The sequence below is a fragment of the Pseudomonas batumici genome, from assembly GCF_036585405.1.
GTDB lineage: Bacteria > Pseudomonadota > Gammaproteobacteria > Pseudomonadales > Pseudomonadaceae > Aquipseudomonas > Aquipseudomonas batumici.
The window spans coordinates 6,560,056-6,616,619 of the sequence record NZ_CP144470.1 but is presented as its reverse complement, the minus strand read 5'-3'; the positions used below and the strand labels follow the sequence as shown (position 1 = coordinate 6,616,619).

General features: G+C 59.1%; 53 protein-coding genes and 2 pseudogenes (2 of these 55 only partly in view). 17 read left to right on the top strand and 38 right to left on the bottom strand.

Annotated elements, in window-relative coordinates; translation table 11 throughout:
• From NUH87_RS30425 to NUH87_RS30405, 5 genes are all read left to right on the top strand, one after another.
• On the top strand, nt 1-659 hold the final stretch of the coding sequence (locus NUH87_RS30425) for an ABC transporter ATP-binding protein (RefSeq protein WP_338523970.1). The gene continues 922 nt to the left of window position 1, outside the view; 659 of the gene's 1,581 nt are visible here — the last part of the coding sequence; the start codon falls outside the window, past its left edge; the stop codon is at nt 657-659.
• A gap of 78 nt (nt 660-737) precedes the next feature.
• Nucleotides 738-2,153, top strand: a complete 1,416-nt coding sequence (locus NUH87_RS30420) for a sigma-54 interaction domain-containing protein (protein WP_338523969.1) — start codon at nt 738-740, stop codon at nt 2,151-2,153.
• 296 nt (nt 2,154-2,449) lie between these two features.
• Nucleotides 2,450-3,841 carry a GntP family permease gene (locus NUH87_RS30415; protein WP_338523968.1) on the top strand — a complete coding sequence of 464 codons (1,392 nt, stop codon included), beginning with the start codon at nt 2,450-2,452 and terminating at the stop codon, nt 3,839-3,841.
• A 10-nt stretch (nt 3,842-3,851) separates the two neighbouring features.
• Nucleotides 3,852-4,622 carry a 3-hydroxybutyrate dehydrogenase gene (hbdH, locus tag NUH87_RS30410; protein ID WP_338523967.1) on the top strand — a complete coding sequence of 257 codons (771 nt, stop codon included), beginning with the start codon at nt 3,852-3,854 and terminating at the stop codon, nt 4,620-4,622.
• Nucleotides 4,623-4,635: 13 nt separating this feature from the next.
• Complete coding sequence (locus NUH87_RS30405; RefSeq protein WP_338523966.1) at nt 4,636-6,591, top strand: acetoacetate--CoA ligase; 1,956 nt, start codon at nt 4,636-4,638, stop codon at nt 6,589-6,591.
• On the opposite strand, the gene NUH87_RS30400 is transcribed toward NUH87_RS30405, so the two are convergent.
• The 8 genes from NUH87_RS30400 to NUH87_RS30365 form a co-directional block, all read right to left on the bottom strand.
• Nucleotides 6,580-7,911, bottom strand: coding sequence for a hypothetical protein (locus NUH87_RS30400; RefSeq protein WP_338523965.1), 1,332 nt, complete (start codon nt 7,909-7,911; stop codon nt 6,580-6,582). The two genes, NUH87_RS30405 and NUH87_RS30400, sit on opposite strands and share 12 nt — an antisense overlap.
• A 197-nt stretch (nt 7,912-8,108) precedes the next feature.
• On the bottom strand, nt 8,109-9,143 hold the full coding sequence (gene astA, locus NUH87_RS30395; RefSeq protein WP_338523964.1) for an arginine N-succinyltransferase: 1,035 nt from the start codon (nt 9,141-9,143) through the stop codon (nt 8,109-8,111).
• Nucleotides 9,140-10,078, bottom strand: a complete 939-nt coding sequence (gene ctlX / locus NUH87_RS30390; RefSeq protein ID WP_338523963.1) for a citrulline utilization hydrolase CtlX — start codon at nt 10,076-10,078, stop codon at nt 9,140-9,142. Before ctlX ends, astA begins: the two co-directional genes overlap by 4 nt.
• A gap of 181 nt (nt 10,079-10,259) precedes the next feature.
• A complete protein-coding gene (locus NUH87_RS30385; RefSeq protein ID WP_040068606.1) occupies nt 10,260-10,739 on the bottom strand; it encodes an Lrp/AsnC family transcriptional regulator in 480 nt (159 codons plus the stop codon).
• Between the two features lie 12 nt (nt 10,740-10,751).
• Nucleotides 10,752-11,513 (bottom strand): ABC transporter ATP-binding protein, encoded by a 762-nt coding sequence (locus NUH87_RS30380; protein ID WP_040068608.1) that lies wholly within the window; start codon nt 11,511-11,513, stop codon nt 10,752-10,754.
• Between the two features lie 39 nt (nt 11,514-11,552).
• Nucleotides 11,553-12,263 (bottom strand): ABC transporter permease, encoded by a 711-nt coding sequence (locus NUH87_RS30375; protein WP_338523962.1) that lies wholly within the window; start codon nt 12,261-12,263, stop codon nt 11,553-11,555.
• Nucleotides 12,260-12,985: an ABC transporter permease gene (locus NUH87_RS30370; RefSeq protein WP_040068671.1), complete on the bottom strand. Its 726-nt coding sequence runs from the start codon at nt 12,983-12,985 to the stop codon at nt 12,260-12,262. Before NUH87_RS30370 ends, NUH87_RS30375 begins: the two co-directional genes overlap by 4 nt.
• 75 nt (nt 12,986-13,060) lie before the next feature.
• The gene (locus NUH87_RS30365) at nt 13,061-13,840 is read right to left on the bottom strand and encodes a transporter substrate-binding domain-containing protein (protein ID WP_338523961.1); all 780 of its coding nucleotides are present in this window, start codon (nt 13,838-13,840) and stop codon (nt 13,061-13,063) included.
• A 496-nt stretch (nt 13,841-14,336) separates the two neighbouring features.
• Between NUH87_RS30365 and NUH87_RS30360 the strand changes: the two genes are divergently transcribed.
• Nucleotides 14,337-15,443, top strand: a complete 1,107-nt coding sequence (locus NUH87_RS30360) for an enoyl-CoA hydratase/isomerase family protein (RefSeq protein WP_338523960.1) — start codon at nt 14,337-14,339, stop codon at nt 15,441-15,443.
• A gap of 3 nt (nt 15,444-15,446) precedes the next feature.
• Complete coding sequence (locus NUH87_RS30355) at nt 15,447-16,598, top strand: acyl-CoA dehydrogenase family protein (protein WP_338523959.1); 1,152 nt, start codon at nt 15,447-15,449, stop codon at nt 16,596-16,598.
• Between the two features lie 125 nt (nt 16,599-16,723).
• Here the strand turns inward: NUH87_RS30355 and NUH87_RS30350 are convergent, their stop codons facing one another.
• The 7 genes from NUH87_RS30350 to NUH87_RS30320 all read right to left on the bottom strand — a co-directional run bounded on the left by NUH87_RS30350 (nt 16,724) and on the right by NUH87_RS30320 (nt 24,945).
• Complete coding sequence (locus NUH87_RS30350; protein ID WP_422393892.1) at nt 16,724-17,908, bottom strand: transporter substrate-binding domain-containing protein; 1,185 nt, start codon at nt 17,906-17,908, stop codon at nt 16,724-16,726.
• A gap of 178 nt (nt 17,909-18,086) precedes the next feature.
• Complete coding sequence (locus NUH87_RS30345) at nt 18,087-18,860, bottom strand: enoyl-CoA hydratase (protein WP_338523957.1); 774 nt, start codon at nt 18,858-18,860, stop codon at nt 18,087-18,089.
• Between the two features lie 15 nt (nt 18,861-18,875).
• Nucleotides 18,876-20,003: an acyl-CoA dehydrogenase gene (locus NUH87_RS30340; protein WP_338523956.1), complete on the bottom strand. Its 1,128-nt coding sequence runs from the start codon at nt 20,001-20,003 to the stop codon at nt 18,876-18,878.
• Between the two features lie 25 nt (nt 20,004-20,028).
• Nucleotides 20,029-21,219 carry an acetyl-CoA C-acyltransferase gene (locus NUH87_RS30335; protein WP_338523955.1) on the bottom strand — a complete coding sequence of 397 codons (1,191 nt, stop codon included), beginning with the start codon at nt 21,217-21,219 and terminating at the stop codon, nt 20,029-20,031.
• An 11-nt stretch (nt 21,220-21,230) separates the two neighbouring features.
• Nucleotides 21,231-21,998, bottom strand: coding sequence for an SDR family NAD(P)-dependent oxidoreductase (locus NUH87_RS30330; protein WP_338523954.1), 768 nt, complete (start codon nt 21,996-21,998; stop codon nt 21,231-21,233).
• A 48-nt stretch (nt 21,999-22,046) separates the two neighbouring features.
• Nucleotides 22,047-23,693, bottom strand: a complete 1,647-nt coding sequence (locus tag NUH87_RS30325) for an AMP-binding protein (RefSeq protein WP_338523953.1) — start codon at nt 23,691-23,693, stop codon at nt 22,047-22,049.
• 235 nt (nt 23,694-23,928) lie between these two features.
• Nucleotides 23,929-24,945 carry an AraC family transcriptional regulator gene (locus NUH87_RS30320; protein ID WP_338523952.1) on the bottom strand — a complete coding sequence of 339 codons (1,017 nt, stop codon included), beginning with the start codon at nt 24,943-24,945 and terminating at the stop codon, nt 23,929-23,931.
• Nucleotides 24,946-25,112: 167 nt separating this feature from the next.
• On the opposite strand from NUH87_RS30320, the gene NUH87_RS30315 reads away from it, so the two are divergent.
• The 3 genes from NUH87_RS30315 to ttdR all read left to right on the top strand — a co-directional run bounded on the left by NUH87_RS30315 (nt 25,113) and on the right by ttdR (nt 28,400).
• Nucleotides 25,113-25,988 (top strand): alpha/beta fold hydrolase, encoded by an 876-nt coding sequence (locus NUH87_RS30315; protein WP_040068633.1) that lies wholly within the window; start codon nt 25,113-25,115, stop codon nt 25,986-25,988.
• Nucleotides 25,989-26,101: 113 nt separating this feature from the next.
• Nucleotides 26,102-27,406: a C4-dicarboxylate transporter DctA gene (gene dctA / locus NUH87_RS30310; protein ID WP_338523951.1), complete on the top strand. Its 1,305-nt coding sequence runs from the start codon at nt 26,102-26,104 to the stop codon at nt 27,404-27,406.
• A 79-nt stretch (nt 27,407-27,485) separates the two neighbouring features.
• Nucleotides 27,486-28,400: an L-tartrate utilization transcriptional activator TtdR gene (gene ttdR, locus NUH87_RS30305; RefSeq protein ID WP_338523950.1), complete on the top strand. Its 915-nt coding sequence runs from the start codon at nt 27,486-27,488 to the stop codon at nt 28,398-28,400.
• Nucleotides 28,401-28,555: 155 nt separating this feature from the next.
• On the opposite strand, the gene leuD is transcribed toward ttdR, so the two are convergent.
• Both leuD and leuC read right to left on the bottom strand, forming a co-directional pair.
• Nucleotides 28,556-29,170, bottom strand: coding sequence for a 3-isopropylmalate dehydratase small subunit (gene leuD / locus NUH87_RS30300; protein ID WP_338523949.1), 615 nt, complete (start codon nt 29,168-29,170; stop codon nt 28,556-28,558).
• A complete protein-coding gene (gene leuC / locus NUH87_RS30295; RefSeq protein ID WP_338523948.1) occupies nt 29,167-30,588 on the bottom strand; it encodes a 3-isopropylmalate dehydratase large subunit in 1,422 nt (473 codons plus the stop codon). The genes leuD and leuC overlap by 4 nt, the downstream gene beginning before the upstream one ends.
• Before the next feature lie 284 nt (nt 30,589-30,872).
• On the opposite strand from leuC, the gene NUH87_RS30290 reads away from it, so the two are divergent.
• Complete coding sequence (locus tag NUH87_RS30290) at nt 30,873-31,298, top strand: hypothetical protein (RefSeq protein ID WP_338523947.1); 426 nt, start codon at nt 30,873-30,875, stop codon at nt 31,296-31,298.
• Nucleotides 31,299-31,374: 76 nt separating this feature from the next.
• Here NUH87_RS30290 and NUH87_RS30285 read toward each other — a convergent pair whose 3' ends face one another.
• Nucleotides 31,375-31,875: a hypothetical protein gene (locus NUH87_RS30285; protein WP_040068642.1), complete on the bottom strand. Its 501-nt coding sequence runs from the start codon at nt 31,873-31,875 to the stop codon at nt 31,375-31,377.
• Between the two features lie 317 nt (nt 31,876-32,192).
• Between NUH87_RS30285 and NUH87_RS30280 the strand changes: the two genes are divergently transcribed.
• Nucleotides 32,193-33,131 carry a hypothetical protein gene (locus NUH87_RS30280; RefSeq protein WP_338523946.1) on the top strand — a complete coding sequence of 313 codons (939 nt, stop codon included), beginning with the start codon at nt 32,193-32,195 and terminating at the stop codon, nt 33,129-33,131.
• Between the two features lie 91 nt (nt 33,132-33,222).
• On the opposite strand, the gene NUH87_RS30275 is transcribed toward NUH87_RS30280, so the two are convergent.
• The 4 genes from NUH87_RS30275 to NUH87_RS30260 form a co-directional block, all read right to left on the bottom strand.
• Nucleotides 33,223-33,882, bottom strand: coding sequence for a DUF799 domain-containing protein (locus tag NUH87_RS30275; protein WP_338523945.1), 660 nt, complete (start codon nt 33,880-33,882; stop codon nt 33,223-33,225).
• Complete coding sequence (locus tag NUH87_RS30270) at nt 33,879-34,250, bottom strand: DUF4810 domain-containing protein (RefSeq protein WP_338523944.1); 372 nt, start codon at nt 34,248-34,250, stop codon at nt 33,879-33,881. The genes NUH87_RS30275 and NUH87_RS30270 overlap by 4 nt, the downstream gene beginning before the upstream one ends.
• A 36-nt stretch (nt 34,251-34,286) precedes the next feature.
• A complete protein-coding gene (locus NUH87_RS30265; RefSeq protein ID WP_338523943.1) occupies nt 34,287-34,970 on the bottom strand; it encodes a CsgG/HfaB family protein in 684 nt (227 codons plus the stop codon).
• A gap of 426 nt (nt 34,971-35,396) precedes the next feature.
• Complete coding sequence (locus NUH87_RS30260) at nt 35,397-35,564, bottom strand: metallothionein (RefSeq protein WP_338523942.1); 168 nt, start codon at nt 35,562-35,564, stop codon at nt 35,397-35,399.
• 501 nt (nt 35,565-36,065) lie between these two features.
• On the opposite strand from NUH87_RS30260, the gene NUH87_RS30255 reads away from it, so the two are divergent.
• From NUH87_RS30255 to NUH87_RS30245, 3 genes are all read left to right on the top strand, one after another.
• A complete protein-coding gene (locus NUH87_RS30255; protein WP_338523941.1) occupies nt 36,066-36,494 on the top strand; it encodes an Sbal_3080 family lipoprotein in 429 nt (142 codons plus the stop codon).
• Between the two features lie 8 nt (nt 36,495-36,502).
• Nucleotides 36,503-36,925, top strand: coding sequence for a DUF2846 domain-containing protein (locus NUH87_RS30250; RefSeq protein WP_338523940.1), 423 nt, complete (start codon nt 36,503-36,505; stop codon nt 36,923-36,925).
• A gap of 128 nt (nt 36,926-37,053) precedes the next feature.
• Nucleotides 37,054-37,635 (top strand): hypothetical protein, encoded by a 582-nt coding sequence (locus NUH87_RS30245; protein WP_338523939.1) that lies wholly within the window; start codon nt 37,054-37,056, stop codon nt 37,633-37,635.
• A 36-nt stretch (nt 37,636-37,671) separates the two neighbouring features.
• Here NUH87_RS30245 and NUH87_RS30240 read toward each other — a convergent pair whose 3' ends face one another.
• From NUH87_RS30240 to NUH87_RS30180, 13 genes and pseudogenes are all read right to left on the bottom strand, one after another.
• A complete protein-coding gene (locus tag NUH87_RS30240) occupies nt 37,672-38,001 on the bottom strand; it encodes a hypothetical protein (RefSeq protein ID WP_338523938.1) in 330 nt (109 codons plus the stop codon).
• A 224-nt stretch (nt 38,002-38,225) separates the two neighbouring features.
• Nucleotides 38,226-38,750 carry a hypothetical protein gene (locus NUH87_RS30235; RefSeq protein ID WP_338523937.1) on the bottom strand — a complete coding sequence of 175 codons (525 nt, stop codon included), beginning with the start codon at nt 38,748-38,750 and terminating at the stop codon, nt 38,226-38,228.
• A gap of 328 nt (nt 38,751-39,078) precedes the next feature.
• Complete coding sequence (locus NUH87_RS30230; RefSeq protein WP_338523936.1) at nt 39,079-39,462, bottom strand: Imm49 family immunity protein; 384 nt, start codon at nt 39,460-39,462, stop codon at nt 39,079-39,081.
• A complete protein-coding gene (locus NUH87_RS30225) occupies nt 39,405-39,863 on the bottom strand; it encodes a hypothetical protein (RefSeq protein WP_338523935.1) in 459 nt (152 codons plus the stop codon). The genes NUH87_RS30230 and NUH87_RS30225 overlap by 58 nt, the downstream gene beginning before the upstream one ends.
• A gap of 106 nt (nt 39,864-39,969) precedes the next feature.
• Entirely contained in the window at nt 39,970-40,470 is a 501-nt protein-coding gene (locus NUH87_RS30220; protein WP_338523934.1) for an SMI1/KNR4 family protein, read from the bottom strand.
• Nucleotides 40,471-40,989: 519 nt separating this feature from the next.
• Nucleotides 40,990-41,400 carry a hypothetical protein gene (locus NUH87_RS30215; protein ID WP_338523933.1) on the bottom strand — a complete coding sequence of 137 codons (411 nt, stop codon included), beginning with the start codon at nt 41,398-41,400 and terminating at the stop codon, nt 40,990-40,992.
• A gap of 213 nt (nt 41,401-41,613) precedes the next feature.
• On the bottom strand, nt 41,614-41,931 hold the full coding sequence (locus NUH87_RS30210) for a hypothetical protein (RefSeq protein ID WP_338523931.1): 318 nt from the start codon (nt 41,929-41,931) through the stop codon (nt 41,614-41,616).
• Between the two features lie 378 nt (nt 41,932-42,309).
• Complete coding sequence (locus NUH87_RS30205) at nt 42,310-42,603, bottom strand: hypothetical protein (protein WP_338523930.1); 294 nt, start codon at nt 42,601-42,603, stop codon at nt 42,310-42,312.
• A 171-nt stretch (nt 42,604-42,774) separates the two neighbouring features.
• Complete coding sequence (locus NUH87_RS30200; RefSeq protein ID WP_338523929.1) at nt 42,775-43,065, bottom strand: hypothetical protein; 291 nt, start codon at nt 43,063-43,065, stop codon at nt 42,775-42,777.
• 275 nt (nt 43,066-43,340) lie between these two features.
• The gene (locus tag NUH87_RS30195) at nt 43,341-43,958 is read right to left on the bottom strand and encodes a T6SS immunity protein Tdi1 domain-containing protein (RefSeq protein WP_338523928.1); all 618 of its coding nucleotides are present in this window, start codon (nt 43,956-43,958) and stop codon (nt 43,341-43,343) included.
• A gap of 186 nt (nt 43,959-44,144) precedes the next feature.
• Complete coding sequence (locus tag NUH87_RS30190) at nt 44,145-44,504, bottom strand: hypothetical protein (RefSeq protein WP_338523927.1); 360 nt, start codon at nt 44,502-44,504, stop codon at nt 44,145-44,147.
• A gap of 248 nt (nt 44,505-44,752) precedes the next feature.
• Nucleotides 44,753-45,349: pseudogene (locus tag NUH87_RS30185) on the bottom strand (IS4 family transposase); the annotation flags it as partial.
• 229 nt (nt 45,350-45,578) lie between these two features.
• On the bottom strand, nt 45,579-46,139 hold the full coding sequence (locus NUH87_RS30180) for a hypothetical protein (protein ID WP_338523926.1): 561 nt from the start codon (nt 46,137-46,139) through the stop codon (nt 45,579-45,581).
• 1,016 nt (nt 46,140-47,155) lie between these two features.
• Between NUH87_RS30180 and NUH87_RS30175 the strand changes: the two genes are divergently transcribed.
• A complete protein-coding gene (locus NUH87_RS30175; RefSeq protein WP_338523925.1) occupies nt 47,156-47,725 on the top strand; it encodes a DUF4291 domain-containing protein in 570 nt (189 codons plus the stop codon).
• Nucleotides 47,726-47,746: 21 nt separating this feature from the next.
• A pseudogene (locus tag NUH87_RS30170) lies at nt 47,747-48,014 on the top strand (hypothetical protein); the annotation flags it as partial.
• 2 nt (nt 48,015-48,016) lie between these two features.
• Here the strand turns inward: NUH87_RS30170 and NUH87_RS30165 are convergent.
• From NUH87_RS30165 to NUH87_RS30155, 3 genes are all read right to left on the bottom strand, one after another.
• Entirely contained in the window at nt 48,017-48,499 is a 483-nt protein-coding gene (locus NUH87_RS30165) for a hypothetical protein (protein ID WP_338523924.1), read from the bottom strand.
• 287 nt (nt 48,500-48,786) lie between these two features.
• Nucleotides 48,787-48,993: a hypothetical protein gene (locus NUH87_RS30160; RefSeq protein WP_338523923.1), complete on the bottom strand. Its 207-nt coding sequence runs from the start codon at nt 48,991-48,993 to the stop codon at nt 48,787-48,789.
• Nucleotides 48,994-49,487: 494 nt separating this feature from the next.
• Nucleotides 49,488-56,564: the end of a filamentous hemagglutinin N-terminal domain-containing protein gene (locus NUH87_RS30155; RefSeq protein ID WP_338523922.1), read on the bottom strand. It continues 7,161 nt past the right edge of the window; only the last 7,077 of its 14,238 coding nucleotides appear in the window; its start codon lies beyond the right edge, outside the window; the stop codon is at nt 49,488-49,490.

Genomic DNA, 56,564 nt, shown 5'->3' with positions numbered 1-56,564 from the left:
TGGGCATTGTCGGCGAGTCCGGCTCCGGCAAGTCCACCCTGGGCCAGGCGATCCTGCGCCTGCTGGACTCCAGGGGCGCCATCCGCTTCCAGGGCCAGTCCCTCGACGGCCTGAAGCAGAAACAGCTGCGGCCCTGGCGCAAACAGATGCAGGTGGTCTTCCAGGACCCGTTCGGCAGCCTCAGCCCGCGCATGTCGGTGGCCCAGATCATCAGCGAGGGCCTGGAGGTGCACAGCGCCAACACCCCCGCCGAGTGCGACGCCCTGGTGATCCGCGCACTGGAAGAAGTCGGCCTCGACCCGCAAAGCCGCCACCGCTACCCTCACGAGTTTTCCGGCGGCCAGCGCCAGCGCATCGCCATCGCCCGGGCCCTGGTGCTCAAGCCGGCGCTGATCCTGCTGGACGAACCGACTTCGGCGCTGGATCGCACGGTGCAGAAACAGGTGGTCGCCCTGCTCCGCGATCTCCAGGAAAAACACTGTCTGACCTACCTGTTCATCAGTCACGACCTGTCGGTGGTGCGCGCCCTGGCCCATGACCTGATCGTGGTCAAGGACGGCCAGGTGGTCGAGCGCGGTGCCACCGACGCGGTGTTCGACGCCCCGCAGCATCCCTATACCCGGGAACTGCTCGCCGCCACCCTGCTAGCCTCGACTTGATAGCTCTGACTTGATAGCCCCGACCTGATAGCCCCGACTTGATCGATCGCCGCTCGCCGGCAAACGGACGAACCCGCCATGACCGACACCGAAAGCCTCAAGGACTACCAGCAGGTTCGCCTGCTGGCGATTCGTTCGCTGTTCGAAATCATCGAGCAATCCAGCGAAGGCACGGTGATCGTCGACCGTGACGCCAACATCGTCTGGATGAACGAACGCTACGCCCGGCGCTTCGGCCTGGCCAACGCCGGCGAAGCCATTGGCCGGGCCTGCGAGAGCGTGATTCCCGGCAGCCTGCTGCGCCAGGTGGTCCGCACCGGCCAGCCGATCCTGCTGGACCTGCAAGACACCCCCAGGGAACCGCTGGTGGTGATGCGCCTGCCGATCCACGATGCCGGCGGGGCGGTGATCGGCGCCATCGGCTTCGCCCTGTTCGATGAACTGCGCAGTCTCTCGCCACTGCTCAAGCGCTTCCAGAGCATGCAGGCCGAGCTGGCGTCGACGCGGTCGCTGCTGCGCGCGCGCCAGGCCAAATACACCTTCGCCCACTTCATCGGCACCAGCGCCGCGAGCCTGGAGGTCAAGCGCCGGGCCCGGCGCGGCGCCAGCAGCGACTCGCCGGTCCTGCTGCTGGGGGAAACCGGCACCGGCAAGGAACTGCTCGCCCAGGCCATCCACAGCGCCTCGCCGCGGGCGCACAAGGCCTTTGTCAGCATCAACAGCGCGGCGATTCCGGAGACCCTGCTGGAGGCCGAATTCTTTGGCACCGCGCCGGGGGCCTTCACCGGCGCCGATCGCAAGGGTCGTCCCGGCAAATTGCAGATCGCCCAGGGCGGCACGCTGTTTCTCGATGAGATCGGCGACATGCCGCTGCCTCTGCAAAGCAAGTTGTTGCGGGTGTTGCAGGAGAAGGAGTTCGAGCCGGTGGGTTCCAACGAGGTGCTGCACAGCGATGTGCGGGTGATCGCCGCCACGTCCACCGACTTGGAGGCGGCCATCCACCGCGGCGAGTTTCGCGCCGACCTGTATTACCGGCTCAATGTCCTGCCGATCCAGGTGCCGCCCCTGCGCGAGCGCCTGGAGGATCTGCCGGCGCTGAGCGAAGCGATTCTCGAGGAGTTGCGCAGCCAGCATGAACTGGCGGCCGAGGCCCTGGAACTGCTGGGCCGGCACGCCTGGCCGGGGAATGTCCGCGAGTTGCGCAATGTGCTGGAACGGGCGGCGCTGTTGAGCGATGCGCAGGTGTTGGATGCGGCCGACATTCGCGGGGCGATCGGCACGTTCAAAGCGTTGGAACACCCGCAGGTGCAAGCCACGGAGTCCGTGCACAACGAAACCTTCAGCGCTGCCCGGGAGCGTTTCGACCGGCAATTGATCGAGACGACCCTGGCGCGATGTGCCGGCAAGGTGATGGAGGCCGCGAAGCAATTGGGGCTGGGGCGGTCGACCTTGTACAAGAAGATGGTGGCGTTGGGGATTGCCGAGTCTCAATAAAGAGATATACGTCTCGTTAGAGAGAGTGCCCTGCACTCTTATCGCGAGCAAGCTTGCTCCTACAGTATCGAGTCGTGCACGAGAGCGAATTCAACCGAAATCCTGTAGGAGCAAGCTTGCTCGCGATGAGGCCCTTGAGGACACCCATGTCTCACTACAGAGACAAAAATCTCACCACCCCGCCGAATTCAAAAAAATCTCCATATATTTCAATAACTTAAATACATGGCACAAAACTCGCTAACCCTACGGGAGATTCAGACCTAACCTACAAAAATAACAATTGGAGACACACCATGAGTGTGATCATCGCCCTCGCGGCGCTGGCATTGCTGATGCTGGCCGCCTACCGTGGCTACAGCGTCATCCTGTTTGCCCCCATCGCCGCCCTCGGCGCCGTCCTGCTCACCGACCCCTCCGCCGTCGCCCCCGCCTTCACCGGGGTGTTCATGGAAAAAATGGTCGGTTTCGTCAAACTCTACTTCCCGGTGTTCCTGCTCGGTGCCGTGTTCGGCAAGCTGATCGAGCTGTCCGGTTTCTCCCGCGCCATCGTCGCCGCCGCCATCCGCCTGTTCGGTACCCGCCAGGCGATGCTGGTGATCGTGCTGGTCTGCGCCCTGCTCACCTACGGCGGCGTCTCGCTGTTCGTGGTGGTGTTCGCGGTCTACCCCTTCGCCGCCGAGATGTTCCGCCAGAGCAATATCCCCAAGCGCCTGATGCCGGCCACCATTGCCCTCGGCGCGTTCTCCTTCACCATGGACGCCCTGCCCGGCACGCCGCAGATCCAGAACATCATTCCCAGCACCTTCTTCAATACCACCGCCTGGGCCGCGCCCTGGCTGGGACTGATCGGCACGCTGTTCGTGTTCTGCGCCGGCATGCTGTTCCTGCAGCGCCAGCGCCATCGCGCCCAACGCGCGGGCGAAGGCTACGGCATGGAACTGCGCAACGAGCCGGAAACCGCCGAGGACATCCGCCTGCCCAACCCCTGGATCGCCCTCTCGCCGCTGTTGCTGGTGGGCATCATGAACCTACTGTTCACCCGCTGGATTCCGCTCTGGTACGGCAAGACCCACAGCCTCAGCCTGCCGGGCATGACCACGCCGGTACAGACCGACATCGCCAAGCTCACCGCCATCTGGGCGGTACAGGCGGCCCTGTTGGTGGGCATCATCATGGTCCTGCTCTTCGGCTTCCAGGCCATTCGCGGCAAGCTGGCCGAAGGCAGCAGGAGCGCAGTGAGCGGCGCCCTGTTGGCGGCGATGAACACCGCCTCGGAATACGGCTTCGGCGCGGTCATCGCCTCGCTGCCGGGTTTCCTGGTACTGGCCGACTGGCTCAAGAGCATTCCCAATCCGCTGGCCAACGAGGCCATCACCGTCACCCTGCTGGCGGGGATCACCGGTTCCGCCTCGGGCGGCATGAGCATCGCCCTGGCGGCGATGTCCGACAGTTTCATCAGCGCCGCCCATGCCGCGAATATCCCGCTGGAAGTCCTGCACCGGGTCGCGGCCATGGCCAGCGGCGGCATGGACACCCTGCCCCACAACGGCGCGGTGATTACCCTGCTGGCCGTCACCGGGCTGACCCACCGGGAAGCCTATAAAGATATTTTCTGCATTACCCTGATCAAGACCCTGGCGGTCTTCGTGGTGATTGCAACCTTCTATGCCACCGGCATCGTCTGAGGAATCGACTATGAGTCTCAAAGGTAAAACCGCCCTGGTCACCGGCTCCACCAGCGGCATCGGCCTGGGTATCGCCCTGGGCCTGGCCCGGGCCGGTGCAAACGTGGTCCTCAACGGCTTCGGCGATGCCGGCGCGGTGATCGCCGAGGTCGAGCAGTTTGGCGGCCGGGTCGGCCATCACCCGGCCGATGTCGGCGACCCGGCGCAGATCGCCGAGATGTTCGCCTATGCCGAGCGCGAATTCGGCGGCGTGGATATCCTGGTCAACAACGCCGGTATCCAGCATGTCGCCAGCCTCGAGGCGTTTCCGGTCGAGCGCTGGGATGCAATCATCGCCATCAACCTGTCGTCGGTGTTCCACAGCACACGCCTGGCGCTGCCGGGGATGCGGGCCAGGGGCTGGGGGCGGATCGTCAATATCGCCTCGGTGCATGGCCAGGTCGGCTCCGTGGGCAAGGCGGCCTATGTCGCGGCCAAGCACGGGGTGATCGGCCTGACCAAGGTGGTGGGCCTGGAAACCGCCACCAGCAACGTCACCTGCAATGCCATCTGCCCCGGTTGGGTGCTCACCCCGCTGGTGCAGAAACAGATCGATGACCGCGCCGCCGGTGGAGTCGATCCGCAACAGGCGCAACACGATCTGCTGGCGGAGAAACAGCCGTCACTGGAGTTCGTCACTCCATCGCAACTGGGCGAACTGGTATTGTTCCTGTGCAGCGAGGCCGGCAGCCAGGTGCGCGGCGCAGCATGGAATATCGATGGTGGCTGGTTGGCACAGTAAATAAGGAAACACCATGGCCGAAGTCCTCTGGCGCCCCGGCGCCGAGCGTGTCAGCAAGACCCGGATCGAAGCGTTCCGGCGCTTCGTCAATCATCGCCACGACCTGCAACTCGACGACTACCCGGCCCTGCACCGCTTCAGCATCGAGCGGCGGGAGGACTTCTGGCAGGCCATCGTCGACTTCTTCGACGTCGAATTCCACGCCCCGGCCAGCACCGTACTGACCGAGGGCCCGCAGATGCCCAGCGCCCGCTGGTTCCCGGGCGCCACCCTGAACTTCGCCGAACACCTGTTGCGCCGCCGCGACGATCACCTCGCGGTGGTCGCCGTCAGCGAAGACGGACGCCGGGAAACCCTGACCCATGCCGAGCTCGCCGCCCAGGTCGCCGGCTTGCAAAGAAGCCTGCGGGCCGCCGGCGTCGGCCTTGGCGATCGGGTCGCTGCCTGCATGCCCAATACCTGGCAAACCCTGGTGGGCATGCTCGCCAGCACCAGCCTGGGCGCCATCTGGTCCTGCTCCTCGCCGGACTTCGGCACCCAGGGGGTGATCGACCGCTTCGGCCAGATCGAACCCAAGGTGCTGATCACCTGCGCCGGCTACCGCTACGCCGGCAAGGTCATCGACCAGACCGCCAAGCTCAACGAGATCCTCGAACGCCTGCCCGGCTTGCAGCAACTGCTGATCGTGCCCTACGCCCGGCCCGAGACGCGCATCGAGGACTTCCGCACCCAGGCCCGGGTGGCGTTGTGGAACGACTTCTACCAGGCCGGCGGCGATCCCGAATTCACCCCGGTGCCGTTCGCCCATCCGCTGTACATCCTCTACTCCAGCGGCACCACCGGGGTGCCCAAGTGCATCGTCCACAGCACCGGAGGGGTCTTGCTGCAACACCTCAAGGAGCACGGCCTGCATGTCGACCTGGGGCGCGACGACTGCCTGTTCTACTACACCACCTGCGGCTGGATGATGTGGAACTGGCTGGTCTCGGGCCTGGCGGTCGGCGCCACGCTGGTGCTCTACGACGGCTCGCCGTTTCACCCCGGCCCGCAACGCCTGCTGGACCTGATCGACAGCGAGGGCATCAGCGCCTTCGGCACCAGCCCCAAGTACCAGGCCGCCCTGGAAGACGCCGGGCTCAGCCCGCGCCGGAGCCATCGGCTGGACAGCCTGAAGACCCTGCTGTGCACCGGCTCGCCGCTGTCGCCCCACAGCTACGACTATGTCTATCGCCAGATCAAGGAGGAGGTCTGCCTGTCCTCCATGTCCGGCGGCACCGATATCGTCTCCTGCTTCGTCAGCGGCAATCCGGTGCTGCCGGTGGTACGCGGGCGGATGCAGTGCAAGAGCCTGGGCATGGCGGTGGAAGTCTGGGACGACAACGGCCAGCCCTTGCTCGGTGCCAAGGGCGAGCTGGTCTGCACCCGGCACTTTCCGGCGATCCCGGTGGGCCTGTGGAATGACCCCCAGGGTGAGAAGCTCAAGGCCTCCTATTTCAGCCAGTTTCCCGGGGTCTGGGCCCAGGGCGATTATGCCGAGGAGTTCGCCGACGGTGGCCTGATGATTCATGGCCGCTCCGACGCGGTGCTCAATCCCGGCGGTGTGCGCATCGGTACCGCGGAAATCTATCGGCAGGTGGAAAAGGTCGAGCAGGTGCTGGAGAGCATCGCCATCGGCCAGCAATGGCAGAACGATGTGCGGGTGGTGCTGTTCGTGCGCCTGCGTGAGGACGCCGAACTGGACGAGGCCCTGGAACAACGGATCCGCCAGGTGATCCGCGCCAACACCACGCCGCGGCATGTACCGGCGAAGATCCTGGCGGTCACGGATATCCCGCGCACCCTCAGCGGCAAGATCGTGGAGCTGGCGGTGCGTAACGTGGTGCACGGACTGGCGGTGAAGAACACCGATGCGCTGGCCAATCCCGAGGCTTTGGAGCAGTTCAGGAATAGAACGGAGCTACAGTCTTGAAGCCGGTCTTGAAGCCGGTCCTGAAGCGAACGGCAGGTCCCCGCGAAAACGCACCACCACCGCGCTGAAACTGCCGAACAACGAATGACCGGCCACCAGGATCCGCCCATCGTCTTGCAGGGCCAGGGCGGTGACGGTATCCAGGCTGCGGCCCAGGCTGGTGCGCACCCAGCCGCGCCCGCCGGCGAAGTCGCGGTCCGGTTGCCCGTCGGCCAGGTAACGCGCCAGCACAAAGTCCGAGCCAAAGCCCATCACCGTCGAGCCCGCCACCAGAATCGACCCGTCGGTTTGTACCGCGAGGTCGGCCCAACGACTGGCCGGGGTGTCGATATCGAGCTGGACGGTATCGGCGTCATTGAAGCCGCGGTCCACGGCGCCCTGGGCGGTGAATCCCTGCAAGACACCACGCAGGGGGTTGAAGCGGTTGCCGACACACAGCAGGCGCCCGTCGCGGCCGGCAGCCAGTTTCGTGACCAGGGAACTGGCCCCGGCAAAACCGAACGAGAGCAAGCCCCGATCGCCAAAGCCATGATCGAGGCGACCATCGGCCTCATAGCGAGCCATCAGCCCCAACTGGGGAAAGTCCACCGAGCCGCCCACCAGGATCTTGCCGTCAGCCTGGACCCGCACGCAGCTCAGCCAGGAGTTCACCAGCAAACGCCGGACCACGACAAAGCCGCGCCCGTTGAAGGACGGGTCCAAGGTGCCGTCGGGTTCGAGACGGATCAACAGCCCGACATAATCGGCAAAGGTGTAGGTGTGATTGGCAACCAGCAGGATCTTGCCGTCCGCCTGCAGCGTACCCGCGCAGGCCTCGACACCCGGCAGCCCCGGCGGCAGCCAGCCGTCCCGCGGGCCCTCGGCGAGCCCGCCGGGCAAGCGCAGCACCTTCACGCCCTGGTCGCCAAAGGTCGGATCAAGGCGCCCGGCGGCATCAAACCGCGCCACCGCCGGCAAGCTGTGTTCGTCGTCCAGGTAGTGCAGGCCGAACAACAGGATGCGGCCATCGGCGAGTAACTGCACGCCGCTGGCCGTGGCCTCGGCACCGACTTCGAAGCGACCGGACACATAGCCGCCGTCGCCGAAGGACTCGTCCGGCGCGCCGTCGTCATGCAGTCGCGCCAGACCAAAACAGCAACCGTCGGCAAAACCCAGCTTGAGCGCCACCAGGACCTTGCCATCGGCACAGGCCAGCACGTCATGGGCCTGGCTCGACAGGCAACCGGGGAACTGCAACCTGACCGTACCCGACTGCCCGAACGTCGAATCCGATTCGCCTGCCGGGCTGAGCCGGTAGCCGCGCAGTTCCTCCAGCATCATGAGCGGGTCCTCCCTGGGATTGACACCCTTCCATGCCGTGCCGGTAGGCACGGGCTGCCGGCTATTCAATCGAGCCTCCCCACGCCCCACAACTGTCAGAAATAACAGTTCTACGGTTTTTCCGAGCCAGAACACTGACTTTGCAGTCCTTTTCCGAGCCTCCTGAACAATCGAGTGGCTTTCCGGGTCCGGGTGGACTAGGCGGCGACCTGTTGCGCGCCCCGTGCCGACAAGGTCACGGCACGCACCGAGGCGCCGGCCTCAAGCCCGAGTTCCTCGGCGGTCCGGGCCTCGACCACCAGGGTGCCGGCGGCGACCCGGGCCGGCGCAGCGGCGATCCGGCACTCGGCGAACCGGCGATTGTGGATCAGGTAAGACTCGGCATGGTCCCCCGGCGTACCGAAGCTCAACACCAGCACCTGGCTCTCGCGCACCGCGCGAATGTCATCAGTGGCACACTCGATCAACGGCCCGCCGTCGAAGATGTCGACATAGTCCTTGAAACCGAACCCTTCGGCCTTGAGCATGCCCAGCGCCGGCTCGGTATTGGGATGGACCCGGCCGATCACCGCTTGCGCGTCTTTCGGCAGCAGACAGGTGGGCAGCGGGAACTTGGGCATCAGTTCGGCGATAAAGGTCTTGTTGCCTTGGCCGGTGAGGAAGTCGGCGTCGGCGAAATCCATCTTGAAGAAGTGCCGCCCCAGTCCTTCCCAGAAGGGCGAGACGCCCTGCTCGTCGGAGTAGCCGCGCATCTCGGCGATCACCTTGTCACCGAAGCGCTCGCGGAATTCGGCCAGGAACAGGAAGCGCGCCTTGGACAACAGCCGACCGTTCAAGCCCTCGCGATGCTTCGCACCGAGAAACAGCGAGCAGAGCTCGGAATGGCCGGTCATGTCGTTGCCCAGGAACAGGGTCGGCAGATGCTGGTTGATCGACAGGTTTTTCGACGCTGCGACCATCAGGCCGACCCGGTAGTTGTACCAGGGCTCGCGCAGGCCGACAGCGCCGGCCAGGGCGCTGATGCCCACGACTTCACCCTCGGCGGACTCCAGGACGAACAGGTAGTCGGCATCGGCGCGCTCAGCGCTGCCGGCAAAGGTCTTTTGCGCCCACTCCAGGCGATGTTGCAGGCGCTGCGGGTCGGCGGGCAGCGTGGTCAGTCCGGCGCCGGCGCTTTGCGCCAGGGACAGCAGGGCCGGAAGGTCGGACAATCGGGCGGGACGAACAATCATCGGGCGCACTCCACGGTGAAAGGATGCTTGGGCAGGAACACTTCGACCAACATGCAGCGGGCACTGCCGCCGCCAATCCGTTCGATGGTGTCGATCTTCACGGGCAAGGGCGTGGCGTAGCGCTCGACCTGTCGTCGCTGCCCGGCATCGAGCGACGCCCAGGCCGTGCGCGACATCACCAGCAGAGGCTCGCCCCGGCGGTTGTGCACTTCCAGCATGTTGCCGGCGAAGGACTCCAGCTGGTCCCAGTCCAGGGCCAGGATTTCCTTGCCGCTGGACGCCAGGCGCTGGCGCAGGCCGTCGCGCTCGGCCGGATCGCTGATGGCCTGCAGGCAGACCACGGCCAGGTGCTGGCCGACACTCATCATCACGTTGGTGTGGTAGATCGGCACCCCTGCCCGGTCCACGGCATTGAACCCGCAAAGCTCGTAGCCGAGGTGATCGAGCACCGGCTGCAGGGCCGCGGCATGGGTGCGGGTGGAATAGCCGGCGTAGCAGATCCGCTGCTCGCGGTCGAACACCATGCTGCCGGTTCCTTCGAGAAACAGGCCCTGGGCCTCCAGACCGGAAAAGTCCACACACTGCAGCACCTGGTGCTGCGCGCGCAGCCAGTCGAGCACGCCCTTGTTGCGCTCCAGGCGGCGGTTATGGCCCTGCATCGGGTAGATCACCAGGGTGCCGTCGGGATGGCTGCTCCAGCAGTTGTTGGGAAAGATCGAGTCCGGGGTATGCGGCAAGGCGCGGTCCTGGTGCACCAGGACCTCGACGTCGTGGGCGCGCAAGTCCGCGACATACTGGTCGAATTCCTCGAGCGCCTGCTGCTGGACGTTTTCGCCGCCCTGGGCCTGCTGCTGGAAACGGTTGTTGGCGGCGGTGTCGGGGTTGAAGGCGAAGCTCGCCGGACGAACCATCAAGACGGTATGGGTGGTTTGCATGGGCATGAATTCAATGAGGGGTTGAGGTGCTCATTGTCTGTTCACGCCCGGGAAAAACCCGGTTGATAAGCCGGTGGCGAAGGCTGGAAACGGCTGAAAGATTTGCGTGGTGCAGCAGAATCGGCGCGGCACGAATCGAGTGCCTTGAACTGCAACTGCCGGCTTTCGCCGGCAGCCGATGTTACTCCATGGAGGTCTTGACCATCGCCAGTTCGGGATGACTGACCAGCTTGTCGATGTGCAGCTCCGGGTCGTCCAGCCAGGTTTCCGTCAGCACCCGGTAATGCTCCATGTCACGGCAACGCATGCGCAGGCTGTAGTCGAACGCGCCACTGATCAAGCGACACTCCAGTACCTGGGCACAGGCCCGGGTCTTGGCCTCGAAGGCTTTCTGCGCCGCCCGCCCGCTCTGGTTCGACAACGCCACCAGCACCAGCAGCGACAGGCCCGGCGAGAGTTTCTTCTCGTCGACAATCGCCCCGTAGCCACGGATCACCCCCAACTGCTCCAGCTTGCGCACCCGTTCCAGGCAAGGCCTGGGAGTCAGGTGCACGCGCTCGGAGAGCTTCTGGTAGGTGATACGCCCGTCGTGGCGCAGCACCTCGATAATTGCCTGGTCGATGCGATCCAATACGATCGACAGGTCACGAATATCCGCCATGAATGGCTTGCCTCACTTCAAACGACCAGAAAGAAACTGTTGCAGACGCTCGCTTTGCGGATGGTCGAGCATCTGGGCACCGCCCTGCTCTTCGACCCGGCCTTGATGGAGGAACAGCACCTGGCTGGAAACCTGCCGGGCAAAGCCCATCTCGTGCGTGACCATGAGCATTGTACGACCTTCTTCGGCCAGCGCCTGAATCACTTTCAACACCTCGCCCACCAGCTCCGGGTCCAGCGCCGAGGTCGGCTCGTCGAACAGCAGGATCTGCGGCTCCATGGCCAGGGCCCGGGCAATCGCCACGCGCTGTTGCTGGCCGCCGGAAAGAAACGCCGGATGCTGTTCGGCCACCCGCTGGGGCAAGCCGACCTTGTCGAGATAGGCCCGCGCCCGCTCCTCGGCTTCCTTGCGGGACACGCCCAACACCCGGCAGGGTGCCAGGATAATGTTCTCCAGCACCGTCAGGTGGCTCCACAGGTTGAAGTGCTGGAACACCATGGCCAGGCGGGTACGCAGGCGCTGCAACTGCGCCGGACTGGTGACCTTCATGCCGCCGGGCGCCGGATGGGTGGCGATCAGTTCGCCGTCCAGCTCGATGCGGCCTTCGTCGGCGCGTTCGAGGAAATTGATGCAGCGCAGCATGGTGCTTTTGCCCGAACCGCTGGCGCCGATCATGCTCACCACATCGCCGGAGCGGGCCTGCAGCGACACACCCTTGAGGACCTCGTTATCGCCGAAGCGTTTGTAGAGGTTTTCGATATTCAATTTGTACATGGAAACTCCCGGGCCACTGCCCTGGAAAAAATGGGAAGTTCAGTGCGCCGGGCCCAGGAAGTTCAGCCAACGCCGTTCCGCCAGCCGGAACAGGCCCACCAGGCCGAAGGACAAGCCCAGGTAGAGCAACCCGGCAATACCGAAAGACTGGAAGGTCATGAAGGTGGCCGAGTTGGCATCCCGGGCGACCTTGAGGATGTCCGGAATGGTCGCGGTAAAGGCCACCGACGTCGCGTGCAACATCAGGATCACTTCGTTGCTGTAGTACGGCAGCGCTCGGCGCAAGGCCGACGGCAGGATCAGGCGCAGCGACAGTCGCCAGCCGCTCAGGCCATAGGCGTGGGCCGCCTCGATCTCGCCGTAGGGAATGCTGCGGATCGCCCCGGCGAAAATCTCCACGGTGTAGGCGCAGGTGTTGAGCACGAACGCCAGCAAGGTGCAGTTCATCGCATCGCGGAAGAAAGCCTCCAGCAAGGGCTGCTCACGGACCACCGCCATGCCATAGATCCCGCTGTAGCAGATCAACAGCTGGATATAGAGGGGCGTGCCGCGAAACACATAGGTAAAGGCCTGCACCGGCCAGCGCAGCAACGGATTGCGCGACACCCGCAGCAGCGCCAACGGCAGCGACAGCACGAAACCCATGGCGATGCTGGCGCACAACAGCCAGAGGGTCATGGCCAGACCCGTCAGGCTTTCGCCGTCCGTGAACAGGAAGGGTTGCCAGTATTGCTGGAACAACTCGATCATCGTGCCGACTCCCGCACACCCAGGTTGAAACGTCGCTCCAGGCAACGCAGCACGTAGTTCGAAGCGCTGGTGATCAGCAGGTAGAGCAGCGCCGCCAGCACCAGGAAATACATCATGTTGAAGGTGCTTTTACCGGCGTCCTGGGCAACCTTGACCAGATCGGCCAGGCCGATGATCGACACCAGCGCCGTGGCCTTGAGCAGTACCAGCCAGTTGTTGCCCAGGCTCGGCAGGGCGAAGCGCATCATTTGCGGGAAGACCACACAGCGAAAGCGCTGCCAGGCGCCCAGCCCATAGGCGGTCGCGGCCTCGGTCTGGCCGTGGGGAATGCTCAGGATCGCGCCGCGAAAGGTCTCGGTGAAATACGCACCGTAGATGAAGCCCAGGGTCACGACACCCGCCACGAAGGGATCGATTTCCATGTAGGGCCAGTCCATGGCCTCGGTCAGGTGGCTGAGCCAGCCTTGCAGGCTGTAGAAAATCAGCAGCATCAGCACCAGGTCCGGAATACCGCGAATCAGCGTGGTGTAGAGGGTCGCCGGCAGATTGAACAGCCGCAGCGGCGAGAGCCTGGCCGTTGCACCGAGCAGCCCCAGGGCCATGCTCACCAGCAGCGACAGCGCCGAGAGCTTGGCGGTGATCCACACGCCATGCAGCAGCAGCGGGCCATAGCCTTGCAGGCTGGCGGCATCCAGGCCGAAGAATTCGAGAAAGGTCGTCACATCGATCACCCGTCTTCCAGCGCCACGCGCCACCGCCGCACGGTCGGGGCCGTACGGGGGGCGTGGTCGCCGGGATCAGTTGTTGTAGAGGTCCAGGTCGCCGAAGTATTTCTTCTGCAGTTGGGCGTAGATGCCCTTCTCGTGCAGCGCCTTGATCGCGCCGTTGATCATGCCCTTGAGTTCGTCGTTGCCCTGGCGCACACCGATGGCGATGTCCATCGGGATCAGCGGGTCACTGATCCCCTGGCTGTTCTGGAAGGCCTGGCCCTGGGGCGACTTGAGGAAACTCATTTCAGCCTGCAGCTTGTCCTGGATCGAACCGTCGAGACGGCCATAGACCAGATCGGCATAGACCTGGTCCTGATTCTGGTAGGCGCGCAGCTTCACCCCGCCCGGCGCCAGGCGCGCCTTGGCATAGGCCTCCTGGATGGTGCCCTGCATATAGCCGATGGTCTTGCCCTTCAGGGATTCGGCGGTCGGTTGCAGCCCCGAGTCCTTGCGGGTGACGATGGCCGTCGGGCCGGCGTAGAGCCGGTCGGTGAAGTCGATCTGCTTCTTGCGCGGCTCGGTGACGGTCATCGACGACTCGATGGCGTCGAACTTGCCGGCCTTGAGGGCGGGGATCAGGCCGTCGAAATCATTGCTGACCCAGACGCACTTGAGCTTGAGTTCCTCGCAGATGGCGTTGCCCAGATCGATGCCGAAGCCCTGCACGCCGCCGTCGGCGGTGCTGGATTCAAACGGCGGATAAGACGGATTGGTGCCGAAACGCAGCTCTTTCCATTCCTTGGCACTTGCGCCGCCGCAGCAAAGCGCCAACGCCAGAACAGGTAAGGTCAGCCATTTATGAGTCATCTTCAGAGTCCCGGATTTATTTGAAGTTATCGTGTGCGGGCGGGGGCCGGCACACTGTTGGACAGGGGCAGAGAATGGGCGGCCAGGGCCGCGCTATCGTTCTTGTTGTTATTGGATGAGCCCATGCTCTTGAGGAGCGGGGCTCGTCCTCTCGCGGCCGCTCGGAGGAACCTCGCCGCAAGGAGGCCAGAATGCCAACTCGCGGAACCGGGCGGGTGTCGTAAGCCCGCGCCGAAACAGCCGGAAAAGGCCCGTGACGGGAAGGTCACAGCCGATCCTGTCGCGACCCGCCGCGCAGTGGGAGGCGTTGTTCGCGTTGCAGCCCAAGCACGGCTAAGGTCTATGGACGGCATGCGCGCTCGGAGTCTGCACAGGCAAAAATGCAGACTCGACCTGCGATTATTCCGGTTGTACACGACAAATTTGCACTGTTACGATCGGGCATCGTTCGCCCGCCGAACACACCGAAAAAGACAATAAAAGCAGGGAGTTAGTGATGACTGCTCGGGTTTCATCCTCCGCCACCCAGGACCTCGACACCCCAGGTCCCGACGTCCTCGCCGACGTGCGCAACCATATCGGTCACCTGACCCTCAATCGCCCCGCCGGGCTCAACGCCCTCACCCTCGACATGGTCCGCGCCCTGCAGCAGCAGCTCGACGCCTGGGCCCACGACCCACGGGTCCACGCGGTGGTCTTGCGCGGTGCCGGCGAGCGGGCCTTCTGTGCCGGCGGCGATATCCGCTCGCTATATGACAGCTACAAGGGCGGCGGGCGCCTGCACGAAGACTTCTTCGTCGAGGAATACGCCCTGGACCTGACGATCCACCATTACCGCAAACCGGTGCTGGCACTGATGGACGGCTTTGTCCTCGGCGGCGGCATGGGCCTGGTGCAAGGCGCCGACCTGCGGGTGGTCACCGAACGCAGCCGCCTGGCCATGCCGGAAGTCGCCATCGGCTACTTCCCGGATGTCGGCGGCAGTTATTTCCTGCCACGCATTCCGGGCGAGCTGGGTATCTACCTGGGGGTCAGCGGCGTGCAGATCCGCGCCGCCGACGCCCTCTATTGCGGCCTGGCCGACTGGTACCTGAGCAGCGACAAACTGGCCCTGCTGGACGAACGCCTCGATCACCTGGAATGGCATGACACGCCGCTCAAGGACCTCCAGGGCCTGCTGGCCAAACTCGCCGTGCAAACCCTGCCCGACGCGCCGCTGGACGCACTGCGCCCGGCCATCGACCACTTCTTCGCCCTGCCGGATGTGCCGAGCATGGTCGAGCAACTGCGCGAAGTGACCGTCGCCGACAGCCATGAATGGGCGCGGGAAACCGCCGACCTGCTGGAGACCCGCTCGCCCCTGGCCATGGCCGTGACCCTGGAAATGCTCCGTCGCGGCCGCCATCTGGCCCTGGAAGACTGCTTCGCCCTGGAACTGCATCTGGATCGCCAGTGGTTCGACCGGGGCGACCTGATGGAAGGCGTGCGCGCCCTGCTGATCGACAAGGACAAGACCCCACGCTGGAACCCTCCGACCTTGCGCGAACTGGACGCCGAGCATGTCGCCAGCTTTTTCCATGGCCTCGACGCGAACGGGAACTGAATCATGCACGATATTGAACTGAGCGAAGAACAAGTGATGATCCGCGACATGGCCCGGGACTTCGCCCGCGGCGAGATCGCGCCCCATGCCCAGGCCTGGGAAAAAGCCGGCTGGATCGACGACGGCCTGGTGGCCAAGATGGGCGAACTGGGCCTGCTGGGCATGGTGGTGCCCGAGGAATGGGGCGGCACCTATGTCGACTACGTGGCCTACGCCCTGGCCGTGGAAGAAATTTCCGCCGGCGACGGTGCCACCGGCGCGCTGATGAGCATTCACAACTCGGTCGGCTGCGGGCCTATCCTGAACTACGGCAGCCAGGCGCAGAAAGAAACCTGGCTGGAGCGGCTCGCCACCGGCCAGGCCATCGGCTGTTTCTGCCTCACCGAACCCCAGGCCGGCTCGGAAGCCCACAACCTGCGGACCCGCGCCGAATTGAAGGACGGCCAGTGGGTGATCAATGGCGCCAAACAGTTCGTCAGCAACGGCAAGCGCGCCGAACTGGCGATCGTCTTTGCCGTCACCGATCCCCATCTGGGCAAGAAAGGCCTCTCGGCCTTCCTGGTGCCTACCAACACACCAGGCTTTGTCGTCGATCGTAGCGAACACAAGATGGGCATCCGCGCCTCCGACACCTGCGCGGTGACCCTCAACCAGTGCAGCGTGCCCGAGGCCAACCTGCTGGGCGAGCGCGGCAAGGGCCTGGCCATTGCCCTGTCGAACCTGGAAGGCGGTCGCATCGGCATCGCCGCCCAGGCACTGGGCATTGCCCGCGCGGCCTTCGAAGCGGCGCTGGCCTATGCGCGGGAGCGGGTGCAGTTCGACAAGCCGATCATCGAGCACCAGAGCATCGCCAACCTGCTGGCCGACATGCACACCCGGATCAATGCCGCGCGGCTGCTGATCCTGCATGCGGCGCGCCTGCGCAGTGCCGGGCAGCCGTGCCTGTCGGAGGCGTCCCAGGCCAAGCTGTTCGCCTCGGAAATGGCCGAGAAGGTCTGCTCCTCGGCCATGCAGATTCATGGGGGGTATGGGTATCTGGAAGATTATCCGGTGGAGCGGTATTACCGGGATGCGCGGATCACACAGATCTATGAAGGGTCGAGCGAGATTCAGCGGATGCTGATTGCGCGGGAACTGAAGCACTACCTCGTGTGACGCCAAAAGCATCGCGAGCAAGCTCGGCTCCTACAGGTTATCGGTTGGTCACAAATGAGTGGTTCAACCAAAATCCTGTAGGAGCCGAGCTTGCTCGCGATGGGGCTGTCAGCCCCACACACATCCTACGCCTTGACCAACGCCTGGCACTCCACCTCCACCCGCGCGTCCATCAGTAGCTTACCGGCCTGAAAGGTGGTCCGCGCCGGTCGACTGCCGGCCTTGAAATGCTTCATATACACGTCGTTCATCGCGGCAAAATCCTTGATATCGGCGAGGATCACCGTGCACCTCACGACGTTTTCCATGGACGAACCGTTGCGCTCCAGCGTCCCGCGTATCCGCGTCAGGGCCTGCTCCATCTCCCCCCGAATACCGCCACTCACCAACTTGCCGGCATCATCGCTGCCCAGCACACCCGACAGGTACAGCCACTCGCCGACACGGACCACTTCGGAAAACGGAAGACTCGGTTGTTCGCCCAGAAATTGCAGTTTGGGCCGCAGCGTGGCAGCAGGCCACTCAGGCAGATAACGGGAAACAATGGCTGCGTACTGGCCCGAATCCTTGAGCGACTGCAACGCCCGGTTCAGTGCTTCACGCAGCTCGCGGTCCTGCTGACGCACACCGATGGCAATCGCGCTGCCCAAGCGCTCATCGGTCACCACGGGACCGGTAAATTCGAAACCCTTGCCCTGAGGTGTTTTCAAAAAGGCTTCGGCAATTTCCAGGGTGTCCTGTAGCGTCGCGTCGATTTCACCGGCCTGCAGGCTGCGGACCAGTTCATCGTTCAAGGCGTAACTGCGAATGGCAATACCCTGAGATCCCCACTGGGCTTTTGCATAGGCTTCGCGGTTGGTCCCCCTCAATACACCGATATGCTTGCCCTTGAGCGACGTGACATCCGGCTGCAGGCCACTGCCCTTGCGCGCCACCAGGCGGCTGCTCAGCGAGTAGAGTGGATCGCTAAAGTCGATCTTCTGGCGGCGCTCGGGCGTCGGGGTCATGGGCATGATCGCATCGAACTTTCCGGCTTCGAGCGCCGGAATCATGCCTGCATAGTCCTGGTCGACCCAGACGCAGCTGCGCTTGAGCTCGGAACAGAGGGCATTGCCCAGTTCGATGTTCAGGCCAACCAACTCGCCTTGTGCATTGCGACTTTCAAAAGGAGGGACCAGGGCTTCGACACCAAAACGGATCTCAGCCCCCTGGCTTGTGGCGGCCACACAAAGCGTGGAAGCGCTCAACAGGGCAATCGCGACAAAACCGCCCCTGCAGAATATACGTGACCACCTGGCAAAAACATCCATAGCAACGTCCTTCAGATAGAGAGATCGAAGAGTGTCGATGACACCCGCCTGTAGCGAACAAGCGATCTTTCTACGAAGGCGTTACTGCCTCAACGGGACCTATCTTCAAAGGTTGTGGGACAGGTCTGAGTTTTACTCGCGTAAATCCAGACCCACCCCATACGGCGAACAGCACGCCTCAACTGTCCTTGAACTGCGCCTCACGCTTGGCGATGAACGCCGCCATGCCTTCCTTCTGATCCTGGGTAGCGAACGCCGCGTGGAACACCCGGCGCTCGAAACGCACACCTTCCGACAGGCTGACCTCAAAGGCACGGTTGACGCTTTCCTTGACCATCATGCTGATGGGCACCGACTTGCCGGCAATCACCGCCGCCACCTTCAGCGCTTCCTCAAGCAGCTCGTCGGCCGGCACGATCCGCGCCACGATCCCGCAACGCTCGGCTTCCACCGCATCGATAAAGCGCCCGGTCAGGCACATTTCCATGGCCTTGGCCTTGCCCACCGCGCGGGTCAGGCGCTGGGTGCCGCCCATGCCCGGCAGCACGCCGAGGTTGATTTCCGGCTGGCCGAACTTGGCGTTGTCGCCGGCCAGGATGAAGTCGCACATCAGCGCCAGTTCACAACCGCCGCCCAGGGCAAAACCGGACACCGCGGCGATAATCGGCTTGCGCCGGTTGGCCACCCGGTCACTGTCGCTGAACAGGTCGTCCAGGTAGATCTGCGGGTAAGTCAGTTCGGCCATTTCCTTGATATCGGCCCCCGCCGCGAAGGCCTTCTTCGAGCCGGTCAGCACGATGCAGCCGATGTTCGGATCGGCTTCCAGGGCGTCCAGCGCCTGGTTCAGCTCGCTGACGATCTGGGCGTTCAAGGCATTGAGCGCCTGCGGGCGGTTCAGGGTAATCAGGCCGACACGGTCCTTGATGTCCAGCAGAATGGTTTCATAACTCATCGATAGATTCCTTGATCACAGGTTGCGCGAAATGACCATGCGCTGAATGTCGCTGGTGCCTTCGTAAATCTGGCAGACCCGCACGTCGCGGTAGATCCGCTCCAACGGGAAGTCGTTCAAATAGCCATAGCCGCCCAGGGTTTGCAAGGCTTGCGAGCAGACCTTCTCGGCCATTTCCGAAGCGAACAGCTTGGCCATGGAGGCCTCCACCAGCGCCGGCTTGCCGCTGTCACGCAGGGCTGCGGCGTAGTGCACCATCTGCCGGGCCACGGCGATCTGGGTGGCCATGTCCGCCAGGCGAAACGCCACAGCCTGGTGCTCGATCAGCGCCTTGCCGAAGCTTTGCCGCTCGCGGGCATAGTCCCGCGCCGCCTCGAACGCGGCCCGGGCCATGCCCACCGATTGCGCGGCGATGCCGACACGACCGCCTTCCAGGTTGGCCAGGGCGATGCGGTAGCCCTCGCCCTCCTCGCCCAGGCGGTTGGCAACCGGCACCTTCACATCCTCGAAGAGAATCTGGCAGGTGTCGGAGGCATGCTGGCCGAGCTTGTCCTCGACCCGCGCGACGACATAGCCCGGCGAGTCGGTGGGTACGATAAAGGCGCTGATACCGCGCTTGCCCGCGGCCGGATCGGTCACCGCGAAGACGATCACCACCCCGGCGTTCTGCCCGGAGGTGATGAACTGCTTGCAGCCGTTGAGCACGTAATGGTCGCCCTCAAGCCGGGCACGGGTCTTCAGGCCGCTGGCATCGGAGCCGGCCTGGGGTTCGGTCAGCGCGAAGGCGCCGAGCATGGCGCCGCTGGCCAGCGGCGGCAGGAAACGGGCTTTCTGCTCCTCGGTGCCGAACTTGAGGATCGGCACGCAGCCGACCGAATTGTGCACGCTCATGATGGTCGAGCAGGCGCCGTCGCCGGCGGCGATTTCTTCCAGGGCCATGGCGTAGGCCAGGTAGCCGGTGTCGCAGCCGCCCCACTGTTCCGGGACCAGCATGCCGAAAAAGCCCAGCCCGGCCATTTCGCCGATGGCTTCCTTGGGAAAGCGGTGCTCGCGGTCCCATTCGGCGGCGAAGGGTTTCAGGCGCTCCTGGGCAAAATCCCGGGCCACCTCGCCGATTTGCTGTTGTTCATCGCTGGGTAACATGGCAACTCCAAAGCTCTTTACGAAACTAGTACAGGCACTCGACCGCCATGGCCGTGGCTTCGCCGCCGCCGATGCAGATGGCCGCGACCCCACGTTTCAGGCCTTTCTGGCGCAGGGCCGAGAGCAGGCTGACCAGAATCCGCGCGCCGGACGCACCGATCGGGTGGCCCAGGGCACAGGCGCCGCCGTGCACGTTGACCTTGTCGTGGGGCAGTTCCAGTTTTTGCATGGTCACCAGAGTGACCACGGCGAAGGCTTCGTTGATTTCGAAGCGATCGACCTGGTCCAGGGACCAACCGGTTTTCTTCATCAGTTTCTCGATCGCCCCTACCGGGGCCACCGGGAACAGGCCCGGGGTATCGGCGAACGCCGCATGCCCATGAATCACCGCCAGCGGCTTGAGGCCACGCTTTTGTGCTTCGGACTGACGCATCAGCACCAGCGCCGCCGCGCCGTCGGAAATCGAACTGGAGTTCGCCGCCGTGACCGTACCGCCTTCGCGGAACGCCGGCTTCAGGCTGGCGATTTTGTCCAGCTTGGCCTTGGGTGGCTGTTCGTCGTCGCTGATCAGTCGCTGTTCCTTGCCCACCGTGACCGTCAGGGGCACGATTTCCTCGCGGAAGCGGCCCTCGCGGATGGCTTCCTGGGCGCGGGTCAGGGACGCCACGGCAAAGGCATCCTGGGTTTCACGGCTGAAACCGTTGTTCTCGGCGCAATCCTCGGCGAAGGTGCCCATCAGGCGTCCCTTGTCGTAGGCGTCCTCAAGGCCGTCGAGGAACATGTGGTCGAGCACCTGGCCGTGGCCCATGCGGTAGCCGCTGCGGGCGCGGTCCAGCAGGTACGGCGCGTTGGACATGCTTTCCATGCCACCGGCCACCACCACCTCGGCGCTGCCGGCCAGGAGCATGTCGTGGGCGAGGATGGTCGCTTCCATGCCGGAGCCGCACATCTTGTTCAGGGTGGTGCAGCGGGTGGACTTGTCCAGCCCGGCACCGAGGGCCGCCTGGCGGGCCGGTGCCTGGCCGAGGCCGGCGGACAGCACACAGCCGAACAGCACGTGCTCGACCGCTTCCGGCGCCACGGCGGCGCGCTCGACGGCAGCGCGGATGGCGGCGGCGCCCAGTTGCGGCGCGCTGAGGCTTTTCAGGTCGCCCTGGAAGCCGCCCATGGGGGTGCGCACGGCACTGACGATAACGATGGGATCGTGGTTACTCATGATCGATTCTCCTATTTCGCGGCCATGCGCAAGGCGCCGTCGAGACGGATCACCTCGCCATTGAGCATGCTGTTTTCAATGATATGCCGAACCAGCGCGGCGTACTCGGAGGGCTTGCCCAGGCGTGGCGGGAACGGTACGCCGGCCGATAGCGAAGCACGGACTTCGGGGGTCATGCCGGCCATCATCGGGGTTTCGAAGATGCCCGGGGCGATGGTCATCACGCGAATGCCGAAGCGGGCCAGTTCGCGGGCGGCCGGCAGGGTCAGGCTGACGATGGCACCCTTGGACGCGGCATAGGCGGCCTGGCCGATCTGCCCGTCATAGGCGGCGGCGGAGGCGGTATTGATGATCACCCCGCGCTCGCCGTCGGCATCCGCCTCGGTCTCGGCGATGGCGGCAGCGGCCAGGCGCAGCAGGTTGAAGCTGCCGATCAGGTTGACGTTGATCACCTGGCTGAAGCTGTCCAGCAGGTGCGGGCCGTTCTTGCCGAGGATCTTTTCACCGCGCACGATGCCGGCGCAATTGACCAGGCCGTGCAGGCCGCCAAAGGCGTCGACCGCGGCCTTGACCGCCGCCTGGGCCTGGGCCTCCTGGGTGATGTCCGCTACCACGCTCCGGGCTTGCGCGCCGAGTTTTTCCGCCTGGGCGGCGACGGCCTCGGCATTGAGGTCCACCAGCATCACCTTGGCGCCGGCATCCACCAGCATTTGCGCGGTGGCCGCACCGAGGCCGGAAGCTCCGCCGCTGACCATGAAAGCCTTGTCTTGAATGTTCATTGCATCTGTCCTTCGTTAAAACCGTAAATGACCCTGATAACCGCGTACTCAGTTGCCGGCCTGGGCCTTGGCGATTTCCTGATTACGCAAGATAAAACGTTGCAACTTGCCGCTTGGCGTCTTGGGCAGCTCGTCGACGAATTCGATTTCCCGTGGGTAGGCATGGGCCGCCAGGCGCTTGCGCACATGCAGGCGCAACTCTTCGGCCAGCTGCGGCTCGGCACGGTACTGCGCGCCGAGCACCACGAAGGCCTTCACCACCTCGGTACGCTCCGGGCAAGGTTTGCCGACCACCGCCGCCTCCACCACAGCCGGATGTTCCACCAGGGCGCTTTCCACATCGAACGGACCGACCCGGTAGCCCGAGGTGGTGATCACGTCGTCATTGCGCCCGACAAAGCTGATGCTGCCGTCCGCATTCAGCTCCACGGTGTCGCCGCTGAGGTAGTACCGGCCGACGAAGGCCTTGGTCTCGAAGCCCTTGTAGCCGTTGAACCAGAACATCGGCGACTGCGAGCGGTCCAGCGCGAGAATCCCCGGCTGCCCGACCGTCAGCTCCCGCTGCTGCTCGTCCAGCACCACGATGCGATGCCCGGGTGAGGCGAACCCGGCCGAACCGATATGCACTGGATGTTCGAGGCCGTGGTGATTGCACAGCACCATGCCCATTTCGGTCTGGCCGTAGTGATCGAGAATGGTCACCCCCAGGGTGTCGGCGAACCAGCGGATCACCTCCGGGTTCAGCGGCTCGCCGGCACTGCTGACCACCCGCAGGCGGCCCTTGACCCTACCGGCGAAGGCCTCGCCCGCGGCAATCAGCAAGCGGTAGGCGGTGGGCGATCCGGTGAGGTTGGTGATGCCGTATTTCTCGATGATCCGGCAGGTGCTTTCCACACTGAACGGGCCATCGTAGAAAGTGATGGGATGGCCCATGCCCAAGGGCCCGGTGATGCCGAAGTAAAGGCCGTAGGCCCAGCCCGGATCGGCGACGTTCCAGAACGCGTCTTCCGGGCGCAGGTCGACCGCGTCGCGGGTGTAGTTCTGGAACGCGATGATCGCCTTGAGCGGCACTTCCAGGGGTTTCGCCGGGCCGGTGGTGCCCGAGGTGAACATCAGCAGGAACGGATCCTCGCCCGTGAGCAGCACCGGCTCGCAGTAGGCCGGGTAATTGTCCAGTTCGGCCCAGAAGCTGAAATCGCCGCGCGCGATGCCCTGCCCCTTGGGGCCGCCGACCGTGACGATAGCCGGGCAGTCGGCGACTTCGCTCAGTTTGCCGCGGTTGGCGGCGTCGGTGACCACCAGCTTGGCGCCGGAGCTGCCCAGGCGATGCTCGATGGCCTTGGGGCCGAAGGCGGTGAACAGCGGCTGGTAGATGGCGCCGATGCGCCAGGTGGCGAACAGCGTGACCAGCAGTTCGACATTGCGCGGCAACAGCGCGGCGACCTTGTCGCCACGGCGCACGCCCTGGGCCAGCAGGAAGTTGGCAAAGCGCCCGGCCTTGTCCTGCAGCTCGCTGAAGGTGTAGACCGCGCTACTGCCGTCGCGGCCTTCCCAGAACAGCGCGATCCGCCCCGGCAAGGCATGCCGGTCGCAGCATTCGATACAGGCGTTGAGCGCCGTCAAAGTCCCTTTGAGGCCCGCTTGGGCCGCTTGCTGATAATCGAAGTCCGCCGTGGCAGTCTGATAGTCGCGCATGTCCGGAATCTCTCGGTCTTGTTATTGGAAGGAACCGTAGAAAAATCCTGGAAATAGTCGCGCTGTCAGGGACTTGGGACAATGGTCAAAGCTTTCAACCTGATTGACTGGTTTGGCCAATAACCGGGTCTCCTGTGGGAGCCGGCTTGCCGGCGATGAGGCCCTTGAGTCTTGCAGCGCTCATCCGGACGCCATCGCCGGCAAGCCGGCTCCTACAGGTTGCGCGCAAGACGGGTCAATGCACCTCGTTGAGGATCAGGCTGCGGTAATGTCCCGGATTGGACCCGGACCATTTGCGAAAGGCCTTGTAGAACGAGCTGGCGTCGGCGAAGCCCAGCCGTGTGGCGATCTCGGCGAAACTGATCGACGGTTCCGCCAGCCAGGCAATCGCCCACTCCTTGCGCACGCTGTCCTTGAGGCCCTGGTAGGTCTGCCCTTCTTCCGCCAGCCGGCGACGCAGGGTCGAGGCCGACATGCACAATTGCAGGGCCAAGCCTTCGGTTTCCGGCCAGTCCGCGGCGGGCAGCTGGCGCAGGTCCTGGCGGATCCGGCTGGCCAGGCTCCGGGCATCGCGGTACTTGACCAGGATATTGGCCGGCGCCAGCGCCAGGAACCGCTGCAGCTCCGCGGCACTGCGCTTGATCGGCAGGTCCAGGCAGTCGGCGGAAAAGATCATCCGGGTGCGCGGCCGGTCAAAGCGCAGGTTCTCGGAAAACATCACCCGGTAGTCTTCGCGATAATCCGGCTCGGCGCAGCGCAACTCGATGGCCAGGATCGGGATACGCCTCCCGGCCAGCCAGCAGGCCACGCCATGGACGATCATCCAGTAGGTGAAATAGGTGAACGGCCGCCGGGCCTGCCCCTGCGGCTCCAGCAGGACGATTTCCGCCAGGCTCTGCTGACGCACCAGCTGGGCCGGCAGGCGTTCGAGCATCAACGAAAGGAAGCCCAGCACCGCGTCCAGCCCGGCGGCCACCGTCGGCTGCGCCATGCCCGCACGGCACAGATAGGCGAAACTGCCGGCGCGCAGCTTGCGCGGGTCCATGCCGAAGAACTCGTCATCGTTGCGCCGCGCCAACAGGCGCCACAACCGCGCGTAATCGCTGGCCGGGACCCGGGCATCGGCCTGTTCCAGCAGCGCCGGGGCGATCCCGAGCTTGTCCAGCACCTGAATGGTGTCCGCACCGGGGGCGCAACTCTGCAGCAGTGCCTCGTGCACCAGGTGGATGGAGATGGTGTCTTTTTCCGACATTGGCCGTCACTCAAGCCCTGTACTGATCCGTGTGGCGGCTATCTTAACAGCGCCCGCCTCCTGGTCGGTGTTTCAACACACTTCATGAACAGGCGCACCACGTTTTGCGCCTTGCCCCGTTCGCTGTGGGTCTTAGGATGTACGCAACCCTCACAAGGAGTCACTCCATGTTCGCCGGATTCCGGAAAGACCAGCGCCACGTCAACGGTGTGGACATTGCCTACCGCATCGGCGGCAGCGGGCCAGGCCTGCTGCTACTGCACGGCCACCCGCAGACGCATGTCATCTGGCACAAGGTCGCCGGCGACCTGGCCAAACACTTCACCGTGGTCGCCGCCGACCTGCGCGGCTACGGCGACAGCACCCGGCCAGCGGCCGACGAGCAGCACCTCAACTACTCCAAGCGCGAGATGGGCCGCGACGGCGTGGCCCTGATGGAATCCCTGGGTTTCAGCGAGTTCTCGATCCTCGCTCACGACCGCGGCGCCCGTGTCGCCCATCGCCTGGCCCTCGACCATCCCCAGGCCGTGCAACGCCTGGTGCTGCTGGATATCGCCCCGACCCTGGCGATGTACACCCAGACCGACGAAGCCTTCGCCCGCGCCTACTGGCACTGGTTCTTCCTGATCCGCCCGGCGCCGCTGCCGGAAACCCTGATCGAGGCCAACCCCGAACAGTACCTGCGCAGCGTGATGGGCAGCCGCAGCGCCGGCCTCAAGCCCTTTACCGACGAAGCCTTCAGCGAATATGTGCGCTGCATCAGCCTGCCCGGCAGCGCGCGGGGCATCTGCGAAGACTACCGCGCCAGCGCCGGCATCGACCTGGAACACGACCGCGCCGACATCGAGGCCGGGCGCTCGCTGAACATGCCGCTGCTGGCGCTCTGGGGCGCCGAAGGCACCGTGGGCCGCTGCTTCGATCCGCTGCGCGAATGGCAGAAGGTCGCCACCGATGTGCGCGGCAAGGCCCTGCCCGGCGGTCACTACCTGGCCGAGGAAGTCCCGGAACAGTTGCTCGGCGAAGTCCTGGCCTTCCTGCGCTGAACCGCCGGCCCCCAAGGCACTGATCCACCCCTTCCCCCATGGGCCGCCGCCAACGGCCCATGACGGGATCGGCTTGCCTCCTCTTCCCCCAAACCCGCGACGAGACAATAACAATGACAATCCGCAAACTGCTGGGAACCCTGTATATCCAGGTGGTCATCGCCATTGTGCTGGGGGTGTTGATCGGTCACCACTGGCCGCAGACCGGCATCGACCTCAAGCCCCTGGGCGACGGTTTCATCAAGCTGATCAAGATGATCATCGGCCCGATCATTTTCTGCACGGTGGTCTCCGGCATCACCAGCATGCATGACGTGAAACAGGTCGGGCGAGTCGGCGGCAAGGCGCTGCTGTACTTCGAAATCGTCTCCAGCCTCGCCCTGGCGATCGGCCTGCTGGCCGCCCATGCCCTGCACCCGGGCTCGGGTTTCAATGTCGATGTGAAAACCCTCGACACCTCGGCCATCGCCAACTTCGTCGGCCAGGCCCAGCATGGCGAAGGCGTGACCGGTTTCCTGCTGCATGTGATCCCCACCACCTTCTTCGACGCCTTCGCCCAGGGCGAGATCCTGCCGGTGCTGTTCGTCTCGATCCTGTTCGGCCTGGCGCTGGTGATGGTCGGCGAAAAGGCCCGCCCGCTGGTGGGCGTGATCCACCAGGCCAGCGAAGTGTTCTTCCGCATCGTCGGCATGATCGCCCGGGTGGCGCCGATCGGCGCGTTCGGCGCGATGGCCTTCACCATCGGCAAATACGGCCTGGGCTCGCTGCTGCCGCTGATGAAGCTGGTCGGCACCTTCTACCTGACCGCCTTCATCTTCGTCATCTGCGTACTGGGCAGCATCGCCCGCTATGCCGGTTTCAGCATCTTGCGCCTGCTGGGCTACATCAAGTCGGAACTGCTGATCGTGCTCGGCACCAGTTCGTCGGAGTCCGCCCTGCCGCAACTGATCCAGAAACTGGAAAGCCTGGGCTGCTCCAAGGGCGTGGTGGGCATCGTGGTGCCCACCGGCTACACCTTCAACCTCGACGGCACCAATATCTACATGACCCTGGCGGTGCTGTTCCTGGCCCAGGCGACCAATATCGACCTGACGCTGGAGCAACAGCTGACCTTGCTGGCGGTGACCATGCTCACCTCCAAGGGCGCCGGCGCGGTGGTCGGTGCCGGCTTCGTCGCCCTGGCCGCGAGCCTGGCGGTGGTGCCGACCGTACCGGTGGCGGCGATGGTGCTGATCCTCGGGGTGGACCGGTTCATGGCCGAGTGTCGCTCCCTGACCAACATCATTGGCAACGCCGTGGCCTCGCTGGTGGTGGCGGCCTGGGAAGGCGAACTGGACCGCGACAAGATGGCGCCGATTGCCCTCGGGCGCGAGCGCAAGGCCCTGGCTGCCCGGGCAGCGGCTGATGCCGTCAAATAGTCGCTTGGCCTTGTAGAAGTAGGTTTGCCATCCAATGCTATTCTGGCGGCTCCTGCCGCCAGTGTTCGTTGCTTCGTCCATGAGCCCAAAGAAAGACACCGTGCCCCTGCCCGAAGACCTGCGCGTATTCCTGACCGTCATCCGCAAGGGCGGCTTCGCGGCCGCCGCCGATGAACTGGGCCTGTCGCCCGCCTACGTCAGCAAGCGCATCCAGATCCTCGAAACCACCCTCGCCACCCGCCTGCTGCACCGCACCAGCCGGCGTATCGCCCTGACCGAGGACGGCGAGCGGGTGCAACGCTGGGCCGTGCGCATCCTCGAAGACTTCCAGCAACTCAACGACGAACTGTCCGAAGCCCACGACAGCCCCAGCGGCCGCCTGCACCTGTGCAGCAGCTTCGGCTTCGGGCGCAATCACGTGGCCCCGGCGCTGTCGTTGCTGGCCGAGCGCTACCCGGACCTGGAGATCCGCCTGGACCTGTTCGACCGTGTGGTGGACATCGTCAGCGAGGGTTTCGACCTGGAGATCCGCGTGGGCGACGACATCCCGGGCCAGCATATCGGCCGGCGCCTGGTGAGCAATCGGCGGGTACTGTGCGCGGCGCCCGCCTACCTGGAACGGCGTGGCATGCCGCAGCAGTTGAGCGACCTGGAACAGCACGACTGCCTGGTACTCAAGGAGCGCGACAACGCCTTCGGCATCTGGAACCTGGAGCGTGACGGCAGCCAGGACAGTGTGCGGGTGCGCGGGCCGTTGTCATCCAACAGCGGCGAGATCGTCCTGCAATGGGCCTTGGATGGACGCGGCATCCTGCTGCGCTCCCTGTGGGACGTCAAACCGCTGCTGGAACAGGGTCGACTGGTGCGGGTACTGCACGACTACACCCAGAGCGCGAATGTCTGGGCGGTGTACCCGACGCGACTGGCGTACTCGGGCAAATTGCGGGTGTGTGTGGAGTTTCTGCAGGAGCACTTTCGACAGCTGTCGATCTAGCAATACCTGTAGGAGCAGCCGGTCGACGCTCGATTGCTCGCGATGGTAGTCAGGACACCGCGGGGTATCAGGTGCCCAGCGTTATCGTTGACGTCCATCGCGAGCAAGCTCGCTCCTACAAAGGGCCAATGCTCGCTTAACTGAACGTCCTGGTTTCAGGCCAACCAGGGATTGGCCTGCAAATGCGCCCGTTCGAACGCCCTGATCTCCTCGCTACGCTGCAAGGTCGCGCCAATGGCATCCAACCCCAGCATCAACGCGTTCTTGCGCAGCGCATCGATCTGGAACTCGACGACACTGCCATCCTGCAAGCGGATCTGCTGGGCCTCGAGATCAATAGTGATCTCGGCACCCTGTGGCTGACTCACCACCTGCCCCAGCCGCTGCACCGTCGCCTCGTCCAGGGTGATCAACAACACCCCGTTGCGCTGGCAGTTATCGTAGAAAATCCCGGCGAAACTGCTGCCGATCAACGCCCGGATCCCCACCTGCTTCAAGCCCCACACCGCATGTTCACGGCTGGAGCCGCAACCGAAGTTCGGCCCTACCACCATGAAGCGGGCACCTTTCCAGGCCGGCTGGTTCAGCACGAACCCAGGGTTGGGCTCACCCGAAGGCAAGACCCGCAGGTCGAAGAACACCCCCCGATCCAGCCCGTTGCGATCGATCCCCTTGAGAAACTGCTTGGGCATGATCACGTCGGTGTCGATATTGGCCGCCAGCATCGGCGCGGCCTTGCCGGTGACTTGGGAAAACGGCTGCATGCTCATGGCCTTGGCTCCAGGTGGCGAATATCGGTCAGGTGTCCGGCAATGGCGGCCGCGGCGACCATCGCCGGGCTCATCAAATGCGTACGGGCCCCGGCGCCCTGGCGCCCTTCGAAATTGCGGTTGGTGCTGGAGGCGCAGCGGTCGCCGGGCTCCAGCACGTCGTCGTTCATCGCCAGGCACATCGAACAGCCCGATTGCCGCCACTCGAAACCGGCGTCGATAAACACCGCCGCCAGCCCTTCGGCCTCGGCCTGATCACGCACCTGGGTGGAGCCGGGCACGATCATCGCCCGCACATGCCTGGCCACGTGCTGGCCGCGCACCACCCGGGCGGCATCCCGCAGGTCCTCGATCCGGGCGTTGGTGCAGGAACCGATAAAGGCGTGGCTGATCACGATCTGGTTCAGCGGCATGCCGGCTTCCAGCCCCATGTAGTCCAAGGCGCGGCGCATGTCCTGGCGCAGGATCGGGTCGCTGATGTCTTGCGGGTCCGGCACGCTCGCGCCGATGGGCGCCGCCTGGTCCGGGCTGGTGCCCCAGGTGACCATGGGTTCCAGCGTCCCGGCATCCAGCTCGACTTCGCGGTCGAAGCGCGCGCCGACATCGCTGTACAAGGTCCGCCAGGAGGCCACGGCCTGCTCCCACAACTCGCCCTTGGGTGCCCGGGGCTTGTCCTTGAGATAGGCGAAGACTTTCTCGTCCGGGGCCATGAAGGCACCGCGCGCGCCCGCCTCCACCGCCATATTGCAGATGGTCATGCGCGCCTCGACGCTCAAGGCATCGATGGTCGAACCACGGAACTCGATGGCATAGCCGGTGGCCCCGGAAGCGCCGATCCTGCCGATGAGCGCCATGATCACGTCCTTGGACGTCAGCCCCGGCGCCAGCTCGCCGTCGACCGTCACCCGCATCGTCTTCAGGCGTTTGTAGACCAAGGTCTGGGACGCCAGCAGGTGCTCGATCTCCGAGGTGCCGATACCGAAACCGAAAGCCCCCAACGCGCCATAGGTGGTGGTGTGACTGTCACCGGCGGCCACCACCATGCCCGGCAGGATAAAACCCTGTTCGGGCGCGATCACATGTTCGATGCCCTGGCGCTTGTCAAGTACGTCGAACAGTTCTATACCGAAATCTTCACAGTTCTCGGCCAGGTAGGACACCTGCCGCGCACCACCGGCATCCGGCATCGCGGCGATACGCTTGGGCGCGGTGGGGTTCACATGGTCGACCACGGCCAGGGCAGTATTCGCCCGCCAGATCCCGCGCCGGGCTTCGCGCAGGCCGCTGAAGGCCTGGGGGCTGGTGTATTCGTTGATGACCTGACGGTCGATATACAGCAGGACATGGCCCTGGTCATCGAGGCGACACACCGTGTGGGAATCGATGTGCTTGTCATAGAGGGTTCTGGTTTGAGTCATGGTGGCGCTCGCAGGAATGAAAGTACGCGAGGCTGTCGGATCACGGCGGCAGGCCGACAGACGTCGCGCCCATCATAGGCGGCGGCAACGACCCATCAATGGCGGGAAGGTGATGGCTGGGAACATGGATCGTGTTGGATCGGACAAGTAGTCATTGTCATCAGTGCCTTATAACCGACACAATAGAAAGGTACTACACAATATAACCGTGCAGCCGACAGCCCAGAAAAGAACGCCCGACTTGAGCTATAAAATGGACAGGACAGGAACTGAAAGGAATTCTGATGATCACAGACACAGATAACGGTACCAAAAAGCTTGGAGTACTGCTTGCCATGAGACCCAGCCTATCGAATCTCGTCAAGTCACAGAAAATAGCATTTGGCCTTGCGTTGGCGGGCATTGCGGCGCTGTTTGGCGCCAAACGACTGATTGAGTGGGCACTTAAGGAGCCGGTGGCCGAGTCCTGGGTCGATCTGACGCTGGTACTGACGGCCTACCTGTATTTTTTCATGATCCCTGCCCTCCAGGCCCATATCAGCAAAAAGCTGAGGAAGCGTGCCGCCCGTCGTCAGAGGCAGGCACCCGACCAGGCCACCCCACCCGTCAGCGTGACGGTGACCACGACGCCATGGCCGGAGAAACAACCACAAGAGCGCCTGGCCCGCCCCGTGCCGCGTCGAGACCAGACCGCCAGGACCGGACGCTGAGCCGCTGACACTACACGCAAGACAGAACGGGGAGCCAAGGCTCCCCGTTTCGTTATCTGACCAGTAGGTAAGCGGATCAGGCCTTCGTATTGATCGACATGCTGGCGCCGGAACTGGCGAACTGCTGCAGGTTCAGCAACACGTTAATCGCCCGCTTGTACTCCGGGATCATATGGTTGGAGAACTGCTCGTTCGAGGTGCCGCTCTGCAGGGTGCTGATCTGGGTGGCGAAATAATCCAACGCGTTGAATTTCTCGCCCGCCTTGTTTTTCGAGCCGGCGGTGGACAGCAGGCCGGCGGTGGACGCGCTGATCAGGCCATGTTCCTTGAGGACATTGCTGTATTTGGTCAACTGATCCGGCGTGACCGATTTCGGGTCGAAGCCCTGGAACTGCGACTGCAGCTTGTCCTTCTGCATCTTCGCCGTGTCGAGGGCGGTCGGATCCCGGGGGATGTTGTTGAGCACCTGCTTGTTCTTGATTTCCTGCAGGTTGGCCTTCTTCGTATCGGCGGCCTTGCGCTCAAAAACCCGTGAACTGAGGGCCGTGGCCCAGGCGGTGATCGAACCTGTGCTCATCTCCAGCCTCCGATAACCTGAAGGCGAGAGATATCGCCGTGATGCTTACGTCCTTGCAAGGCGCGCATGGGGGTGTCCTGTCATAAGATGGAAATGGGAGCCGATTCCAGTTAGGTAACAGAACTGTACAACATATGTATGTATTCCGTTACAAAAAATCCCGATTTGAAGGAAAGTGCCCTCCCCTCCGTGCGCCTTCTGGATGAATCCGTTATTCATCCTGCGCCCTGAAATCTACAAGGCTTGGTGCTAGCCTTGTGTCACCTACCGCTTATTGGCTCGTTCGAAGTGCCGAACGCTTATCGCGAGAACAGGGAATGCCAAGACTGACCAGCCAGCGTGTCCAGAGTGCACCCGTTGAAAGCGGTCCACTGCGCGAGTCGTTACCGCGCCACGCGTTCGAACGTATCCGCCATTTCTTTCTCTTCTGCTTCTATGTGGAGCTGACCTGCGACTACGTGGAGACGCTGCACGGCATCAAGTTCAACCCTCTCCACGTCACGACGCATTGCGCGACGCACCAGGTCGACAGCGGCACTCGCCTCAAAAGCGGCGCGCCGCTCAACAAGAAATCCAAGCAACCGCTGGAAGAGGACACCACCGGACACAGCCGCATGGATGCCGCACACTTCAATAACCTGGGACTGACAGCGGACTTCCTGAGGCGATTGGACAGGCTGGGGGACGACGACGAAATGGTCAGCGAGCTGCGCAGCCGCTGCATCGACATGTGCCGCAACACACGGTTATTGCCCCAGGCCATCAACCTCGGGCCGGATAAGGTCATCGACCGGGTTCATGAAACCGTGCGCCTGAGGACCTTCGACGCTTCGGCCACGGAACCCTGCATCTCGGTGACGAATATCCGTCTCTACCTGGACATGGCGGTTTCGGCGTTGAAAATCATGGCCGACAGGAAGGAGCACGAACCCACCCTGCAAGCCACCGGGGACCTTTACATCGAAGGCCTGACCCGTGCGGAATCGGAACTGGCTCGCACGCTCTACGATGAAGTGGAAGGCATGGTCACGGCGATCAATCGGCACGTGGCGCAAATGCTCGCGGACCAGAAGCAGCTCAAAGGAGGCGGCGCGAAGAAAAGGAGCTTGTCGACCATGCAGAGTGCGCCGACCGTTAGTACTTCGACTGGGTCGGCTCCCCGCCGGATAGTCCGGGCCAAGCGCATGAGCCGAGCAAAGCCGCCTTCGCCGGGTGTCGACGATATCTTCAGCAATAGTTTTTATGCGGATATGTGAGTAGGGACAGACCACGATGGTCAGCGTCTCTCTGTTTTGCCTTGCCCGGCCAGAGAGCTGAATCGCGGTTCGTCCCCTATTACCCTCGACCTCAGTCCGTCCCGTACTTTGGCGAGCGCGGACCATACAACAGGCCACCTGGATGCCCGGCGGACAACAGTCGCTGACTGGTGATACCGGCGATAGGATGGCTCACGTCTCTGGCGCTATTGACGATCTGCTTGACCGCCGCCGTGATCAGCGCACCGACCAGGCCGCCTGCGTTATTGTTGTTGCCCTCTTCGCTGGAGGCCGTGGCAGTGCCGGTCCAGAGCGTGGTGCCGCTCTTGAGGTCCACCAGCCTGGCACTGGCCGTCACGATGGTTGCACTGCTGATCACCATGTACTGCGTGCCGTATTGCCTCACCGTAATGTACAGGGCCGCATCCGCACCGAAGATCTCCTTCAGCTTGGCCGGCGACGTGTTGTGAATGTCGGTTGGCGTGCTCAGGCCGTTCTGCTGGAAAGTTTCATCCACCAGCGCCACCGGCATCACGTAGTAACCGGCTTCCGCCAACGGGAATGTCACCTGGGACAGCAGGCTGTAGGTGGCCTTGACGTCCGGCGACTCGTTCAGGGGCGGCAACACCAGGATCGTCCGTGGACGGGCCTCCTTGTACGCCGAATAGTCCACGGTCTTGGGGGCCGCGCAGCCACCCAGCAGACTCACCAGCAGCAGGGCCGCCAGGCCACTCAGAAAACGCGGATTCATTGTTTGATCCCCTTGTGGGCGTTGCTCAACAGAAAGTCCATGTAGGCGGTCGATTCGGGGAACAGCGATTTCTCGGTCTGGAACTGCTGCACCATCTGATCGTCCTTGCCAAGGCTGCCGTAGAGCATGCCCAGATGGGCGTGATAGCCCGGTGGCGCGGCACGGTTGGTGGCCTTGATCTTCTGCAGATCGGCTTCCAGGGCCTCGACTTGCGCTTCCTTGGACTCACCGTTGAAGTACTGGTAGACCTGTGGCTGATAGCCTTCCCACTGATAGAGCGTGTTGACCTGCGGAGCGCAGCCGGCCAACAAGGCACCAGCGGCCGCGACTGTCGCGACGTAACGTAACAAACCGAACACTTTACCCATGACGCGTGAAACTCCTTGTTCCTGCTCTAGAAAGACTTATGGGCGGCCTGGTTTCCAGGCGCCGCTGTCGATGGCCTGAACCATCTTGTTCACGGCCTCGCGCATGGCCAGGTCGAGGACCTTGCCGTTGAGGGTGGAGTCGTAGCTGGCGGTACCGCCGAAGCCGATGATTTCGCGGTTCGACAGCGCGTACTCACCGGCGCCCTGGCTGGAATACACCACTTCCGAGGTGACGATATTGACGATGTTCAGGGCGACCTTGGCGTAGGCCACCTGGGTCTTGCCGCGCCCGAGAATGCCGAACAACTGGTGATCGCCGGTTTCCTTGCGACCGAACTCGGTGACGTCGCCGGTGACCACAAAATCCGCGCCCTTGAGTTTCTGGGCCTGGGACTTGATGTTCGCTTCCTGCTGGATCTCCGCCATGTTGTCGCGGTCCAGCACGCTGAAGCGGTTGGTCTGCTGCAAATGGGTGATCAGGATGGTCTTGGCCTGGCCGCCGAGACGGTCGACGCCATCGGAAAAGATCCCGCGCATGTAGCTGGAACGGTTATCGAACTTGCCGACGGCAATGGGGGTGCGCAAACCGGTGTAAACCTGGTTGGCGGTTTCCACCTGCTGCACCGGCAAGGCTCGGGAGCTCTCGGTAGCGCAGCCGCCGAGGGACGCCAGCGTGATCGCCGCCATCGCGAAAATGACGGCCTGTGAGATTTTTTTCATGCAGCACACTCCTGGGAAAATCGGACCTGGGGAGACATTGGGAAATGCGTGGATGGGTATTTCAGGCGCACGGCAGCGCGGCGGCTTTGTCCATGGGCAAAGCCGGATCGGTGATCACCGGGATCAAGGGGTTATCGCCAGAGTGGCTAACAGCACTCCGGTTTTTTTAGCGGGGGGAATTTCGAAGAAACGAAGGCGCTCGGGTAACGACACGGCATGGCCGCGAGGGACCTCATCCCGAGGGTGGAAGCGAACATGTTCATTCCTTGAAACATTTGATATCAAATTAGTGGCCGCATCATAAGGTGACGATAATGAGGCGTCAAGAAATCGCAAGGCTGAATCCGGGCCAAGGGCAAGCGTCGCACAGCCAGTCGGGACTGTGCTTACTCCAGTCTGACAATATCGACCGAGATCTCCACACCTCTATTTGGGTTTGTCCGCGCAGTGGCAGTTGGCGGAAGCCGTACAAGGCTCACCATTCGGGTGGTGATCAGCGCAGGCCTGGCAGCAGTAATGCTTGCCATGACGTACGGCTGCGTGCTCACCAATCTTGCAGTTGCAGAGCGGGCAGGCACAAGTTTGCTCATTCATGATCGGACTCCGATTGTCGGGTGATCGCCCAGCGTTTTCGTACAACGCGCATGAACAGTTGACTGAAACGCTTCATGATCGGCCTGTGCCCTCGCCCTCGCAATGACCTCTCGTTATGTCCCCGAGCTCATGTGAGTGAGCGCTGTGATCAGAGCGTCCAGACAAGACAACTCTCTTTCCATTGAGTGAAATTTCCTAGCGGTGCCATCCGGCTATCAGGGTGCGCACAAGAATGGAAGTTCGTCACCCACGCTGCAAAACGAAAGGTGGCGAGCCGTACACAGGTTTGCAGACCGGGAAAAGGAACCGGCAGGCCGAAGTCTCCTACCCACAGCTCGCCATAACACGAGCGTAAAAATTCCGCATACAGTGCCATTCAAATCTGCCCCCTTATTTCTTTTTTCCTTAGAAAAAACCGACTCAGTCAAGTTGACTATAGAATGGCGTCAATTTAACATGTGGCCATTATTTTGATATCGCTTTTAATTTCAGGGATTGAACATGCCGTTCAGATTACTCACTATCAGCTTTTTGCTGGCGTTAACCGGCTGCACCACCGTTAAGGTTGAACCGATAGATCGCAAATACCACATCTCAACTCTCTGTATTGAAGAGAACCCGGCGGTGGTCGCTGGCGACTTCGTTGACGGTCTGCAAACCCTTCTGCGTCAGCACAACATCAAGAGTCAGCTCTACGTCAGACCTGTTCCGAGTAACTGTGAATATCGAATGAGCTACACCGCCATTCGTTCGTGGGATTTTTCCGCGTTCTTGTCCGACGCCCAGGTATGGCTCTACAAGGGTGACCAACAGATCGGTTTCGCTCAGTACCATCTGGTGGGCGAAGGTGGATTCGATCCCTCCAAGGTGGGAACCGTTGAGGAAAAGATGGCCCCTGTCATCAACCAACTATTGGGGCAAACTAAGTGAGTGCTGCAATGAAAAGTATTCTGATCATGATGTTGGTGTTGCTCGTTACCGGTTGCGCGGGCCGCTCAACCTCCAGCCAACCTTACTTCGAACCGCCACCACCACCTCAGGGCAAGGCGTTGGTTTATATGATGCGGACCCAAGTGATTCAAGGCAGTTTTTGGGAAAGTGTATTCAGTATCAATGACAGTGCGCTGGTGGGGCTTAACAGCGAGACCTATTCTTGGGTCTATGTGAGTCCCGGCCTACACAAGGTGTCAGCCGGGCAGAGACCTCATCCCAAAAACGTATTCCTGTACCTACCGGTTGAGCAAGGTAAAGAGTACTTTGTTGAATACACACAGCAAAACATGGCTGAGATGATCCGTGTGCGGGACGCCAAAGAAGGGAAGAACATGGTGATGGGCTACTCTTACGTACCGGTCAAGTAGTGTAAGTCGAGGGAAAACGGGGGGTTATTGATTAAAGACTGACCTGGTCGTCGAAAACAAATCAATCCCTTCTATGTTTGTAAAATATCGCTCTTAAATTAACGTAAACTCCTCAAGGACGAATTCACATGCGTGTACTGGCTTTACTGTTGGCAATTTCATTTTTGTCGGGCTGCGCCTCGAAGTCGGATTACTACATCTCCCCCACGCCGGTTCAGATCCCGGCGACCGCGACCTACTGGATCGATAACTTCGAAGTTGAACTGGTCGGCAAGAATGAGCGGTTTATGCCGCAAGACGCGTTGCGCGAGCAGTTCAGCGTGGAGCTGATCAATCAATTGTCGAGCGCTAATCGCTATGCTGCGAGCAAGGAAAGTGCCGATTACCTGTTGGATGTGAACACCGTCTACAAGCGTCGCATCGGCAACTCCAATGGCGGATTGGTGTCGGTCATTGTCGACGACAATACGATCCTCGCCAGTGTTGATTTCAGTTATCAGGTCAAGGTCAAAAAGGCTGGTGCTGAAGTCTTGCATTTCTCCCATACTCGCGAGGGGCTGCAGCCTGCCGGTGCATTTGGTCAGCTTCGCAATATGAAGACGATGGTGGCGGCGCTGACTCACAAGGATAATTCTGACGTGGAGCCTTTCTATATCCATGCATTGCCGACATATATCGTGTCCGACATCAGAGATATTCCTTCGCGCTAGTCTGCTGTTTTCGAAATGACTTTCCTGTGATTTTAGCTACACCTCCCCTGTCATCCAGCGCTCGGGGGAACGCCAATTAACGCTCAGGATATTATTCTCAGCCCAGAAGAGCAGGCCGTTCTGGTTCAGCAAATCGGGCGTAGTCAGACGCAAGTTGTTGGTGCTGCCCAAGGTCCCATAGTTGTTGATTGATCCGGCACTCACGCTCATACCGGCAACTGAAGTGATTCGACCGTAGTTGTTCAGCGCACCGACGACGCAAGTCGCCAGCACGCCGCTGATGCTCGACAACAGGCCGCCCGCCTTCACCCAGTGCGCCAACGGACACGCTGACTGTTCGCGGGTGGTGGTGGGCGAAGCATCCAACAGCGTGATCGCACCGGGGGGGCACGACCGCTGGTCCTAGACCAAAAAGGAGACAGATTTATTTTCAGACATCGCCGTCATGGCGCCCTTCCAAAGTCGCTCTATACGCAAACCAACCACCCTCGACCTTACCAACAAAATGAGCGTTACCTGTCAGCGGCCCTAAAAAATAAATCTGTCCCCTTTTCTCCATTTCTGTGACCCCTTTGGCTCGGAGGTTACAACTACAGCTGCCAGAATGTCAGACAAACCCCATATTCATCGAGAAGATCATCAGCAATCTCAAACTGAAACACCTTCTCTGGAAAGCGGTCTGATAACGCGCGCCTCCAATATCTAGTGATCTGCTCGGCAAATAAATGACAAAGACGATAATCTTCTTCCGACAGGCCAACCTTAAATACGGGTCGGTTCGGCGCATCTTCCCACTTTGAAAAGAACTGATTTATTGAAAAAATATTTCTGTATCGTTCAACGTCTCTACGCGATGCACTTTTTTCCAACACACCAGCTTCAGTCTCGACCAGTCCCTTCAAATGATTTTTTTGCGGTTCGTATTGCTGAGCGTTACGCAGCCAGAAAACGTGGCCATCAAACTCAATAAAATCAGGAGAAAGCAAACCTAGAACAGAAATTGCTTGCTCCAATGAAACCAAGTGCCCTACATATGAAAAAAACTCTCCGTAACCAATATCCGAAACAAACAGATTCAACGACTCTTTAGAAATACTACCCTGATAAATTTTCATCAATTCAACCCTAAACTATCAAGAACCGACTGAGGAACATTTCCCTCAAAGGCTTTTGTGCCATTTCCCTTCTTGGGGAAATATATCCCATTCGGTGCCTGGTTCCACTAAACCACCTAATACGAGGCTAGACACATCATATAGTGCACGCCCCTTAGGACCATAGACAACAACAAGATCCAAAAGGGGACAGATTTATTTTCACTCGACCTTACCAACAAAACGAGCGTTACCTGTCAGCGCCCCTAAAAATAAATCCGTCCCCTCTTCACGCTTTTCGCGGCCTCCTTTTCACGAATTAAAATGCCGCTCCCATTTCGTTATTATTTCAAAAATCATAATAAGGTTCATAACAGTTCAACGCCTTAACCGGAAGCCACTCTACTGGCACATAAGGCGTATCTACAACAATCTCATGACCGTGACGCCAAGCTATCTTTGCATATATAACGGCATAGCTTGAAATCAATCCTTCCGTGTACCCACTTTCACTACTTGAACGACCTACCATCCGCTTAGGGGACACAACATCCAAAATAGCCTTCTGCATTTTCTCCTTATCCGCCGTAGCAAGTGCCAAATAGAACTCAAAATCCGGCACATAGGATTTTAGATTAGCGGGCGGACTTTCAAGAACACTTTCACAACGCTCAGCTAAACGTACCCACTCACCTCGAATCGCCAATAACGCCTGATAGGCAAAATAGTCCAACGTATTTCCGGCTTCAATTTTTTTACATTAAAACTGGCCTCATTTTTAGTCGAAAACCAATCTATGATCTCTGAGTTATCAGATAACAGAGGTTTCAAAAGCTGCAATTTTTTTGCCAAAGGATTTATCGTATCGATCTCCAGGCCGTAGGAAAACCTATTAAGCTCGGCGGACACGTAATACCAATTTTTCATTAACTCCAAGTCATGCCCCTCAAACCATGCAAGCATTGCACTTGCTAATGCATGAGAAGACAATCCAGTCGCACAAGCTCTAGGATCGCCAATGCGGGTAGAAATGAAATCAACCATACGATCAATATCGAAGCCGCCTTCAACATGAGACTTGATATGCTCCAGCCGATTTTCGGCACGCACCTGATATTTAAAGTCAATAGACATCACATTCTCACTTCAGCCGAGCAATTAATAGACTCCCAGAATTTCGATCGACACCAGCAACGCCCTTAATCAGTAAAAAACAAATCTGTCCCCTTTTCGTCACCCCCTAAATTACCAAAAGCTCTCCTTGAGCTAAAACTCCCACTTCGCTCTCACTTTCGGAAACAAGCATTTTTATAAACCCCACTAAATCCCACTCAGTCTTAGTTACAACCCCTGCATTAGAGTCAAACAGATAAACAACATCCCCTTCATCGCTTGATGTCTGAAGAAAGTAATACTGAGTTTCGGATATCAGAGAAAAAACAAATGGATTCTTTAGAAACTCATAAAACCCCTCATCTTGCATTTGGTTGAAAAATCCCACCTGAAACAGCAAATGTTGTCGAACTCTCCAAGACGGGCGATATAACTGAACCAATGAATCCCCAATCATTCCGCCAGAGCTCCTGCCCATCTCAGACAGAAAACCTTTCAATTGGCCTCCAATCTTAATATTATAAAGCCTTTCAATACCTTCCAACTCGCTCTGCACATATCCCATACATTGAAAGCTCCGGCACAGTTGGTCCCCCTCAAAAACACGATCAAGAAAAAAATCACTCATGGATTACCCCTACATTACCTTCAAAAAAAAAACCAACACCAAATAGAGGATTATTCCCTGCAAACCCTTACTAGCTATCGTACAACCTACGTGCAAAAAGTGGAGATATTCACTTTCAGACACCTCCGGCAAACCCGTCCTCCCAAGTCGCTCTATCCGTAAACCAATAGCGCCCTCAACCTTACTAACAAAATTAGCGTTACCTTTCAGCGGCCCTAAAAATAAATCCGTCCCCTTTCCTCTCTGAGTCATTGTAATCACGCGCAGTTTGGTTCATACCGGCATTCTCATCAACCCACTTAACCTTTGATGCGGCCAGATTTCCCTCTGCGAGCGACTCTGCGGTATTTGCCCCTGCAAAGCTCGCATCGTTAGCCGCTGGTGCACCGTCACCTACTACGTTTGTTTCACCAGACAGTAAGTCGGCTGCAGGCCCTTTTGCACCTTCTTAATTTTCGCTTTCAGCTCAGACACTCAGCAGCCAAGGAAGTGCCACTCAAATCCTTCACCTTTTAGACATTATTGAATACCACTATATGGATCAACAATAGAATCTCCGAACTCAGCTATTACGCCCCTAATTTCCTCAGCAACTTCCAACGGCAAGCCTTCAACATCCTGAGTCGATAGAAAATTAAAAAAACCTACAAGACCGAGCCTTACAGTGATAGCGACAGCCCCCTCAACAAATTCTAAATCACTACCATCCCAATAAGATACTAAAACACCCTCCAACTCTTTTTTCAAAGAATCACACAAGATCGTATACGTATGCCACTGACGCTCACTAAGCTCAAACAGAATATTTACAACGTCGGCTTTATTACACTTAGCATCCGCGCTACCTTCAACAACTTCTAAAAACTCAACATACAACTCACCCCCTGACATAGAGTCTGGCAAAGAGCAGTAATACGAAAAATTTTTCATTTTTAAAAATTCACAGGAATATGGGGCAAATTCGAAGGCTTTCTATATGTGAAAAGGGGACTGTGAAAAGTGGACAGATTTATTTTCAGACATAGCCAGCGAGGTTCCTTTCCAAAGTCACTCTATACGCAAACCAACCACCCTCAACCCTACTAACAAAACAAGCGTTACTTGCCAACGGCCCTAAAAATAAATCCCCCGCTTTTTGCTCAATTACAATCTATATTTAAGTATCACACTTTTTACTTCAGTGAGCCTATCCGGATATTTTTCAGAAAAAGATAACAGCGATTCCTTTATAGCGTCTCGAACCACATCAACACTGTAATGTCTTTGCTCTGGCTCTATCCCACTCATTTCAGGATCAGCCCAAAAAAAATAGTACTCATCGCCATCACCTGTTGTTACGTGTTCAATTTCCCAACCTGGGTCACCGTCAACACCACCATGCGGCACAAGAATTTTTCTTAAGAGCTCATCAACATGTAAACTTGAAAAATTTCCGATAGCGAACCACAAGACCCAGAACATCAAATCTCGGGAATCCCCCGGAAGCTCCCCCCACCTCATTTCAAGACTCCAACCGGGAATGCCGTTGGAATATAAACATCTCCATCTTTAATTCTCACCGGAACCTGCCCCCCCACAACGACCGCCTGCAACGTATCTCCAGTCAGCTGGTACTGAAGCAACGCTTTATGTGCTGCTTCACTATCCACACCTAGCAAAAAGCGGAAAGATTTATTTTCATTAGAAAAAACGGAACAATGTGACGAGGATAGTTTAGCAAAACAACACGCCCCACTCTTGACATCCCACCTTCTGTGGAGATATCAGCATAGCAAATGGAGGAAAAATAATCTGCCCCCTTTTCCATCCCTAGCCGGTTAATGATGCCCCCTTTTGCACCTATGGAACGGATGTATTTGGAAACACTCTATTCCATAAAATCTCTACTATGTATGCCTTAGCATCATCCTCATCATCTACCGGATAGACAACGTAGCTCTCGTTATCTAGAAGTTCCACCCAGGAAACAGATCGATCCTTGAAAAGCTGGTACAACTCACGTTCTATCTCACCCCGCTGAAATTCATCGTTTAAAACACGATCCAAGACAGCAAACGCATCACCTTCGTCCAAACCAACATCGACTGAAAATATGGACACAAGTAGATTTTTTATCGACAAATAATTTTGCATAACATCACCTCGATGGAAATATGGTAATTACCCCCAAAATTTATGAGACTTAATTTAGCTCGCAAGTTACCTGCACGTTTCTCAATTCGCCCACCAACTTTGGAGCACCTTGCAACAACTGGTTCAACTAAGCCAAAAGGGAACACCCACTTTCTGCTTTTTTGCCACGAACTACAAAGAGATCAGAGAAACTGGAAGCTTAACATTCTCACCACAAGCGTACGCCCAAGAAATAGCACACAATTTTTTGGAAATTTTTTGGTCCAGTTTCATAAGTAACATTACGAACTCTTCTAATTCATCACTATACTCAACGCCTTCAATACCGGGACCACCACGCAACTTCCCGACCAGCTCGCGCTCGACACCATCAACTAAAAACAAAAAAACAATCTCACAAGAATCACCGAAATAACAAATCGACTTAATAACAACACCACTTCTTATAAACGGCATGATCATTCCACACCTCCTTAAACTGATCAACCAGCATCTTATATTGGGTCCAACCAAAAAGCGGACAAATTTGTTTCATACATAGCCGGCGGACCGTCTTTCCATAGTCACTCTATCCGGAACCAACTACCCTCGACCTTATCAACAAAACGAGCGTTATCTGTCAGCGGCCCCAAAAAAAATAAATCTGCCCTCCTTTTCAGTCCTTCCGGTTCGATATCTTCTGCCTTTAACTAAAATAACAACCCATTAATTAAGCACCATTAAAACCCTTCGCCCCATCACTTCTCAATAGACACAATATCCACTACTGTACCAGAAGGCAAACCACGCACCGTTTTTAACAACTGCCCAGACATACTCCAGTACACCTCAGAATCTATACACTTAAGATTCTCCAAAGAATCAGCCCCTCCCAAAAACAAAGGGACTGAATAACCAATAGACTGTTTCCTACTGGGTGCCAAATTTCCTGAGGCCAGCCACTGCTTGAAGAAATCAACTGCCAAAGCCTCATTAGCGTAATTTACCAACTCCTCCTCATGAAACTGAATAAACCCTACTGGAATTTCCAGGACCTCCCCCGTTCCTGGCTCAAGCATAAGAATCAATGGTTCGCCATTTTTAATACGGTTACCATCCAAGGCAAACTGCCTACCTAACCAATCGTAAGCAAAACAAAAAATTCGCCCCGCATAATCAGGAAACGCTTCACTTACCAAATGATTCCAAAGCTTTATTTCACTGGCAGAATGGAGACGATAAAGCCCACCATTGAAGGAACCACCTAAAACACCATCAAAGCGCTGCTCAAGACACTTAAAACTGAAGTTTGACGGCATAAAGAAACCACCATCATTCCCATCCAAACTATAAAGCTTCATAAACCTATCGAACATATAGCTTCCCTAACAATTTTTTGCAAAAAGACGACTGATTTATTTTCAGACATGGCCAGTGGGGCATCAGCCACTTTATACGCAAACCAACCGCCCTCGACTTTACCAACACAACGAACATTACCTGTCAGCGGCCCTAAAAATAAATCTGTCCCCTTTTTGATCGATCATCCCTACTCCCCAATATCAACTTAAAACCCAGCAAACCTTGCCTATCACACTATTAACTTTAAAAACGATCCCCTCTGAAATATCCACCTTACTTTTACTGTGTAACGACCAATTATTCGACCTAACGACCAACTCAAAATCAGTTACCCGACCATCTCTCAAATCATATTCAAGATCAGGAACCCCTAACAACGCATAAGTCAAACCCTGCCCTTCAGCAATGAAGCATGGAAACTCTTCAAAACGGCCACTTTTGTCCTCAAAAAACTCAATCAAAAGTACCCGTCCCAAAACAGAAGCCGTTTCGAATAAATTTCCACACGGTCTCACGCCGATATCTGCAAAATATCTTTCAGAATCGCCCTCCCCCCTCATAGACCGTTACTCCTTAATAAAATACTGTGAAAAGGAGCAGATTTATTTTCAGGCATAGCCGGCGGTGCGCCTTTCCAAAGTCACTCTATACGCAAGCCAACCACCTTCGACCTTACTAACAAAACAAGCGCCACCTGTAAGCCGTCCTAAAAATAAATCTATCCCCTTTTCGTTCCACTTCATTTTCTGCTTTCAACTCAAATACTTAGCCATTAAGGAAGTGCTATTCAAATCCGTCCCCTTTTCCACTCATCGCCTCCCTTGCCTCGAAAACGTCCCAAAGAGACATCCAGAACGGCCCCGCTGGCGAGACAAACGATACCGACCACTCGGCAGATAGGAAAACCAAGCCCCACTTTCTGACCGCGGGATTGGGGGTAGGCACTTTGGTTGGCCGCGGTATCGGGCATGGTCACCGTCGTACCGTCCACCAAGCGCACGGGCCGTCCCATCCAGCGCCAAGACGCTGCGGCCTGATCGCTGATTGCAGAACCGGTATGTCGAACTAACGTGGAAACCATCTCGACAGGCAAACGCTTCCTGGCTTTGCAGTAAGCCCCTGTACGAGTGCTGTTGGGTTTCAAGCCGCCACAGGCCCGCTTGATGGACAAGTCGTTGACGGCATTCTGGCAGGAGCGGTCGGCACTCATTGCTTGAGCCAGGAACATGGACAGTGTTTCAGTCGGCGGGAACAACCGTTCCCGATGTTCTGGCAGTACCGATTCGACCCTCTGCAGGAGTTCTGGGGCCGTGAGCAGATTGAAAAAGGCATAGGCATCACAACTCGTCGTCTGTCGGTGAATACGTTGCCGTTGCTGTCGGAGGATTTGACGTCTACGATTCATGGAGGGCTGCGTCCTTGGCTTGTCGGTGTGTGTTCGCAACTATCACCGTAGACCAAGACCAGCCCTTCTTCATTTTTTTGCTTTCAGCTCAGGTACTTAGGTGTTAAGGAAGTGCCATTCGACTCAAGCAGATTTTTTATCGACAAATAATTTTGCACAACGTCACCTAGCCGGAAAGATGGTAATTGTTTCCAAATTTTTTTAGTCTGATTGAGCTCGTAAATCGGACTCAAACGCCCGATACGTTCGCGACGGGAATACGCTCCTGTGACTGGGTGACATCGTAGACATGCTGTTCACAGCGGTCATCCACAAACTGAAACTCCACCAGATAGACCTTGCTTCGTTCCGGTGTGAAAGTGCTTCTGACCGGGCCACATCGGTAGCGACTGCTAATGCTCTCGCCGCTGGCGTAACCCAATACCTCAAACGGTTGATCGGCGTCGGCCTGTACTTCCAACTGCGGGAAGTGCTTCAACGTTGCGCTGTGGACCGTTTCGTTGAGCGTGGCAATCCAGCCGAACACCTTGCCCCGGCCGGTATCCACCACGGTTCCCTGCACATCCATTCGCCGATCAGGATCCGTTGCCCGCCTGATCGAAAACTCTACTGGGAAGGTGGCTCCCGACGCTTTCATGATGACCTTGGCGTGTTGCGCATCGACGGTCACTTTGTTCTGGCTCAGTTGGATACCGTCGTTGAGCAAACTGGGGGAGGAATCTCTGACGTTGGATTTACATCCTGACAATGTCAGAATCAGGCTCAACATTAACAGTGACGCTTTTTTCATGAACACTCCACCTACATCATTAAAAATCACTTGCCTCCCGACTGCGGTGTTTCAGGAGCAGACCACGCTACTCGTTCCTGTTGCACCTAATCAGCAGCTGTGAGAAGAAGGGACGCCAAAGGGGAGAATTTATTTTCAGATGCAGCCCACAGGACTACCACCTTACTCACATAAAAAATTCCGCCCCTTTAAGGTCATTTATACCAATTAACAGGCCACTCATTAAAGTGAATAACCTCCACTCCATCTGCAATCAACGTGTACAAAGGCTCATCTGGGAAATCGTTCATCCTAATCTCCAATACACGCCCCTCAAAAACCGCCTTATATAAAACACTAAGACTATTTGACTCTGCCTTCCCCCAGGAAATTACGTTCTCCCTATAACCTGGGACATCCTCCCAATTATCTTCCCGCTGGAAACCCATCACTTCCCACCTCTGACTGTCGGCGTAACGCCGAGTTTCCTATTTACATCACTATTTGACCGCTGTGACGCTTCGATTATTTCTCGCCAGCCTATATCACTAGCACCTTGATCAGAGTACTTCATAAGCGTCTGCCCCCAAGTCAAATTCGGCCTATTGACATTCAATTTTTCTGCCTCCACTCGATCAGCCATTATATTACGAGCCGCTGTCCGAAAGGTATTGCGCAGATCCGATGCCTGATACAAAAAGGGGACAGATTTATTTTCAGACATAGGCAGCGGGGCGCCGCTCCAAAGTCACTCTATACGCAAACCAACCACCCTAGACCTTACCAACAAAACGAGCGTTACCTGTGAGCGGCCCTAAAAAATAAATCTGTCCCCTTTCGCTGTTTGTTTATGGCAAACTGATAATGCTGACGATTGGCGCCCTACGGATGCATGAGCAAGGCTTCAGATTCTACCTGGCCGAAAACGGCGCTTGGTCGACCGAGCATATGCCAATGTCGTTTATCCACCCGGTTTGATCTCTTCTATCCTCCAGACGCGATTGCGCGCCATCCTACAAAACAGACAGGAGTCTCATTTGCCCACACCTCCCCTTCGCCAGATTCGCGCGCAATACGATGACAAGACCATTCGTGTCTACCAGGCCTATTCGGACTCCATAGCCAATGCGGCCCTCGCCCACGGAACCTTTGTCTCACCTCCGTTCAAGATGGAGCGGATGACCTGGATAAAACCCTCCTTCCTCTGGATGATGTATCGATCCGGCTGGGGCCTCAAAGACGCCGGACAGTCACGTATCCTGGCAATCGATATCTCCCGCGAAGGTTTCGAATGGGCCTTGGTCCATAGCTGCCCGAGCCACCCTGAAGAGTCGATGAGCAAGGAACAATGGCAGACCTTGAAGGAAAGCGCGCCTGTACGCATCCAGTGGGACCCGGAGCGAGACCTGTACCTTCAGCCGCAAACACATCGGGCCATTCAGATAGGCCTGGGCAAGGAGGCCGTCGGGCTGTATGTCAATGAGTGGATACAGCACATAACCGACGTAACGCCACTGGCTCGCCATATTCATGATCTGGTAAGCAGTAACAGGCTTGAAGAAGCGCACTCCGCGCTCCCTGACGAAATCGAGTACAGCCACGCTTGAGATGCACGGTAGGCAGACCGGAGCGCAACGTTTAAACGCTTCCCACAGCTGGAAATACAGGCCGATGCCAATCAGCCGCTCCAGATATCGGGGTATTCGAATGGTGGCGGTGTCGGCAATATCTATAGCTGCGGCCCACTCAACACTACCTTCACACCGGAGGGAAGCAAGGCCTACCTGGTGGAGTTCCAGTTCAATAGGTGAGCACTGCGAGCTGCACGTCTACGATGTTACCCAGGTCAAGGAGCGAGCTCCCGACACAAACATGCCCTCAGCAAAAAGTGGCTGAAATCATTCAACTGACTGTAATGAGACGGCCATCTCCAAAACAATATCAAGATGGGTCTCTTCACCATCCACCGCGCCTGGCTTTAACTCATCAAGCGCATAAACAATTTCCACCCTAGAACCAACGACAAAAAGCCTGCGATCTTCTTTCCTCGTATGACTATAAATACTCTCCTCGCGTATAGAGCCATCCCCCAACAACAAACTAAAACTATTTTCTTCCGAGGAGGAATCCTGTCCTGCAATATAGGTTCTCTGTATTACTCCAGAGAGAAACAGCAAAGGCATTTTACCTTCCTCAATACTATTCCACCACTCCTGCGAGCCAAAAAGCCCATAAGCCCCTTTAAGCCCCATATAGGGCTTTGATTTATCCAGCGTTAGTGCCTGCGCCAAGACAATTTGCCCAGGGTTTTCCTTTAACTCTTCCGATAGCAGGTACACAAACTTCATAGGTGTATCGGACTTATTTAAATTCAACAGCACAAAAACCTCCCATCAAAGAACCCTTTCAAATTTAACTATAAATCCAAAAGGGGACAGATTTATTTTCACTCGACCTTACCAACAGAATGAGCGTTACCTGTCAGCGGCCCTAAAAATAAATCCGTCCCCTTTTCGCACTGCTATTTGTATTAGCGCCAGGATTGAACACGAAGTCACCACTTCCCCATTCAGCTCCAAAACATGAATCCTACCATTACCCCCCTTGATGACCAAACGTCCATCATCTTGAACAGGAATATCTGACGCGCCCTCCTTTCGAGCTCAACCTACATATCCACACCCAATTTATCAGCCACCGCCCTTAATCGCATAGAGATATCAATAATATCTTCTTTGCTTAAGCCACAGTATGTCGCCAGAGAACTTTCTGGAATGTTTTGAATCAGAGCCAGCCCGCACGAAACAAAGTACCTCAATTCCTTTGGCGTGACTTTCAAATCAATGAATCCAAAATCTTTAACGTTCTCACTCATTTTTTGGGGACCTGAGATTTAATATAGTTATCCTAACCAACACCTCCCTGATCGGGCCTGAAAGTAGTAGCCGCGCCTCTCTGCCTAGACCCAAAAGGGGACAAAATTATCTTCAGACACAGTCGGCGGGGTGCCGTTCCAAAGTCACGCTATACGCAAACCAATCACCCTCGACCTTACCAACAAAATTAGCGTTGCCTGTCAGCGGCCCTAAAAAATAAATCTGTCCCCTTTTCGCTCTGTCCTCCTTCCTCCTTTAAGGAAGTGCCATTCATCTCAGACCTAACTCAACCAACTCACCTCAAAATCCTCCAACTGAGCCTGAAGCTCCTGTTCATGTTCAAACCAATAGTCAAACCCATGCTGACCGACTTTACTCAAATAAATGTAGTACCCACCAGTTTCTCCTTCTCGATCATCATCAATAGATATAGACCAGCCCAGAAACTCACCAGAGGAAACTATCCCGCTTTTAATTATCGCCATCTCCCACCCTACTCAACATATGGAACATGATTGTTAGCCACGTACTTTCCAGTAGCCGGATCTTTAACCCCAAAATGAACATGGGGGACGCCCGGGTCGTGAGCACCAGCAAGAGAGCCCGAGTCGATACGAAATTCTCTTGTACCATCCGCACTATGGAACACTCCAGACCCTGGCTTTCCAATCTCTCTATATTCTGACCCAAGATACTTCTGTGCAGCTGATAATGCCTCATCAGTAGTTAATATCAAAGAGCTTGAAAAATTTTTCTTTCCGGACAAAGTTTCATTAATTACGTCTTCAACGCGCTGAGCAGAGCTAGCCCCTAGCTGTATCTCTTTTTCTGCGCTCAGAAAGGTTTTCCAATTTTCTGTTGGACCAGCCAAAGGGATCCTCGGTCCGGCACCCGGCTCGACCAGACCAGAATCTGGAATATCCGGTCCAAATTTCTCTCCATTCTTAGCCAGCAGCGCCCGCTCATTCGCCTCCTTGAGAATATCGTCGAGTTTTTTACCAACCGCCTCACTGACCTTCTCAGTAACTTTTGCTCCTGCCTTCCCGGCATTTCCAGCGCCTGATACCGCTGCAACAGTCCGCATGAAGAAAAGCGCCTGTTGGGCAGTAGATACGTCAACCCCATAAATCGCGTTGAGTTTGGCCGCAATGTCATCATTGAACGCTGTTGCTGCCCCTTCACCGATGGCATGACCACTTTCCTTGAACCCATCAGGGATGCCAGTGATAGCACCTTTGACCCCCTCCCAAATACCCGGAATCACAGTTCCTGGGTTCTGAACCACGAACTTGGCCAGATCCACCGCACCATTCTTCAGGTCGACGCCGGAGTCCTTCATCTCCTTGAGCAGACCTTCGCTCAACGGGCGGCTGACACCGCTTTGTACGAACTGGCGATAAAACTGTGGATCAGCCGTATCGGCAAACATCTCTGGCCGGAACAACTGCTGGCCTTTCGCGGTGAACAGAGCCTGCTGTTCACCCAAGTCATTGGTAAAAGTCTTGCCGGTGCCCGCCAAAAATTTCGCTGCAGCGTTATCAGTGCCATCGCTCAAGAGCGCACGCCACAGGTAATCGACATCCTTCAACGCCTGCTGGCTCAACCGCTCCGTCGCTTCCTGCTCACTGATGTCCTGACTGGCAGCAAATTCCTTGGCATGCTCCCGGATCCATTTGTCTTCATCCGCGTGCAACTGCCGGTTGTACTGGCTTGCATTTTTGGCAACCCAAGCCCCTTTCTCCATCTTGCTGGCATCAGTGTCGCTTTGAGCTGCCGCCGCCAGGACGCCAACGATCTGCGATGACATGGTCAACAGACCTTTGTCATCTTTAACCAGCGCGCTCAGGTGATTGACCAGAAGTTCATTGGCTCCAGCTGCCAGAGCTCCGGTTTTAAAGTCGCCCCCTGTTGCTTCAGCCAACAGCCCGCCGACCATCGCGTGAATAGCCGCTTTCTGCGGCGTGCCATCCTCGTATTTCCCGAGAGTGTAATCACCCACAGCCTTGAAACTGACGGCCGCCAAGGTATTGAACAACGCGCCTTGCAGCGCCTCGCCCATATTGCCGCCCTGCCCCAGGGACTTACTCAACAGCGTCGAGGTACCCGCTTGCAGCGTCTGGTTCGCCGCAAACTGCCCAACCCCCGTCCAGGTATTCAGAGGAGGACCGATAATCTTCCCCGTTACCGGATCAGTCTTGGTCCCTGTCCAACCATCGAAATACTTCGCGGTCAGTCCCGCCGTCAGGCCCGAGATGGCATACCCCTTGAGGGCGTCGGAAGAAGTGACATCCTTGAAGACCGCTCCCAGGTTTCCGCCATTGTTGATGAAGCTGGTGGCCGCGTTTGTAGCGGCGCCCGTGGCTACAGCCGCTGTGGCGGCGGATAAGGCTCCGCCAGTACTTGCGCTTATCGTCCCAGCATTGACCGCCGTTGCTATTGCTCCCCCCTCCGCCCCCATAGCCCCCATAACGGCAGGCCCGACAACAGCCGCCATCACGATGGCAATGATCAACTGCGAAGCTGGCCCAAGCCCCGAGTTACTGTATTGGTAGGAGTCGTGAATCTCCTTTACCAGGTGCCAATCCACATCACCGTGCTTCTCGGCGTCCTTGAGCCAGGCCATTTTCGGGTCAGCCTTCACCATCGCATCGATGGTCTGGCTGACCGACTGCTGGTCGACCTGCTTGAGGTCGATTTTCAGACCTTCAACAGCCTTGATGCTGATGTTGCCTGCGGCCACCATCTGGGTCTGACGCAAGGTCTCGTCAGTCTTGCCGCTGCCTTTGGAAGAAACCCAGAAAGCGTTGTTGTTGGTCTTCTCGTGACTCTCCTGATGAAGGTCCTTCTGCCCTTCGAAGGTAATACCCCCGCCACTCTCAATCGTCAGATCCTTACCACTCTCAAGCTTGGCCACCTGATAATGCTGGTCGCTGCCACTCTGCAGCGTCAGGTTGCCACCGGTCTTGATCTCGCTCCCGACATTGGTCACTTGGGTGACTTCATCGTGCTGGGTCTTCTTGCGGCCCCAGCTACCCCTTTTCTTCATGTCGTACAGCGAGTAGTCACTGTTTTGCGCGGACAGCAGATCCAGCTTGTCGCCCGCCACCAGGTACGCTTCATCTCCCGCAGAGACCTTGCTGGCGATCAGCCCCAGGTCCTTGCCGGCGCTGAGCTTGACGTCCCCACCAGCCTGAACGGTCGTCGCCACCTGAGCAACATGGTCTTTCTGAGTAGTTTCCTTTCGGCTTTTGGACAGGAAATGGCTCTCGTCCGCCGCCGCACCCAGCGTCAGGTTCTCCGTCGCGGCCATGGCGATATCGCGCTTGGCATCGATCTGGCTGGCGATAGCCGTCAGATCGCGCCCGGCCGTCATCTGCAGATCGCGCCCCGCGCTGACCGTCGACCCCGTCTGGGTGATGGAACTGCTGTGTGCTCCCTCACCGGAGTCGGTGGTGTCATGGCTCTCGGTCGCCGCGATATTGATGTCCCGCCCAGCGTTGATCAGCGTATCCCCACCGCTTTGCAGCACGCTGCCACTGTTGGTTACATCGCGTCCGGCCTTGGCGGTGAGGTTGTTCGCGGCTTCGATACGCGCGCCGCTGTCGAGCAGTTCACGGTGTGTACTGGTGAAGCCGATAGTCTGGTCGGTATGGTTGACATCGCGCTGGTTGAGCACGTCGCCGGTAACGGCCGTCACGCTCACATCACGCCCGGCAATGATCCCGCCCGACTTGTTGACGATGTTGTTACCCGCCAGCAGGTCCAGACGATTGCCCGCTTCGATCAGACCGGTGTTGACCAGATCATTTCCCGCTGTGGCCTTCAGGTTGTTGCTGGCACGCAAGGTCCCGCTGTTTTCCAGGTTCGCACCGGCAATCAGGGTGACATCCGTGCCCTGGATCAACGCGCCATTCGGTGCCAGGCGGTTGGTGGCCTGGGCCAGGTAGAGCACCGGCACCAACACTTCCTCGCCGTTGACCACCTGCTTTTCCATCCAGACGATGTCATGGGTCAGGGCCGCGACCTGCTCGGAAGTCAGGGAGACACCCACCGACAAATTGAGCTGCTGCTTGCTGCTGATGGCGTTGTCCATCAGGTACTTGAACAGCTTCTCATCCGAGGTCTGGCCATCGATGAAGCGTTGACCCGTGCGGGCCACCACCGCCTGCTGAATCAGTTTCTGCTCATAGAAACCATCACCCAGGCGCTTGGCACTGGTGTCCGGGTTGTAACCCAACCCAGACAGCAGGTAGTCCGAGCTCATGAACTGCTTGAGGTCGGTCAGTACCGGGTTGGTTTCGACCAGGTACTTCTGCGGGTTGGACTTGACCGACATATCCGGCAGGCCCTGCACGCGAGCCAGGGTCGATATGCTCGTGGCCGCACCAGATGTGGCGACGGGGGCGATTGCCGGAATCAGCGGGTCGCGCTGAGTCACCGGCAAGGTCGGCGTCACACCGGGAACCACCACGGCCACCGGCTGATGAACAGCGTCGACCTGGACCGTCCCTGGCTGGGTGATGGCCGAGGCACCGCTGTTGTAACCCGGCAGTTGGATGACATTGCTACCAGCATCGACAGGCGCGGCGACGTTGATGACGCTGGCGCCGACGCTGCTGCCAGTGGCCTGACGGGTGGTCTGGGTCAGTTGCAGATTATTGGCGGCAACCTGTGAGATATCGCTGATCTGGAAGTTGCGCGCCTGGACGTCCGGCAGGCTTTGTTGACGCTGGGCGGTACTGACCGCCGCGCCGCCCATGCTCCAGTTTTGTGAACCGAGATTGGCCTGACTGGCCTGCCGAACCGAACCGCCCTGCCCGCTCAGGCGGAACAGGCCATTCTGCCCGGTAGGCAGGCTGAAGCCCGGCAACGTCAGCGGGTTGACCTGTTGCTGGGCAAGGTTCGGTGGCAGTTGGGCATTGATCCGAACCACAACCGGCGCGCCGGTGCCGGCCACCTGGGTGGCCTGGACTTTGTTGGCGCCCGCACTGAACCCGTAGTCCTGGTGAATGACGCTATTGGTCAGGTCCTGGGTCGCCGAGATCGAGACATTGCCGCCGGCCTGGATAACGGCGCTGCGGCCTGAAGCACTGCCGTCCTTGGCGACTTCGACATCACCGGTCAAGGCGTAGGACTGCAGTTGACTGGGCAGTGCTACCAGGTTGTTGGGGTCGTACTGGGATTGTGGGATTTGCTTGTACGCATAAATAGAAGGTATGCGGTCCACCAGTTCGCCGCTGACGGCGTCCCTGAACCGCACAGTGGGGTCTCCCCAGTCACGGCCAAAATGAGGCCAGTAACTCTCCGGAATCGCCAGGCTCATGCCGCCAGAGCCATTGATGTAATAGACGTTCGGAAAGTCGGGGTTGTTTCGTGCGTTGTAATAGGTCGCCTGATTGGCGAAGTCTTCGGCGAAACCGTGATAAATCTCATACGTCGAATAGCTGCGCGTACGCTCAATCGTGCCGCCGACGGACCCGACGTTTTTCAGGTTGTCAGCCTGGATAGTGATGTTGCCGCCCGCACTGATGGTGCTTTTGCTATTGAGAAAGTTGCCACCGCGAAAGGCAAAGTCGCCTCCCGCCGAGAGCGACGCGGCGGCGCTGGTGTCGTTGTCCTGCCCTTGGAAAGTCTCACGAACCATGATCGTGTAGGCGTAAGCCTCTCCGGAACAGTCGACGCAATGGATGGCGATAGCCCCCGAGACCAGCTTGCGCCCCAGGCTGAACCCCTCCGTGCGGTTCTCGAAGTTGGCCGCGTTGATGCTGAACTGGCTGGTGCTTTCCAACGACCCGGAGATATTGCTGACCTGGGTCGCCTGGGTAGCGCCGCCATAGCCATCGATGCTGACGGCACCCAGGCTGTAAAGCTGGGCCAAATGGTTGGTGAAATTGTTGACGTGCAACGCCGTGTCGCCGCCGCTGAAAATCAAGCCGTTCTCGTTCAACAGGCTCGGTGTGCTCAGCTGCAAGTTGCCGGTACTACCCAAGGTCCCGTAGTTGTTGATGGCCCCGGCATTGACGCTCAGGCCCGCCGCCGAAGTGATGCGGCCGGAGTTGTTCAACGCCCCACCGACATTGAGCGTGCTATCGCCGCCACCGGCAATGCTCCCGGTGCTGCCCAGATTGAGGGAGGCGGCGGTCAGCCCCAGGCTGCCCAGGCTGCTGTAACGCCCGTTACCGCTGTAAGTGCCCGCCAGGTTCAGGTTGGCCGTGCCATCGCTGGCGATCAGCCCGTCGTTGTTCCAGTTGACGCCATTGCCGGTCAGGCTGGTGGTCGCCAGCAACTGCCCGCCCGCCGTCTGGTTCAGGGTATTGACGTTCACCGTCAACCGTCCGGCCTGGATCACGCTGCTGTTGGTCCAGCTGTCTGCGGTCAAGGTCAGGCCGCCACGGGTGACCAAACTGCCGCCGGCATTCATGATATTCGCGGTGGCGATATCAAAGGTGCCGTCGCCCACATGCAACAGGCTGCCGCCCTGGTTCAGAAACCCGCCCGCGTTCAGCGTCAGGTCGGTGTTGGCGGTTTCCAGCTTGCCGTTGCGGTTGTCGAACAGCCCGCCGATCTGGAAGTCGGTCTTGCCGCTGGTCCCCAGGGCCCGCAGTTGCCCGGTCTGGTTATCCAGGCTGGCGGCCCGCACGCTCAGGGTGCTGTCGCTTTCGATAATCCCCAGGCGGTTGTTCAGTGCGCCGTTGAGGCTGAGGTCAATCCGTTGCCCGGCGATCTGCCCATCGTTGTCGCCGCTGTTGTCGAAGTTGTTGCCGCTGACCTGGACCAGGCCCTTGGCGTACAGCCCGCCGTTGCGGTTGTCGAAGTCGGCGGTGGTGATGACGGCATCGCCGCTTTGCGCCGAGATCCGCCCGCCATAGTTGTCGATCCCGCCCAGTGCGCTGAGGGTCAGGCGCTGGGCCTGGGTGATGCCGCCCTGGCGGTTGTTGTTCAGGTCGTAGCCGTTTTTCAGCACGCCGACGATCCGTGCTTCCAGGGCCGCCTTGACGCTGGCCAGGGTGCCGCCGCGGTTGTCGAGGTTGGCGGCGCTGACCTGCAGGTCGCCGTTCTGGGCGATGAGCTTGCCGCTCTGGTTGTCGATATCGCCGGCGATCGTCAGGTTCAGCGCCCCCTGGCCTTGCACCGTGCCCTTGCCGTTGGCGAGGCTGGCGGCGCTGAGGGTGACGTCGCCGTTCTGGCTGTAGATCAGGCCGTCGCCGCTGTTCTGCACGGCGCCGCCGGTGGTCAGGGTCAACGCGCCGTTGGCCGCCACGGTGCCACGATTGCGGTTATCGAGACCGCCAGTGAGCAAGGTCAACAGCCCCTGGCTGACCAGTTGCCCGCCCTGGTTGTTGAGCTGGCTGCTGCGGCTGATCATCAGCGGCCCGCCACTGGCGAGCTTGCCGTTAGTGTTGGTCAGCACCCCCAGCAGGTCGAGAGTGACCGCGCCATTGCCGGTCAAGGTGCCGCCGCTATTGTCCAGGGTGGTGCCGGTGAAGCTCAGGGCCTGCTGGGCGCTGAGCGTGCCGCTGTTGGTCAGGGCCATGGCGTTCAAGGTCAGGGCCGCGCCGCTGTCGATGGA

What these genes read in the sequence shown, in the direction of transcription:
- NUH87_RS30420 (WP_338523969.1), top strand. Translation starts at nt 738, where the DNA reads ATGACCGACACCGAAAGCCTCAAGGACTACCAGCAGGTTCGCCTGCTG.
- NUH87_RS30415 (WP_338523968.1), top strand. Translation starts at nt 2,450, where the DNA reads ATGAGTGTGATCATCGCCCTCGCGGCGCTGGCATTGCTGATGCTGGCC.
- hbdH (WP_338523967.1), top strand. Translation starts at nt 3,852, where the DNA reads ATGAGTCTCAAAGGTAAAACCGCCCTGGTCACCGGCTCCACCAGCGGC.
- NUH87_RS30405 (WP_338523966.1), top strand. Translation starts at nt 4,636, where the DNA reads ATGGCCGAAGTCCTCTGGCGCCCCGGCGCCGAGCGTGTCAGCAAGACC.
- NUH87_RS30400 (WP_338523965.1), bottom strand. Translation starts at nt 7,911, where the DNA reads ATGATGCTGGAGGAACTGCGCGGCTACCGGCTCAGCCCGGCAGGCGAA.
- astA (WP_338523964.1), bottom strand. Translation starts at nt 9,143, where the DNA reads ATGATTGTTCGTCCCGCCCGATTGTCCGACCTTCCGGCCCTGCTGTCC.
- ctlX (WP_338523963.1), bottom strand. Translation starts at nt 10,078, where the DNA reads ATGCAAACCACCCATACCGTCTTGATGGTTCGTCCGGCGAGCTTCGCC.
- NUH87_RS30385 (WP_040068606.1), bottom strand. Translation starts at nt 10,739, where the DNA reads ATGGCGGATATTCGTGACCTGTCGATCGTATTGGATCGCATCGACCAG.
- NUH87_RS30380 (WP_040068608.1), bottom strand. Translation starts at nt 11,513, where the DNA reads ATGTACAAATTGAATATCGAAAACCTCTACAAACGCTTCGGCGATAAC.
- NUH87_RS30375 (WP_338523962.1), bottom strand. Translation starts at nt 12,263, where the DNA reads ATGATCGAGTTGTTCCAGCAATACTGGCAACCCTTCCTGTTCACGGAC.
- NUH87_RS30365 (WP_338523961.1), bottom strand. Translation starts at nt 13,840, where the DNA reads ATGACTCATAAATGGCTGACCTTACCTGTTCTGGCGTTGGCGCTTTGC.
- NUH87_RS30360 (WP_338523960.1), top strand. Translation starts at nt 14,337, where the DNA reads ATGACTGCTCGGGTTTCATCCTCCGCCACCCAGGACCTCGACACCCCA.
- NUH87_RS30355 (WP_338523959.1), top strand. Translation starts at nt 15,447, where the DNA reads ATGCACGATATTGAACTGAGCGAAGAACAAGTGATGATCCGCGACATG.
- NUH87_RS30350 (WP_422393892.1), bottom strand. Translation starts at nt 17,908, where the DNA reads ATGGATGTTTTTGCCAGGTGGTCACGTATATTCTGCAGGGGCGGTTTT.
- NUH87_RS30345 (WP_338523957.1), bottom strand. Translation starts at nt 18,860, where the DNA reads ATGAGTTATGAAACCATTCTGCTGGACATCAAGGACCGTGTCGGCCTG.
- NUH87_RS30340 (WP_338523956.1), bottom strand. Translation starts at nt 20,003, where the DNA reads ATGTTACCCAGCGATGAACAACAGCAAATCGGCGAGGTGGCCCGGGAT.
- NUH87_RS30335 (WP_338523955.1), bottom strand. Translation starts at nt 21,219, where the DNA reads ATGAGTAACCACGATCCCATCGTTATCGTCAGTGCCGTGCGCACCCCC.
- NUH87_RS30330 (WP_338523954.1), bottom strand. Translation starts at nt 21,998, where the DNA reads ATGAACATTCAAGACAAGGCTTTCATGGTCAGCGGCGGAGCTTCCGGC.
- NUH87_RS30325 (WP_338523953.1), bottom strand. Translation starts at nt 23,693, where the DNA reads ATGCGCGACTATCAGACTGCCACGGCGGACTTCGATTATCAGCAAGCG.
- NUH87_RS30320 (WP_338523952.1), bottom strand. Translation starts at nt 24,945, where the DNA reads ATGTCGGAAAAAGACACCATCTCCATCCACCTGGTGCACGAGGCACTG.
- NUH87_RS30315 (WP_040068633.1), top strand. Translation starts at nt 25,113, where the DNA reads ATGTTCGCCGGATTCCGGAAAGACCAGCGCCACGTCAACGGTGTGGAC.
- dctA (WP_338523951.1), top strand. Translation starts at nt 26,102, where the DNA reads ATGACAATCCGCAAACTGCTGGGAACCCTGTATATCCAGGTGGTCATC.
- ttdR (WP_338523950.1), top strand. Translation starts at nt 27,486, where the DNA reads ATGAGCCCAAAGAAAGACACCGTGCCCCTGCCCGAAGACCTGCGCGTA.
- leuD (WP_338523949.1), bottom strand. Translation starts at nt 29,170, where the DNA reads ATGAGCATGCAGCCGTTTTCCCAAGTCACCGGCAAGGCCGCGCCGATG.
- leuC (WP_338523948.1), bottom strand. Translation starts at nt 30,588, where the DNA reads ATGACTCAAACCAGAACCCTCTATGACAAGCACATCGATTCCCACACG.
- NUH87_RS30290 (WP_338523947.1), top strand. Translation starts at nt 30,873, where the DNA reads ATGATCACAGACACAGATAACGGTACCAAAAAGCTTGGAGTACTGCTT.
- NUH87_RS30285 (WP_040068642.1), bottom strand. Translation starts at nt 31,875, where the DNA reads ATGAGCACAGGTTCGATCACCGCCTGGGCCACGGCCCTCAGTTCACGG.
- NUH87_RS30280 (WP_338523946.1), top strand. Translation starts at nt 32,193, where the DNA reads ATGCCAAGACTGACCAGCCAGCGTGTCCAGAGTGCACCCGTTGAAAGC.
- NUH87_RS30275 (WP_338523945.1), bottom strand. Translation starts at nt 33,882, where the DNA reads ATGAATCCGCGTTTTCTGAGTGGCCTGGCGGCCCTGCTGCTGGTGAGT.
- NUH87_RS30270 (WP_338523944.1), bottom strand. Translation starts at nt 34,250, where the DNA reads ATGGGTAAAGTGTTCGGTTTGTTACGTTACGTCGCGACAGTCGCGGCC.
- NUH87_RS30265 (WP_338523943.1), bottom strand. Translation starts at nt 34,970, where the DNA reads ATGAAAAAAATCTCACAGGCCGTCATTTTCGCGATGGCGGCGATCACG.
- NUH87_RS30260 (WP_338523942.1), bottom strand. Translation starts at nt 35,564, where the DNA reads ATGAATGAGCAAACTTGTGCCTGCCCGCTCTGCAACTGCAAGATTGGT.
- NUH87_RS30255 (WP_338523941.1), top strand. Translation starts at nt 36,066, where the DNA reads ATGCCGTTCAGATTACTCACTATCAGCTTTTTGCTGGCGTTAACCGGC.
- NUH87_RS30250 (WP_338523940.1), top strand. Translation starts at nt 36,503, where the DNA reads ATGAAAAGTATTCTGATCATGATGTTGGTGTTGCTCGTTACCGGTTGC.
- NUH87_RS30245 (WP_338523939.1), top strand. Translation starts at nt 37,054, where the DNA reads ATGCGTGTACTGGCTTTACTGTTGGCAATTTCATTTTTGTCGGGCTGC.
- NUH87_RS30235 (WP_338523937.1), bottom strand. Translation starts at nt 38,750, where the DNA reads ATGAAAATTTATCAGGGTAGTATTTCTAAAGAGTCGTTGAATCTGTTT.
- NUH87_RS30225 (WP_338523935.1), bottom strand. Translation starts at nt 39,863, where the DNA reads ATGTCTATTGACTTTAAATATCAGGTGCGTGCCGAAAATCGGCTGGAG.
- NUH87_RS30220 (WP_338523934.1), bottom strand. Translation starts at nt 40,470, where the DNA reads ATGAGTGATTTTTTTCTTGATCGTGTTTTTGAGGGGGACCAACTGTGC.
- NUH87_RS30215 (WP_338523933.1), bottom strand. Translation starts at nt 41,400, where the DNA reads ATGAAAAATTTTTCGTATTACTGCTCTTTGCCAGACTCTATGTCAGGG.
- NUH87_RS30210 (WP_338523931.1), bottom strand. Translation starts at nt 41,931, where the DNA reads ATGTTCTGGGTCTTGTGGTTCGCTATCGGAAATTTTTCAAGTTTACAT.
- NUH87_RS30205 (WP_338523930.1), bottom strand. Translation starts at nt 42,603, where the DNA reads ATGCAAAATTATTTGTCGATAAAAAATCTACTTGTGTCCATATTTTCA.
- NUH87_RS30200 (WP_338523929.1), bottom strand. Translation starts at nt 43,065, where the DNA reads ATGATCATGCCGTTTATAAGAAGTGGTGTTGTTATTAAGTCGATTTGT.
- NUH87_RS30195 (WP_338523928.1), bottom strand. Translation starts at nt 43,958, where the DNA reads ATGTTCGATAGGTTTATGAAGCTTTATAGTTTGGATGGGAATGATGGT.
- NUH87_RS30190 (WP_338523927.1), bottom strand. Translation starts at nt 44,504, where the DNA reads ATGAGGGGGGAGGGCGATTCTGAAAGATATTTTGCAGATATCGGCGTG.
- NUH87_RS30180 (WP_338523926.1), bottom strand. Translation starts at nt 46,139, where the DNA reads ATGAAAAAAGCGTCACTGTTAATGTTGAGCCTGATTCTGACATTGTCA.
- NUH87_RS30160 (WP_338523923.1), bottom strand. Translation starts at nt 48,993, where the DNA reads ATGAGTGAGAACGTTAAAGATTTTGGATTCATTGATTTGAAAGTCACG.